Annotated in this window: 64 protein-coding genes, 1 tRNA gene and 2 rRNA genes (1 of these 67 cut by a window edge); 51 read left to right on the top strand and 16 right to left on the bottom strand. The window is 70.2% G+C overall.

The window, feature by feature from the left end; genetic code table 11:
- On the top strand, positions 1-25 hold the final stretch of the coding sequence (locus NMK44_RS00330; protein ID WP_254737079.1) for a hypothetical protein. Its footprint begins 320 nt before the window's first position; the window shows 25 of its 345 coding nt (coding positions 321-345); its start codon lies beyond the left edge, outside the window; its stop codon occupies positions 23-25.
- Between the two features lie 61 nt (positions 26-86).
- On the opposite strand, the gene NMK44_RS00325 is transcribed toward NMK44_RS00330, so the two are convergent.
- On the bottom strand, positions 87-341 hold the full coding sequence (locus tag NMK44_RS00325) for a hypothetical protein (RefSeq protein ID WP_254737078.1): 255 nt from the start codon (positions 339-341) through the stop codon (positions 87-89).
- 145 nt (positions 342-486) lie between these two features.
- Between NMK44_RS00325 and NMK44_RS00320 the strand changes: the two genes are divergently transcribed.
- The 42 genes from NMK44_RS00320 to NMK44_RS00120 all read left to right on the top strand — a co-directional run bounded on the left by NMK44_RS00320 (position 487) and on the right by NMK44_RS00120 (position 30,673).
- Positions 487-663, top strand: a complete 177-nt coding sequence (locus NMK44_RS00320) for a hypothetical protein (RefSeq protein WP_254737077.1) — start codon at positions 487-489, stop codon at positions 661-663.
- The gene (locus NMK44_RS00315; protein ID WP_254737076.1) at positions 660-827 is read left to right on the top strand and encodes a hypothetical protein; all 168 of its coding nucleotides are present in this window, start codon (positions 660-662) and stop codon (positions 825-827) included. Before NMK44_RS00320 ends, NMK44_RS00315 begins: the two co-directional genes overlap by 4 nt.
- 74 nt (positions 828-901) lie before the next feature.
- Entirely contained in the window at positions 902-2,377 is a 1,476-nt protein-coding gene (locus NMK44_RS00310) for a hypothetical protein (protein ID WP_254737074.1), read from the top strand.
- 1 nt (position 2,378) lies between these two features.
- On the top strand, positions 2,379-2,579 hold the full coding sequence (locus NMK44_RS00305; RefSeq protein ID WP_254737073.1) for a hypothetical protein: 201 nt from the start codon (positions 2,379-2,381) through the stop codon (positions 2,577-2,579).
- A 9-nt stretch (positions 2,580-2,588) separates the two neighbouring features.
- Positions 2,589-3,140: a hypothetical protein gene (locus tag NMK44_RS00300; protein ID WP_254737072.1), complete on the top strand. Its 552-nt coding sequence runs from the start codon at positions 2,589-2,591 to the stop codon at positions 3,138-3,140.
- Positions 3,137-3,646, top strand: a complete 510-nt coding sequence (locus NMK44_RS00295; RefSeq protein WP_254737071.1) for a hypothetical protein — start codon at positions 3,137-3,139, stop codon at positions 3,644-3,646. Before NMK44_RS00300 ends, NMK44_RS00295 begins: the two co-directional genes overlap by 4 nt.
- Positions 3,643-4,233: a hypothetical protein gene (locus tag NMK44_RS00290; RefSeq protein ID WP_254737070.1), complete on the top strand. Its 591-nt coding sequence runs from the start codon at positions 3,643-3,645 to the stop codon at positions 4,231-4,233. The genes NMK44_RS00295 and NMK44_RS00290 overlap by 4 nt, the downstream gene beginning before the upstream one ends.
- Positions 4,230-4,355 (top strand): hypothetical protein, encoded by a 126-nt coding sequence (locus NMK44_RS41915; protein WP_302887639.1) that lies wholly within the window; start codon positions 4,230-4,232, stop codon positions 4,353-4,355. The genes NMK44_RS00290 and NMK44_RS41915 overlap by 4 nt, the downstream gene beginning before the upstream one ends.
- Positions 4,331-4,483, top strand: a complete 153-nt coding sequence (locus NMK44_RS00285) for a hypothetical protein (protein WP_254737069.1) — start codon at positions 4,331-4,333, stop codon at positions 4,481-4,483. The genes NMK44_RS41915 and NMK44_RS00285 overlap by 25 nt, the downstream gene beginning before the upstream one ends.
- An 8-nt stretch (positions 4,484-4,491) precedes the next feature.
- Positions 4,492-4,944, top strand: coding sequence for a Pycsar system effector family protein (locus tag NMK44_RS00280; protein WP_254737068.1), 453 nt, complete (start codon positions 4,492-4,494; stop codon positions 4,942-4,944).
- 77 nt (positions 4,945-5,021) lie between these two features.
- Positions 5,022-5,174 carry a hypothetical protein gene (locus NMK44_RS00275; RefSeq protein WP_254737067.1) on the top strand — a complete coding sequence of 51 codons (153 nt, stop codon included), beginning with the start codon at positions 5,022-5,024 and terminating at the stop codon, positions 5,172-5,174.
- Positions 5,175-5,179: 5 nt separating this feature from the next.
- Positions 5,180-5,503, top strand: a complete 324-nt coding sequence (locus NMK44_RS00270; protein ID WP_254737066.1) for a hypothetical protein — start codon at positions 5,180-5,182, stop codon at positions 5,501-5,503.
- A 389-nt stretch (positions 5,504-5,892) separates the two neighbouring features.
- Positions 5,893-6,573 (top strand): hypothetical protein, encoded by a 681-nt coding sequence (locus NMK44_RS00265; RefSeq protein ID WP_254737065.1) that lies wholly within the window; start codon positions 5,893-5,895, stop codon positions 6,571-6,573.
- A 121-nt stretch (positions 6,574-6,694) separates the two neighbouring features.
- Positions 6,695-7,084, top strand: coding sequence for an HNH endonuclease (locus NMK44_RS00260; protein ID WP_254737064.1), 390 nt, complete (start codon positions 6,695-6,697; stop codon positions 7,082-7,084).
- Positions 7,081-7,296, top strand: a complete 216-nt coding sequence (locus NMK44_RS00255; protein WP_254737063.1) for a hypothetical protein — start codon at positions 7,081-7,083, stop codon at positions 7,294-7,296. The genes NMK44_RS00260 and NMK44_RS00255 overlap by 4 nt, the downstream gene beginning before the upstream one ends.
- Before the next feature lie 92 nt (positions 7,297-7,388).
- Positions 7,389-7,844, top strand: coding sequence for a phage terminase small subunit P27 family (locus NMK44_RS00250; protein WP_254737062.1), 456 nt, complete (start codon positions 7,389-7,391; stop codon positions 7,842-7,844).
- Positions 7,813-9,582: a terminase large subunit gene (locus tag NMK44_RS00245; protein ID WP_254737061.1), complete on the top strand. Its 1,770-nt coding sequence runs from the start codon at positions 7,813-7,815 to the stop codon at positions 9,580-9,582. Before NMK44_RS00250 ends, NMK44_RS00245 begins: the two co-directional genes overlap by 32 nt.
- A gap of 24 nt (positions 9,583-9,606) precedes the next feature.
- The gene (locus NMK44_RS00240; protein WP_254737060.1) at positions 9,607-9,828 is read left to right on the top strand and encodes a hypothetical protein; all 222 of its coding nucleotides are present in this window, start codon (positions 9,607-9,609) and stop codon (positions 9,826-9,828) included.
- A 2-nt stretch (positions 9,829-9,830) separates the two neighbouring features.
- The gene (locus NMK44_RS41910; protein ID WP_308357972.1) at positions 9,831-11,756 is read left to right on the top strand and encodes a phage portal protein; all 1,926 of its coding nucleotides are present in this window, start codon (positions 9,831-9,833) and stop codon (positions 11,754-11,756) included.
- 4 nt (positions 11,757-11,760) lie between these two features.
- On the top strand, positions 11,761-12,648 hold the full coding sequence (locus NMK44_RS00230) for an HK97 family phage prohead protease (RefSeq protein WP_254737059.1): 888 nt from the start codon (positions 11,761-11,763) through the stop codon (positions 12,646-12,648).
- A gap of 11 nt (positions 12,649-12,659) precedes the next feature.
- Positions 12,660-13,991, top strand: coding sequence for a phage major capsid protein (locus NMK44_RS00225; RefSeq protein WP_254737058.1), 1,332 nt, complete (start codon positions 12,660-12,662; stop codon positions 13,989-13,991).
- Between the two features lie 14 nt (positions 13,992-14,005).
- A complete protein-coding gene (locus NMK44_RS00220; RefSeq protein WP_254737057.1) occupies positions 14,006-14,218 on the top strand; it encodes a hypothetical protein in 213 nt (70 codons plus the stop codon).
- Between the two features lie 113 nt (positions 14,219-14,331).
- Positions 14,332-14,661 (top strand): hypothetical protein, encoded by a 330-nt coding sequence (locus NMK44_RS00215; RefSeq protein WP_254737056.1) that lies wholly within the window; start codon positions 14,332-14,334, stop codon positions 14,659-14,661.
- Positions 14,651-15,205 carry a head-tail connector protein gene (locus NMK44_RS00210; RefSeq protein ID WP_254737055.1) on the top strand — a complete coding sequence of 185 codons (555 nt, stop codon included), beginning with the start codon at positions 14,651-14,653 and terminating at the stop codon, positions 15,203-15,205. Before NMK44_RS00215 ends, NMK44_RS00210 begins: the two co-directional genes overlap by 11 nt.
- On the top strand, positions 15,205-15,552 hold the full coding sequence (locus tag NMK44_RS00205) for a hypothetical protein (protein ID WP_254737054.1): 348 nt from the start codon (positions 15,205-15,207) through the stop codon (positions 15,550-15,552). Before NMK44_RS00210 ends, NMK44_RS00205 begins: the two co-directional genes overlap by 1 nt.
- Positions 15,553-15,565: 13 nt before the next feature.
- Entirely contained in the window at positions 15,566-15,847 is a 282-nt protein-coding gene (locus NMK44_RS00200) for a hypothetical protein (protein WP_254737053.1), read from the top strand.
- On the top strand, positions 15,835-16,269 hold the full coding sequence (locus tag NMK44_RS00195) for a hypothetical protein (protein ID WP_254737052.1): 435 nt from the start codon (positions 15,835-15,837) through the stop codon (positions 16,267-16,269). The genes NMK44_RS00200 and NMK44_RS00195 overlap by 13 nt, the downstream gene beginning before the upstream one ends.
- A gap of 57 nt (positions 16,270-16,326) precedes the next feature.
- Entirely contained in the window at positions 16,327-17,094 is a 768-nt protein-coding gene (locus NMK44_RS00190) for an Ig-like domain-containing protein (protein ID WP_254737051.1), read from the top strand.
- An 82-nt stretch (positions 17,095-17,176) separates the two neighbouring features.
- Positions 17,177-17,512, top strand: a complete 336-nt coding sequence (locus NMK44_RS00185) for a hypothetical protein (protein WP_254737050.1) — start codon at positions 17,177-17,179, stop codon at positions 17,510-17,512.
- Positions 17,513-17,516: 4 nt separating this feature from the next.
- On the top strand, positions 17,517-17,879 hold the full coding sequence (locus NMK44_RS00180; protein ID WP_254737049.1) for a hypothetical protein: 363 nt from the start codon (positions 17,517-17,519) through the stop codon (positions 17,877-17,879).
- A gap of 122 nt (positions 17,880-18,001) precedes the next feature.
- On the top strand, positions 18,002-18,304 hold the full coding sequence (locus tag NMK44_RS00175) for a hypothetical protein (protein ID WP_254737048.1): 303 nt from the start codon (positions 18,002-18,004) through the stop codon (positions 18,302-18,304).
- A 30-nt stretch (positions 18,305-18,334) separates the two neighbouring features.
- Positions 18,335-22,531 (top strand): phage tail tape measure protein, encoded by a 4,197-nt coding sequence (locus NMK44_RS00170; RefSeq protein ID WP_254737047.1) that lies wholly within the window; start codon positions 18,335-18,337, stop codon positions 22,529-22,531.
- Positions 22,532-22,555: 24 nt separating this feature from the next.
- On the top strand, positions 22,556-23,428 hold the full coding sequence (locus NMK44_RS00165) for a hypothetical protein (protein ID WP_254737780.1): 873 nt from the start codon (positions 22,556-22,558) through the stop codon (positions 23,426-23,428).
- On the top strand, positions 23,428-24,579 hold the full coding sequence (locus NMK44_RS00160; RefSeq protein ID WP_254737046.1) for a phage tail protein: 1,152 nt from the start codon (positions 23,428-23,430) through the stop codon (positions 24,577-24,579). Before NMK44_RS00165 ends, NMK44_RS00160 begins: the two co-directional genes overlap by 1 nt.
- A 1-nt stretch (position 24,580) precedes the next feature.
- Positions 24,581-25,504 (top strand): hypothetical protein, encoded by a 924-nt coding sequence (locus NMK44_RS00155; protein ID WP_254737045.1) that lies wholly within the window; start codon positions 24,581-24,583, stop codon positions 25,502-25,504.
- Positions 25,505-25,516: 12 nt separating this feature from the next.
- Complete coding sequence (locus tag NMK44_RS00150; protein ID WP_254737044.1) at positions 25,517-26,140, top strand: hypothetical protein; 624 nt, start codon at positions 25,517-25,519, stop codon at positions 26,138-26,140.
- 12 nt (positions 26,141-26,152) lie between these two features.
- Positions 26,153-28,738, top strand: a complete 2,586-nt coding sequence (locus NMK44_RS00145; protein ID WP_254737043.1) for a right-handed parallel beta-helix repeat-containing protein — start codon at positions 26,153-26,155, stop codon at positions 28,736-28,738.
- Positions 28,739-28,814: 76 nt separating this feature from the next.
- A complete protein-coding gene (locus NMK44_RS00140; protein WP_254737042.1) occupies positions 28,815-29,591 on the top strand; it encodes an N-acetylmuramoyl-L-alanine amidase in 777 nt (258 codons plus the stop codon).
- Between the two features lie 9 nt (positions 29,592-29,600).
- Positions 29,601-29,828: a holin gene (locus NMK44_RS00135; protein WP_254737041.1), complete on the top strand. Its 228-nt coding sequence runs from the start codon at positions 29,601-29,603 to the stop codon at positions 29,826-29,828.
- Between the two features lie 2 nt (positions 29,829-29,830).
- Entirely contained in the window at positions 29,831-30,172 is a 342-nt protein-coding gene (locus tag NMK44_RS00130; protein WP_254737040.1) for a hypothetical protein, read from the top strand.
- On the top strand, positions 30,135-30,347 hold the full coding sequence (locus NMK44_RS00125; RefSeq protein ID WP_254737039.1) for a DUF7620 family protein: 213 nt from the start codon (positions 30,135-30,137) through the stop codon (positions 30,345-30,347). Before NMK44_RS00130 ends, NMK44_RS00125 begins: the two co-directional genes overlap by 38 nt.
- Complete coding sequence (locus NMK44_RS00120) at positions 30,347-30,673, top strand: putative phage holin (protein WP_254737778.1); 327 nt, start codon at positions 30,347-30,349, stop codon at positions 30,671-30,673. Before NMK44_RS00125 ends, NMK44_RS00120 begins: the two co-directional genes overlap by 1 nt.
- A gap of 60 nt (positions 30,674-30,733) precedes the next feature.
- Here NMK44_RS00120 and NMK44_RS00115 read toward each other — a convergent pair whose 3' ends face one another.
- Positions 30,734-31,144 carry a hypothetical protein gene (locus NMK44_RS00115; protein WP_254737038.1) on the bottom strand — a complete coding sequence of 137 codons (411 nt, stop codon included), beginning with the start codon at positions 31,142-31,144 and terminating at the stop codon, positions 30,734-30,736.
- A gap of 190 nt (positions 31,145-31,334) precedes the next feature.
- Here NMK44_RS00115 and NMK44_RS00110 point away from each other — a divergent pair, with 190 nt between their 5' ends.
- The 7 genes from NMK44_RS00110 (at position 31,335) to NMK44_RS00080 (ending at position 34,720) form a co-directional block, all read left to right on the top strand.
- Complete coding sequence (locus NMK44_RS00110) at positions 31,335-32,531, top strand: helix-turn-helix domain-containing protein (RefSeq protein WP_254737037.1); 1,197 nt, start codon at positions 31,335-31,337, stop codon at positions 32,529-32,531.
- Positions 32,532-32,640: 109 nt separating this feature from the next.
- On the top strand, positions 32,641-33,219 hold the full coding sequence (locus NMK44_RS00105) for a hypothetical protein (RefSeq protein ID WP_254737036.1): 579 nt from the start codon (positions 32,641-32,643) through the stop codon (positions 33,217-33,219).
- Positions 33,219-33,398, top strand: coding sequence for a hypothetical protein (locus NMK44_RS00100; protein ID WP_254737035.1), 180 nt, complete (start codon positions 33,219-33,221; stop codon positions 33,396-33,398). Before NMK44_RS00105 ends, NMK44_RS00100 begins: the two co-directional genes overlap by 1 nt.
- Complete coding sequence (locus NMK44_RS00095; protein WP_254737034.1) at positions 33,395-33,535, top strand: hypothetical protein; 141 nt, start codon at positions 33,395-33,397, stop codon at positions 33,533-33,535. Before NMK44_RS00100 ends, NMK44_RS00095 begins: the two co-directional genes overlap by 4 nt.
- The gene (locus NMK44_RS00090; protein WP_254737033.1) at positions 33,532-33,954 is read left to right on the top strand and encodes a hypothetical protein; all 423 of its coding nucleotides are present in this window, start codon (positions 33,532-33,534) and stop codon (positions 33,952-33,954) included. The genes NMK44_RS00095 and NMK44_RS00090 overlap by 4 nt, the downstream gene beginning before the upstream one ends.
- A 126-nt stretch (positions 33,955-34,080) precedes the next feature.
- Complete coding sequence (locus tag NMK44_RS00085; RefSeq protein WP_254737032.1) at positions 34,081-34,536, top strand: glycine-rich domain-containing protein; 456 nt, start codon at positions 34,081-34,083, stop codon at positions 34,534-34,536.
- 40 nt (positions 34,537-34,576) lie between these two features.
- Positions 34,577-34,720, top strand: a complete 144-nt coding sequence (locus tag NMK44_RS00080) for a hypothetical protein (protein ID WP_254737031.1) — start codon at positions 34,577-34,579, stop codon at positions 34,718-34,720.
- Between the two features lie 989 nt (positions 34,721-35,709).
- Here NMK44_RS00080 and NMK44_RS00075 read toward each other — a convergent pair.
- The 10 genes from NMK44_RS00075 to NMK44_RS00030 form a co-directional block, all read right to left on the bottom strand.
- A complete protein-coding gene (locus NMK44_RS00075; protein WP_254737030.1) occupies positions 35,710-35,985 on the bottom strand; it encodes a helix-turn-helix domain-containing protein in 276 nt (91 codons plus the stop codon).
- Positions 35,986-36,463: 478 nt separating this feature from the next.
- On the bottom strand, positions 36,464-36,943 hold the full coding sequence (locus NMK44_RS00070; protein WP_254737029.1) for a Dps family protein: 480 nt from the start codon (positions 36,941-36,943) through the stop codon (positions 36,464-36,466).
- A 143-nt stretch (positions 36,944-37,086) separates the two neighbouring features.
- The gene (locus tag NMK44_RS00065; RefSeq protein WP_176180301.1) at positions 37,087-37,470 is read right to left on the bottom strand and encodes a helix-turn-helix domain-containing protein; all 384 of its coding nucleotides are present in this window, start codon (positions 37,468-37,470) and stop codon (positions 37,087-37,089) included.
- Positions 37,471-37,579: 109 nt separating this feature from the next.
- Positions 37,580-38,131: a CinA family protein gene (locus NMK44_RS00060; protein ID WP_254737028.1), complete on the bottom strand. Its 552-nt coding sequence runs from the start codon at positions 38,129-38,131 to the stop codon at positions 37,580-37,582.
- Complete coding sequence (pgsA, locus tag NMK44_RS00055) at positions 38,128-38,760, bottom strand: CDP-diacylglycerol--glycerol-3-phosphate 3-phosphatidyltransferase (protein ID WP_254737027.1); 633 nt, start codon at positions 38,758-38,760, stop codon at positions 38,128-38,130. Before pgsA ends, NMK44_RS00060 begins: the two co-directional genes overlap by 4 nt.
- Positions 38,757-40,253: a 30S ribosomal protein S12 methylthiotransferase RimO gene (rimO, locus tag NMK44_RS00050; RefSeq protein WP_254737026.1), complete on the bottom strand. Its 1,497-nt coding sequence runs from the start codon at positions 40,251-40,253 to the stop codon at positions 38,757-38,759. Before rimO ends, pgsA begins: the two co-directional genes overlap by 4 nt.
- Positions 40,254-40,314: 61 nt before the next feature.
- The gene (locus NMK44_RS00045; protein ID WP_254737025.1) at positions 40,315-41,142 is read right to left on the bottom strand and encodes a helix-turn-helix domain-containing protein; all 828 of its coding nucleotides are present in this window, start codon (positions 41,140-41,142) and stop codon (positions 40,315-40,317) included.
- Between the two features lie 190 nt (positions 41,143-41,332).
- Complete coding sequence (locus NMK44_RS00040) at positions 41,333-44,158, bottom strand: DNA translocase FtsK (RefSeq protein ID WP_254737024.1); 2,826 nt, start codon at positions 44,156-44,158, stop codon at positions 41,333-41,335.
- Positions 44,159-44,325: 167 nt separating this feature from the next.
- Complete coding sequence (locus NMK44_RS00035; RefSeq protein WP_254737023.1) at positions 44,326-45,006, bottom strand: response regulator; 681 nt, start codon at positions 45,004-45,006, stop codon at positions 44,326-44,328.
- 274 nt (positions 45,007-45,280) lie between these two features.
- Positions 45,281-50,854: a HAMP domain-containing protein gene (locus NMK44_RS00030; protein WP_254737022.1), complete on the bottom strand. Its 5,574-nt coding sequence runs from the start codon at positions 50,852-50,854 to the stop codon at positions 45,281-45,283.
- Positions 50,855-51,067: 213 nt separating this feature from the next.
- On the opposite strand from NMK44_RS00030, the gene NMK44_RS00025 reads away from it, so the two are divergent.
- Positions 51,068-53,734 carry a SpoIIE family protein phosphatase gene (locus tag NMK44_RS00025; RefSeq protein WP_254737021.1) on the top strand — a complete coding sequence of 889 codons (2,667 nt, stop codon included), beginning with the start codon at positions 51,068-51,070 and terminating at the stop codon, positions 53,732-53,734.
- Positions 53,735-53,881: 147 nt separating this feature from the next.
- Here the strand turns inward: NMK44_RS00025 and NMK44_RS00020 are convergent.
- From NMK44_RS00020 to NMK44_RS00005, 4 genes are all read right to left on the bottom strand, one after another.
- Positions 53,882-53,957: transfer RNA gene (locus NMK44_RS00020), tRNA-Thr, on the bottom strand.
- A gap of 62 nt (positions 53,958-54,019) precedes the next feature.
- Positions 54,020-54,718 carry a DegT/DnrJ/EryC1/StrS family aminotransferase gene (locus NMK44_RS00015; RefSeq protein ID WP_254737020.1) on the bottom strand — a complete coding sequence of 233 codons (699 nt, stop codon included), beginning with the start codon at positions 54,716-54,718 and terminating at the stop codon, positions 54,020-54,022.
- A 104-nt stretch (positions 54,719-54,822) separates the two neighbouring features.
- Positions 54,823-54,939: ribosomal RNA gene (gene rrf, locus NMK44_RS00010) — 5S ribosomal RNA — on the bottom strand.
- Between the two features lie 72 nt (positions 54,940-55,011).
- Positions 55,012-55,117, bottom strand: a 23S ribosomal RNA gene (locus NMK44_RS00005); the annotation flags it as partial.

The following is a 55,117-nucleotide window of genomic DNA, read 5'->3' as shown; positions in this document are numbered from 1 at the left end:
GCAGCGGCTCGGTGTCAACTTGTAGCCTCGCACGCGACGGAGCCCCCACCCGGGATCGGATCGGGTGGGGGCTCCGTCGCTGTGCGCTACTCCGCTGACGGCATCCTGCGGCGCGAGTCTCGCTGCGCCGCCGCCTCGGCCTTGGCCTTGAAGTAGGGCCTGCCGAGCTTCCAGTCGATCGCCCTCGACCGGCCGATCGTGACGACCGGGGGAAAGTCCGGATCGTCTTTGGCCAGCTGCGAGACGCGCTGGTGGGTCATCGACGGGGCGATCTGCTCGGCGACGACACGGCGTGCGGCTTCTCTGAACGACACCATGTCGGGCCCTCCCTCGTCGGTCATGGGCACCATTCTCTCCGCGCGACTTGCCATATGGCAAGTCAGACGCTAGCTTCGAACCAGCAACAGAACGGCCCCGGCCGGAGTCGCCACTCCATATGGCCGGGGCCAGACCCACCCGCAACAGCGACGAAGAGGCAGGTCCGCCATGGATCGTATCGACCCCACCTCGCCCCCGGGAGCCCGCCGCACCATCGCGGTCGGCATCCTCGGCCGCCGCGCCGGCCGCACCATCAGCACGGTGCGCACCGCCGCCGGAGTCACCGGTGTCGTCCGCCGCGACAGCCACACCCCGGTCGCGCCCGCTCCGGCGGTGACCGCATGACCAGTCGCTCCGACGGCACCGAGGACCAGGACCTCCGCGCCAGCGAGAACGTGATCATGAACGAGCCCGCCACGGTGCAGAGCTGCAACGGCGACTACCGGGCCGGAGTCGCCGATAGGGCCACCTTCGACCGCCTCGTCCGCAACGAGAACCGCGGCAGGTAGCCACCCGACCGCCGGGCCCGCGCAAATCCCCCCGCGCGGGCCCGGCCCCTCTCCGCTCCAGGAGCACCACCACCATGAGCCTCACCACCCTCACCGGCTGGGCCACCACCCACCCGGCCCCGGCCGCGGCCGCCGCGCTCACCGCGGCGCTGCTGACGGTCGGCACGGGCTGGGCCGCGGTGCGCTCACTCCGTCAAGCCGCCCGGCCCTCGGCCGCCGTCGTCGTCGCGGCCATCGCGGCCGCCGCCTGCACCGCGTACTCGGCCGACACCTCGTGGCGCTTCGCCGAGCACCGCCTCGGCATGGACCGCGTCAGCGAACGCGCCTTCATGTTCGCCGCCGCCGAGATCGCGCTGCTCGCCTGCGGGCTGATGGCCCGTGCCAACATGCGCGCCACCAAGACCGACACCGAGGCCGGATCCCCGGGCGTCCCCGGGGCGCTGGTATGGGTCATCACCGGCGTCCAGGTCATCCCCGCCTACTCGGAGTCCGGCCCCGTCGGCGGCACCGTACGCGCAATGATCGGCCCCGTCCTCGCCGCGCTGCTCTGGCACCTGGCCATGGGTCTGGAGCTTCGCATCGTCCGGCCTGGCGCGCTCTCCGGCGGGCTGCCCGCGGTCATCGGTCGCGAGCTCCGCGAGCGCCTGCTGTCCCGCCTCGGCCTCGCCGTCCGGGACCGTACCGCGGAGCAGATCACCCGCGACCGAGCCACCACACGCGCTGTCCAACTCGCCGCCCGCCTCGAACTCCAAGACGCCAAGACCCGGCGCGGCCGTCGTACCGCGCGACGTCTGGCCGCGGCCGTCGCCCGCGCTGGCGTCGGCGCCGACCCCAACCAGCGGCACAAGCTGATCCGCGAGTTGGCCGCCCGCCGGGGAGCCGCCCAGCTCGCCACCATCACGCTGCGGTCCCCGTGGGATCCCGAGCCCGGCCCGGTGCACCCGCGCACCCCGACCGCACTCGCCCGGCAGCAGCTCACGCACCTGCACCCGTTCGACGCCATCCAGCGAGTGCACTCGGCGAACCCCGGACTGCACCCGGCCGCACTCGCCAGCCTCATGACGGAGCACGGCGTCGTCGTCTCCGAACAGATGGTCCGCGTCGCGATCGGCGCCCCGAACCCGGCCCGCACCCGCACCCCGAGTGCACCCGCACCCGCCGTCGAACCTGCGCACCCGCTCGTCCTCGACATCGCCACCGCACCCGAGGTGCACCCCGAGGTACGCGCACCCGCACTCGCCATAGCAGCAGGCCAGACCCGGAGTGCAGTGCACGCCCGTATCCCCGAGTGCGCACCCGCACCCGAACCGCACCCGGCGTCCGCCGACGGCAAGACCGCCGCCGAAGAGCACCCCGACACCGCACCCGAGCGCACCCCGGGGGCAGTCGCAGGTGCGCACCCGAGTGCACCCGAACCCGGGCTGCCCGCGCACCTCATCGAGGCCGCCCGCGCACTCGGCCGCCCCGCCAGCCTCCGCACCCTCAAGACCGAACTCGGCGTCGGCCAGCCCAAGGCCCAGCGCCTCCAACAACTCACCCGGGAGGACTGAAGTGCAGCCCGCACTCGTCGCCGCACTCGCTTTCGTCGTCCTCGCCGGGCTCGTCGTCCTGGCACTCGTCGTCTCGTGGCCGTGGCTCGCCCGCCGCATCGAGCCCGCACTGCTGCCCGCCTACCGGGCCGCCGCGCTCTCGATCGTCGCCGCCGCGTACCTCATCTCCCTCGCCGCCATCGCCGCGGCCACCATCCGCTGAGGAACCCCGATGCCCGACCCGATCACCCCGGCCCGCGTCTACCCCGCCGGCACCCCGCTCCCGCCCGCCGCAGCCACACCTCCGCAGCCCCTGCTCGGGCCGGACTTCATCCCGCCCTGGCGCACCGCGCCACCACCGCCCGCCGCCGCGACCCCGCCCCCGGCCTCGATCGAGGTGCGGCACGTCCACACCCACATCGTGGTGCCGACCGACGAGCCCGAGCCGGAGCCCGAGAGCCGCTGGACCCGCATGTGGGACTGGGTCACCTCCATCGCCGCGCCCTGGAAGGTCACCGCCGCGCTCGCCGGAGCCGTGATCCCCATCCCGTGGACCGGCTACAGCGCCGTCACCACCTGGGCCTACACCCTCAGCGAGGCCCGGGAGATGCACGTCGGCTGGGCGTACGGCCTCGGCGCGGCCGTGCTTCTCCTCGCCGTCCAGCGCTTCCGCCGCACCCACGGCCTTTTTGCCCTGTGGGGCGTGGCCGTCGCCGGGGTGGGATTCACAGGCGCCATGGACTGGTTCGACCCGATCACCGCAATCACAGGAGTCCACCGGTGAACGTCACCATCAACCTCGGCGGGGTCGCCGCCGCCCTTGCCCTCCTCTGGTTCAACATCCGGCCCTGGCTGAAAGGCAGCCGCGACCCCAAGGCCCTGCTGCCCTACGGGGCTGGGGCCGGGCTCGGCTCCCTCTCCACCATCTGCATCGGAGGCGCGCTCGGCTGGGGAGCCGCCGGGATCGCCGGGCTCTTCTCCTCCGCCGGGTCTAAGGGCGTGTCCACCACCACCGGCACCCGCGGCGGCACCGCCATGCCCACCGGCCGCATGGGCACCCTCACCGAAGAGGGCGGCGTCGCCACCGTGCTGCTCCTCATCGGCGTGATCATCCTGCTCAAGTCGTCCGGCAAGAAGGACAAGAGGCGCATCATCGGCGGCTTCGCCACCTTCGCGGTCCTCGGCTTCCTGCCCGGAGTCGCCGCCCTGCTGTCCTGGTGGCCCGACACCGTCAACTGGGCTGGAGCCAAGGGCCGAGAGGTGCTGGAACGAGGCGGGAGCGCCCTGTGAACCACTCGATCCGCTCGACCCTCACCGACACCGCCAGCCGTCTCGCCCGCGGCAGCGAACTGGTGTGGGAGCGCCGCTCCGAAGTCCTCGCCGCCTGGGTGCGCGGAGGCCGCCGGGAGGACCTCACCGGCTGGCGCGCCGCCCTCGGCCCCGCCTTCCGGCTCGCGCTCCTCGGCGCCGCCGGGTGGCTCGCGACCCGGGCCATCCGGGCCCGGCCCGTGCTGATGTGGGCGGTCGCCGCGGGGTGGCTCATCGCCGCCTGGCGCGCCTCCCGCCCGGCCTCCGGCGAGGCAGTGGAGGAGGAGCCCGAGGAGGACCCCGCGGCAGCCGACCCGGGCGCCGTCCACAAGCTGCTCGCGGACGCCATCGGGGACCGGCCCGGCGTCCACCTCTCCACCCTCCTCACGCACCTCCAGGAGCACGGGCAGGGGGAGGGCTGGACGGTGGCCGATCTGCGCGCCCGTCTGGAGGCGCACGGGGTGCCCGTCCGGCGCTCGGTGAAGGTGGACCGGCGGGTGGCGTACGGGGTCCACCGAGACGACCTCCCGGCCCCTTCCCCGGGCGCGCCCGCCGACCAGGCCGCGTGACCGTCTACCCCCCGGTCTACCTGCACGTCTACCGCTCAACTACCACCGTCTACCCGGCCATCTACCACCCCGGCTACCGCCCGCAGGAGGCACCGAAATGGAGTTCACCCGGTACCGCGTGACCGACGAGGACGGCACGTTCCTCGACGAGTTCACCACCAACGCCCCGGACTTCGCGAAGACGCGCATCGCCCGCATCCGCAAGCACCACCCGGACCTGACGGTCACCGAGACCCTCGACAAGGAATGACAAGGAACATGACCGCGACACCCGACCAGTTAGCCGCAGCCCACACCGAGGTCGTCGCCGAGATCGCCCGAGCGGACAGCAAGGCCGGAACCTTGCTCGCCGCCCTCGGCCTGCCCATGGCTGTGCTCGTCGTAGCCGTCCCCGGCCGCCACCTCGACCCCGTCACCAGTGCGCTCACCGGGCTCGGCGCGGCCGGACTGATCGCCGCCATGCTCGTCACCCTCGACGTGATCCGCCCCAGGATCGGTGGCCCCGTCCGCGGCGGGTTCCTCCACTGGGCTACCTGCGACCCGGGCGACGTCGCGGCGAGTCTCACGGCGGACCACGCCCCGGCCCGGCTGGTCAAGCTCTCGAAGATCGCCCGGCGGAAGTACGCGCGCTTGAAGATCGCGATCGACATCACGAGCGGCGCCCTCGGGGCGTTCGCCCTGGCGCTGCTGGCTGCGCTGGCAGGCATCTGACTCCCGGGGCGGCCGGATCGCCTGGCAGCAGACGGCCGCCCCGGGCCCCATCCCGAACCGAGACGAGGAGCACCATCGTGGCACCCCTACGCGAGGACATGCCCATCCGCGACCCCGAGCGGAGCGAGCGAGAGCCCCAGCACGCCCGCGAGTACGACGCAAACACCGGCGGCTGGACACGGCCAGTCCAGCCGAACCCTGCCCCCAGCCAGCCCAAGACGGGAGACTGACCACCATGCCCACCCGCACCTTCACCACCGCCGAGCTCGCCGCGATCGGCGTCCCCCCGGACAGCCCCAGGGACGTCGAGTACAGCGACACCGTGCTCTGCGACGAGCACGTGACCACGCTGAAGTACACGGCCAAGCGCCGCGCGGTTTTCCTCGCTGAGGATGACGGCAAGACGTACGCCGTCGAGTACGAGGGCCGCTTGAACGTCGGCGACTTCGAGATCGGCGAGTACACGCCCGACGACCACGGCTGGTGGGGCGGCACCGTCGAGGCCGTGGAAGTCGAGGAGCGCCAGGTGACCGTCACGCAGTGGACGCCCGTCGACTGACCGCCTGCCACACTGGCAGCTACGCGCCGGGTAGCGCCCGGCACCCAGGCCCCGCCGCGCCCCCGCCGCAGCGGGGCCTCACCCCGTGCATGCCCCGTGACACAGCCGAGCGCACGGCCTACCGTGGGCGCGAGGGCCAGCTGCAAACGCCCCCGCCCCTTCCTGGAGCGGGGGCGTTCTGCTGACCCCAACCGTCAGCCCCGCGGCGTACGCTGGCCGTGTCCCTACCCGATCTGCGTGGGCTGCGCAGCTGCTCGGGAGCGAACCGCCCCGCCCGGCAACGAGCGGGGCGGAGGCATTCTGACCGAACTCCAACGCGCCATCCCACACGCCCGATACAGTGCGCATCCCCCCACACCCACCAGCACTCGCACACCAGGGGGACACCCATGCGCACCCGCACACTCACACTCGCCGCGACCGCGCTGCTCTGCCTCCCCCTCGCCGCATGCAGCAGCGACGACAGCGAAGGCCAGCCCAAGGCCGGGAAGACCTTCGACTGCACCAGCCAGGACACGACCCAAGCCGAGTGGACCAAGCACTGCGGCGACAAGGCCGCCGACACGGCCAAGGGGCCAGACCCCACCAAGCCCATGGCCCTCGGCAAGGGCATCGAGACCATCGGCTCACCCGACCCCTTCGAAGGCCCCGGCGGCGGCGTCCTCGAAATCACCCCCACCACCGTCATCTACTCCAAGTCCGCCACCGGCGAGACCGCAGAGAACGGGGCCTTCGCGATCATCACCTACAAGGCCCGCTCCACCAAGGCGGTCGCCGCAGCCGAATCCGCACCCATCGAGAACGGCGGCTGGGAATGGGTAGCCCCCGACGGCCAAGCCGTCGACACCCAGACCGGCAACGCCACCAACGTCACCCCCAACGGCTACACCAGCGGCGGCACCGTCAAGCCCGGCACCTACCAATGGCGCACCCAGGCATTCGACATCACCACCGCCCAGCGAGGCGGCACCCTCACCTACACCGACGGCGATGACACCACCTGGCGATGGACCATGCCCGCCAAGGACACAGGCCCCGAGCTCACCAAGCTGAAGACCGCCATCGACTGACCGGCTTGACCACAAGCGATCAGCCGTCGCATCATTGCCCCAAGTCCGGCGTGCCCGGACACAGACGACAGGCCCCGCACCCACCCGGTCGGGGCCTTCGCCATACCCAGGGGGGAGGCCCGTGCCCACCGCCCCTCCCTCCCGCTGCACCGACCCCGAGTGCTCTGAGCTCGCGACCAAGCGCGGACGTTGCGACAAGCACCAGCCCATCCCATGGGCAGGACGCGACGACAAGGCCAGCAGGTACGGCATCAGCTCCGGCACTTGGCGCAAGCTCAAGCGCCGGATCACCGCACGGGACAACGGATGCTGCTACCGATGCGGAGCCGACCAAGCCGACACCGGACCCGACGACGACCCGTTCGTCCTCGACCACATCGTCCCGATCGCCGAAGGCGGATCACCCACCGACCTCGACAACCTCGGCCTTCTGTGCCCCGACTGCGACCAGGTCAAGAGCAGAGCCGAAGCCATACGAGGAATGCACCGAGCGCGAGGACGGAGACGATGAACCACATGGGCCAGGAGATCAAGCACAAGGCCAATGGCAAAGCCCTCACCCTCAACGAGCTCGCCGCCTTCGTCCAACACGCCCTCCGCTCCGGAGCCGACGGCACCGAGGCGATCAAGGGCGCCATCACCTTCAGCGGCAAGATCAAGGACATCGCCATCGGCATCACCGCCCCGACCCCAGCCAACCCGGACACCCAACCAGGGGGGTAGGGGTGTCGCAATCACCAGGGTGATCGCCTGGGGGCCCGCCGCGGTCAACTCGGGAGACGCGTGCACAGAATCCGGCATAGGGGGTCTGGGCCATGGGGCGTACCGCAGAGCCCGCGGCGTTGAAGCTGCTGAAGGGCCGGGGTGAGGGCAAGGACGTTGCGGGCCGTCCGGTGCATGCTGGGCCAGCGTTCAAGCGGGTCCCGCCGTCGGCTCCGGAGTGGCTGACTGGCGAGGCGCGGGCCGAGTGGGACCGGGTGGTGCCGGGGCTGACGCGGCTGGATCTGTTGAAGCCGGAGGACCGGGCGGTGCTCGCCAGCTACTGCGAGACCTGGGCGGTGTTCGTGGAGGCGACGCAGACGGTTCAGCGTGAGGGGCTGACGATCGAGGCGAAGCAGGGAGTGCTGGCGCATCCGGCGGTGGGTATCGCCCGGGCGGCTGGCCGTGAGCTGCGGGCGCTCGCGGGGCACTTCGGTTTGACGCCCTCGACGGAGCAGGCCCTGGCGAGAGGGGCCGATGATGGCGACGAGGAAGAGAACCCCTTCGCCTGACCCGCCGGCGGCCTATCTGGACGCGGAGCTGCTGGAGCGGCTGAAGCTGAGCCCCGAGGTGGCCTGGTATCTGGTTGAGCGGGGGATCCCGCTGCCGGACTGTCCGCCGCTGGTCAAGACGCCCGAGCCGCGGGAAGTCCCCGGAGCCCGGTTCGACCCCGAGCGGGTCGACAAGGTGATCAAGGCGTTCGGGCTGCTGCGGCACACCCAAGGCCAGTGGGCCGGGCAGCCGCTGCGGCCGGACCCTTGGCAGGTCGCGTGGATCATCGCCCCCGTCTTCGGCTGGGTCGTCTGGGATGACGACGCGGACATGTACGTGCGGATCATCCGCGAGGCGTTCGTCGATGTCCCCCGAAAGAACGGCAAGTCCACGCTGGCCGGTGGCGTCGCGATCTACATGACGTGCGCTGATGGTGAGCCTGCCGCGCAGTGCATCACCGCGGCGACGACGAAGGAGCAGGCCGGGTTCGTCTTCGAGCCGGTGAAGCGGCTGGCGGAGTCGGCTCCGGCGTTGAAGCGGCACGTCAAGGCGATGAAGAGCGTCATCTACCACCCGAAGTCGGGCTCGTACTTCAAGCCGATCTCGTCGGTGGCGGGTGCTCAGCACGGCGCGAACCTGCACAACGCGATCATCGACGAGCTGCACGAGCACAAGACGCCGGAGCTGGTGGAGACGATCGAGACCGGCACCGGCTCCCGGCGTCAGCCGCTCATTCTCATCATCACGACGGCGGACGCGGGTAAGAAGGAGTCGATCTACGGCCGGAAGCGGGACCGGATCGAGCAGCTGGCGCGCGGGGTGTTCACGGCGCCGTCGGTGTACGGCGTGGTGTTCGCGGTGCCGAAGGACGCGGACCCTTTCGCGGAGGCCACGTGGAAGGCCGCCAACCCTGGCTACGGGGTGAGCCCTACGCGCTCGTATCTGGCGGCCCGGGCGGACGAGGCCAAGCAGTCCCCTGCGGACCTGGCGAAGTTCCTCCGTCTGCACCTCGGGGTGCGGACGAAGCAGCAGACGAAGTTCCTGACGCTGGAGTCTTGGCGGGCGAATGCGGCGCTGGTGGACGAGGAGAAGCTCAAGGGCCGGGAGGCGCACGGCGGGCTGGACTTGGGCTCGGTGTCCGACCTCAACGCGCTGGCCTGGCTGTTCCCCGACGACGAAGACGGATCTCTCGATCTGCTGCTCAGGTTCTGGACGCCGGAGGACAACGTCAAGGCCCTGGACAAGCGAACGTCGGGGGCGGCCTCCCGGTGGGTCCGGGAGGGCTGGCTGCGGACCACGCCCGGGAACGTTACGGACTACGACTTCATCAAGGAGCAGATCCGGCGCGACCTGGCCGCGTTCAAGGTGAAGTCCCTCGGATACGACCGGTGGAACTCCACCCAGCTCACGAACGACTTGCAGGGCGAGCGGGCACCACTGGTCAAGGTCGGCCAGGGCTTCGTCACCATGTCGCCTGCGCTCAAGGCGGTACAGCGTCATCTCCTCCTCGGTCAGAAGGCGGTGGGGCAGGGCGGCCGGCCGGTGCTGAGGCATGACGGGTCCCCGGTGATGCTGTGGATGGTCGACAACCTGGCCGTGGCCATGGACGCCGCGGGCAACGTGAAGCCGGACAAGGCGAATTCGGGCGAGAAGATCGACGGCGTGTCCGCGCTGTGTGACGCGATGTCCGAGGTTCTGGCTCGCCCGCCGAAGAGGAAGTCCCGGTACGCGGACGAGGACGAAATCATGGTCGTGTAGCGGCCGGGAGGCAGGAGGTCGCTGATGTTCGCGTGGCGTCGTACGGCGGTCCGGAAGCGGGTCGTGGTGAACCTCGCCGACAAGGCGTTCTCCGGCGTCCTGTGGGCCAAGCGGGGCCCGCTCCTGGTGCTCCGGGACGCCGAGCTGCTGGAGGCCGGGCGGGAGCCGCAGCGCGTCGACGGGGAGATCGTCATCGAGCGGTCGCAGGTGGAGTTCACGCAGGTACTCGCGGGCGGGGGTGGCTGATCGTGTCGTTTGTCGTCTCCTCCGGCCAGCTGGCGACGACCGGGGCCGGGGTGACGCCGGGGTTCGCCGCGATGCCGTTGCCTGCCGCGCCGTGGGAGTACGAGACGATCTGGCGCACGCAGCCGCAGGTCCGGACGGTGATCGGGTTCATCGCGCGGAATGTCGCGCAGCTCGGGATCCATGTTTTCCGGCGGCTCACCGACACCGACCGTGAGCGGCTGATCGATCATCCGCTCGCGCAGCTGCTCGCCGAGCCGCTGCCGCGCATGACGCAGTACCGGTTTGTCGAGCGGATCGTGAGCGATCTGGCGCTGTACGACAACGCGTACGGGATCAAGCTGAAGCTCGACGGCACGCTACGGATCCTGCCGGTGCCGCCGACACTGATCCGCCCGTACGGCGGGAACTGGATCGCCCCGTCCCACTTCGAGACAGCGGGGGGCCGTGACTTCGGCGTCGACGAGGTGGTGCACCTCCACGGCTACTCGCCGGAGGGCCTGACGTATGGGGCGTCCCCGGTCGAGTCGCTGCGCGAGCTGCTGCTGGAGTCGTCGGAGTCGGCGAAGGCACGGGCGGCGATGTGGAAGAGCGGGGCCCGTACGACGGGTGTCCTCGTCCGCCCAGCGGACGCGCCTGAGTGGGGGCCGAAGGAGAAGGCTCGCTTCCGCGAGATGTGGCGCAGCTTCACCTCTGGCGGCGGCGCCGAGGGCGGCACGCCGATCCTGGAAGACGGGATGGAGTACAAGCCGGTCGGGTTCGATCCGAAGGCGGCTCAGTACATCGAGGCGCGCAAGCTGACCCGTGAGGAGTGCGCGGCGGCGTACTTCATCCCGCCGCCGCTGATCGGGATCCTGGATCACGCGACGTACTCCAACATCAAGGAGCAGCACGCGCATCTGTATCAGGACACGCTGGGGCCGTGGCTGGTGATGCTGGAGCAGGAGATCGCTGCGCAGATCCTTCCGGACCTGCCGGACAACCGGGACGTGTACGCCGAGTTCAACATCGGCGCCAAGCTCCGCGGCAGCTTCGAGGAGCAGGCTGCGGCCGCGAGCACCGCGACCGGGCGCCCGTGGATGACGGTGAACGAAACCCGGGCGCGGAACAATCTCCCGGCGGTGGACGACGGGGACACGCTCATCGTGCCCCTGAACGTCACTGAAGGCGGCTTGGCGTCGCCCAGAGACACGGCGCCGGACGGTGCGCCCAAGGCCCGCGGCCGGCCCCATACGAAGAGCGGCAAGCCGTCCGCGCTGGGGTCGTTCACCGCGGAGCGGAAGGCTCTCGAGAAGTCGCTGACCGCCTTCACCGAGCGGCAGGCCGAGCAGCTGCTGACGGCGGCCGGCGCCAAGGCGGACGGCATGCCGGATCTGCTGGAGCTGTGGGCGGATGGGCACGATGACCGGCTCGCGCAGCTCCAGTCGTTGCTGGCCGATCACGGGTACCGGCTGGCGCAGGTCGGCGCGTGGGAGGTGCTCGACCAATGGAACCCCGAGGCCGAGGGCTGGTCGGCTGAGGTGATGCTCGCCTGGGTGCTGGCGGCGGCGGAGACGCACGCCGAGCAGCATGAGGAGGCTGGGCGGGAGGCCGTCGCTGCGGTGCAGGAGGCGGGCGGCGACGGGTGGCGGGAGGCTCTGCGGTCGGCTGGGGTGGCGTGGGGCACCGCAGCCGCCGCACGGGCGCTCACCGCCTCGACCGAGCTGCGGTCCTTCGGCGGGCACGACGCGGCCGGCGCCTCCGGGCTGACGAAGAAGGTCTGGCGGACCGGCGGGAAGAAGCCACGCGCCTCCCACCGGGCCCAGGACGGTGAGTCCGTCTCACTGGATGACGTGTTCTCCAACGGCCTGAGATGGCCGGGTGACGGCAAGGGCCGGACCGAGGAGCTAGTGAACTGCAACTGCACTCTCGACTACGCGAAGGAGGGATGACGCCGTGCGTACGAAGGATTTCACCGCGCGGGTGAAGGCGGCGGGCGTCGCCGACGGGCTGGCCGAGGGGCAGTTCACCGCCCTGGTCAGCGTGTTCGACACCGAGGACTCGATGGGCGACATCGTCCGGCCGGGCGCGTTCAGCGAGACCCTGGCGGAATGGGCCGCGAAGGGGGACGACATCCCCGTGATCTGGTCGCATGCCTGGGGCGATCCGTTCGCCCACATCGGCCGGGTGGTCAAGGCGGTCGAGACGCTCCAGGGGCTGGAGGTCACTGGCCAGGTCGAGGACTTGGAGGAGAACCCCACCGCCGCCCAGGTGTACCGGCTGCTCAAGGGCCGCAGGGTCACCCAGTTTTCCTTCGCTTACGACGTGAACGAGGGCGCGTGGGTGAAGGACGACGAGCACCCATGGGGCGGCTACTACGAGCTGCGGCGCCTGAAGGTGCACGAGGTCGGCCCGTGCCTGGTCGGCGCCAACCAGGAGACCGAACTCCTGGCCGCGAAGGCGCGCGGTCTGGCCCGCGGTGCGAAGGCTGGCAGGGTGCTCAGCCAAAAAAATTTCGAGACCTTGACGACCGCCTACGAGGCGATCGGCGAGGTGCTCGCCGCGGCCGAGCCCGAGAAGGCCCGGACCGCACCGCAGAAGAACGCACCCGAGGAGCCCGGCCAGCCGGGTCCGGCGGCCGACGGCGTACAGCCCTCCGCCCAGCCGGACACCCCGCCCGCCGAGGGCACCGAGGAAACCACCCAGAGCAGTACCGAGGACGAGACCACGCCGGACCCCCGCGAAGCGCCGTCGGACGACGACGCCGCCAAGGCCGGTGCCGCCTCTGCCCGTCTGCGCACTGACCTCCAGCTCCTGGAGCTGGAGGCATCGCTCACAGACTGAGGAGACGGCAGATGCCGACGATGACCCTGGCCGACCTGACCGGCCAGATGAAGCACCACCTCACCGAGGCGCGTGCGATCGCCAAGAAGGCGGAGGACGAGAACCGGGACTTCACCCCGGAGGAGGCCGGTGCCCTGCGGGAGCACATGGCCAAGGCCACCGAGGCGAAGAGCCAGATCCAGGAGCTGAAGGGCAACGACGAGCTGCGCAAGACGCTCGCCGACCTCGGCGACGACATCGCCCTCAACGCCAAGACCGACGACAACGGCCACCGCCGGACCGCATCCGGCTTCGAACTGCCCGACCGGCGCAAGAGCCTGGGCGAGCAGTTCACCGACAGCGCCGAGTACAAGGCGCTGCTGGCCACCGCGCCGAACGGCACCTTCGGCCAGAAGCAGCGCGTGCAGAGCGGTCTCGCCGGATTCAAGTCGCTGGTGACCGGCGGCTCGGACACCAGCGCGGGCGCCTGGGTGACCAACGACCAGCTCGGCCTTCAGGTCGGCCTGGACGCGCTGCAACGGCCGCTGCGGCTGCGGGACGTCGTCACCCAGGGCACCACCACGTCCGACACGGTTGAGTACGTGCGGCTGACATCCATCACCAACAATGCCGCTCCGGTGGCCGAGGCCACGTCCTCGGCAGCGCCGACGGCCCCGGCATCCGTGCCGGGCGCGCTGGTCAACAACGCGGGAGGCGGCTACAAGCCGGAGAGCGCGCTTGCTGCGGCGAAGGTGACCACGCCGGTGCGGACGATCGCGCACTGGATCCCGGTCACCAAGCGCGCCCTCAGCGACGCGGCGCAGATCCGGACCCTGATCGACGCGTTCCTCCGGTACGGCCTCGAGGAAGAGCTCGAGGACCAGATGATCGGCGGCGATGGCACTGGCGAGAACTTCGAGGGCGTCGGCAACGTCTCCGGCGTGCAGTCGCAGTCGTGGGACACCAACGCCCTCGTCACCCTCCGGAAGGCCCGCACCAAGGTGCGCACCGTGGGCCGCTCGATCCCGAACGCGTACCTCCTCAACCCCGCCGACGTCGAGATCATCGACCTCCTCCAGGACAACGAGGCTCGGTTCTACTTCGGCGGCCCGGCCGGTGTCGGCACCGCTCAGACCCTGTGGGGCCTGCCCGTCATCGAGACCGAGGCAGTCCCGGCCGGGACTGGATACGTCGGCGACTGGCGGAAGGCGATCCTCTGGGACCGCGAGCAGGCCACCATCCAGATGACGGATTCCCATCTCGATTTCTTCGTGCGCAACCTCGTCGCGATCCTGGCGGAGATGCGTGCTGCGTTCGGGGTCATCCAGCCCAACGCCTTCGTCGAGGTTGACCTGACTGCCTGATAGGAGGCCACACCATGGCGTATCTGGACCCGAGCGCGGGGGCTGCCCGTGAGGGCGGGCAGGCTGCCGCGCAGGCGGACATGGGGGCGCTCACCTCGGCGGCAGCCGCCGGGGCCAACCCCACGAAGACGGAGTTCGACAAGGTGGTCGCCGATCTGGCGACGGCCAGGGCGACGATCAACGGGCTGCTCGCCAAGCTGCGCGCGGCCGGCCTGATCGCGCCCTGATGCTGTTCACCCGCCGGTCGGTTGGAGGGCGGTGCCCGTGCGGCGCCGAGCACGCGGCGTGCGGCCCGTCCTCCGATGCGGTCCCGGTCGATGAGCGATTGGAGGTGGCCGTCGTGGGCGGCCCGCTGAAGAAGTACAAGGTCACCTCGCCGAACGGCGTCGAGACCGTGATGAAGCTCAACGAGACCGATGCCGAGTCGCGCGGTCTGTCCGATGCCGACGTGGTCCGCGAGCGAGGTGGTGGCGGTGCGGTGCTGTCCCTGCCGGACGATGACCACGCCCCGGTTGCGGGCGAGGACGGCGGCGAGCCGGGCTCGGGCGACGGTGAGGACCAGGCGCCGGAGAAGAAGGCGCGGCCGTCGGCGGCCAACAAGGCCCGCACCAGCTCCGCGAACAAGGCCCGGACGCCGCGTTCCAAGGGCGGTGCGGGCGGTGGCGACTGACCCGGAGTTCCTCGCCGACCCGGACGAGCTCGCGGTCTGGCTCGGGAAGCCCGCTGACGATCTGAGGCTGCTGGCCGCTCTGCGGGCCGCGACCCGCCGGTTTCGGGGCGCGGTCGGCCACCCGGTGACGCTGGTTGAGGACGACGAGCAGGTGCTCGACGGCGGCGGCCGCCGGGCTCTGCTGCTGCCGGTGTGGCCGACCACCGCCGTGACCATGGTGAAGCTGGACGGCACCGAGCTCGTCGAGGACACGGATTACTCGTGGTCGGACACCGGGGTGCTGCGGCGGCTGGGCTGCACGTGGCCGGATCGGCTGCGGTGCGTGGAGGTGACGTACAGCCACGGCTGGGCGGAGGTCCCGGAGGACATCCAGGAGGCCGTCATCGACCAGGCCCGCAGCATGCACACGGTGGTGCCGGGCCTCCAGTCCAAGACGGTCGGCGCCCAGTCCGTGACCTTCGGCGCTCAGGCCGCGATCGGCGTGACCTCGCAGTGGTCCGCGGCTGTGGCCCGGCACAAGGTCCGCACGAGTGGGGACGCCTGATGTTCTTCTTCGACAGCGTGGTGCGCGTGCGCGCGGGCACGAAGACGGACCGCGGCGGCAACACCATCCCGGACTGGTCGGCGGGCGCGGTGAGCCGCGCGACGGTCGACCATCTGAACGTCCAGCCCGCCAGCCAGACCGAGGCCCCCGATGCGACGCGGACCGCGGTTGTGACCGGGTGGCGGGTGCAGTCCGAGCCCGGGACCGTGCCGGACATTCGGGCCGTGGACCGTCTCGAGTGGCGCGACATGACGCTGGAGGTCGATGGCGAGGTCGGCGAATGGTCCGATCCGCTCACCGGCCAGCCGGACCACATCGAGTTCACGATGAAGCGCTCCACCGGATAGGAGGTGAGCCACCGTGCTGGTCGACTTCCGTCTGGACCACGCTGGCGTGCGGGAGATCCTCAAGGGCCCGGAGGTCCGGCAGACCATCGACGGCCTGGCGGACGAGGTCGCGGCGAACGTCCGGGCCCTCGTCCCGGCGGGCACCGAGATTGAGGTCCGCGGTTACACAACCGACCGTGGCGCGGCGACCGTGGTGGTGGCCGACCCGCAGGCGATGTCCTGGCAGGCCCGGGACGGCATCCTCACCAGGGCGGCCGGGTTCGTCGGACTCGAAGTGAAGGCGTGGCAGCGGTGAAGCCGTTGACGGTCTTTCCGGACGTGCAGTCCGCGGGGGCCGAGGTGCTGCGTGCCGCTCTGGCAGGGTGGTCGGAGCCGCACGTGGACGGGGCGACGGTGGGCACGCGGGTGCCGGCCGATCGGTCGCCGGAGCTGGAGCGGCTGCCGTACGTCATGGTCCGTAAGGACAGCGACGCCCCGCATGCGTCCATGGCCAACTCCCGGTGCACGCTTCGGGTGACCGTGTGGCACGAGGACGCCGACCAGGCGCACGACCTGGCGATGCTCTGCCAGGGGCTCCTGATCGTCCACTCCGGGCCCGTCATCCGTGGCGTACGTCCGGGGACCGGCCCGCTTCCGGCAGTCGACGGCGTGAGCGGCATCGACCTGTCGACATTCACTGTGCTCGCCAACGTCCGGCCGACCGTGCTGTCTGCCTGACCCCTGCTCGAACCGCGGCGCACCCGTACCCCTTGAAACGAGAGAAGGAGGCGCCGCATGTCCGGCGACCCGATGAAGGCCAATCTGTGGACGGACGCGGACGTCTACATCTCCACGAACCTCTCCGCGACCCTCCCGGCCGATGCCAACAGCGCGTTCGGCGTGGACTGGAAGCTCGTCGGGCTCCTCGACGGCGACGAGGGGTTCCCCGAGTCGCGCGACGAGGACACGGACGACAAGTTCGCCTGGGGCGGCATCCTCGTCCGGACGAGCCGCCAGCACTTCAAGCTCACCAAGAGCTTCACGGCGCTGGAGGACAACGACACCACGTACTCGCTGCTGTGGCCGGGTTCGTCGCCGACGCAGATCGTCGTGCCGCGTCCTGCCAAGGTGAAGATCGCGTTCGAGACCCGGGAGGGCGAGAAGGTCCGTCGGCTGTCCTCTGCGCTGTACGCGGAGGTGGCGCTCGACGGCGACCATGGCGAGAACGAGTCGGACCTTGAGTCCATGACGTTCGCGGCCACGATCTTCCCGACCTCGGGCGGTGTGCTGTTCGACCGGCAGACCACTCCGGTGATCGAGTCGATCGACGTGTCTCCGGCGACCAAGTCGCTGACCGTGGGCCAGATCGGGGCGCTCACCGCGACCGCCACGTTCGATGACTCCTCTACGCAGGACGTCACTGCGTACGCGTCGTGGACGACGAGCGCCTCGTCCAAGGCCGTGGTCACCGGCGGCTACGTCACTGGTGTGGCGGCTGGGTCCGCCACGATCACCGCGACCTACCTGGGAGAGACGGACACCTGCGCCGTCACCGTCTCCTGACAGGCCGCCGGGGCGCGGGTGTTCGTCGCGGTTCGGCCGCGCCCCGGTGCACCACTCCACCGAACCGCGAGAGGGATAGGCGATGCGGCTCTCGATCACCGAGCAGGACATCCAGCGGAAGGCCGCCGAGCTCGGTCTCGTCCAGGAGGGCGAGCCGGTGCCGGCGCGGATCCGCAGCAAGGTCGCGGCCGCGCTCCTCCAGGAGCAGGCCCCGGCCCCGACGGAGGCGCCTCCGGTGGCCGAGTCCATCGTCATCCAGCCCGGCGGCGCCATCGAGATCGACGGCCGCCCGTTCCCCTGGACCGTCCAGGCCGAGCAGATGTCCGTGACTCTCGGCCCCGACGGGTCCGGGATGGTGCGGCTGACGATCCCGGCCCGCAACGTTCAGATCACCAAACCCGCAGATGAGAGCGAGTAGCGCCATGAGCACACCCCGAACCGCGACGAAGCGCAGCACGGCCCGACCGGACGACTCCCCGTTCGACTTCAACCTGGACGCCGTCGAGGCCGAGGCCGACCTCACTCCGTGGATGGTCCACTGGGATGGCCGCCGCTGGGAGTTCGAGCACGCGCAGGCCCTGGATGTGTGGGGGCTGATGGAGTCCGCCGAGCAGGGCGACATCGGCGCCACGGTCGGCATTTTCCGTCTGGCGCTCGGCAAGGAGCAGTGGGCCGACTTCCGGAAGATCCGGATGCCGCAGTACAAGATGACTGCGCTGTTCCGCGCTTACCGCGAGCACTGCGGGCTGGCTGAGGGGGAATCAGCGGCCTCGTCCGGCTCCTGAGGGAGCACGGCGAGGCCGTAGAGGCCGACCTCCGCGAGCATTACGGCGTCCGGCTGCGCGACCTGTTCGCCCGTGACGCCGAGGGCCGACCGAGGCTGACGTGGCGGGAGCTCGGCGTTCTTGTGCGCCAACTCCCGTCGCGCTGCCGTACCCGGCTGGCCAGCGGCGACGCTGACGGCATGTGGGGGCTCCAGGAGCACCTGACCGCGCTCGCGATCGATGAGCTGCGGGTGGCGAACTGGCAGCGGTCGAACGAGGGCGTGAAGAAGTCCAAGCAGTCCAAGCCGCCGAAGCCGGTCGAGCGGCCCGGCACCGGCCGGAAGCGGCAGGACAAGAACAGTCCCGAGCGGGTCGCGAAGAGGCGGGCCGCGCTGGAGCGGGCGGCTGAGCGGCGCCGTGCGATCGCCGCGGGCGAGATCACCTGACAACTCGATAGCAGCGCCGAGGAGGTGCCCATGCCCTCCGTCGGCTACGCCACGTTGCAGATCATCCCCTCGGTGCGGGGGATCGGCGACGACCTGCGCCGCCAGCTCGTCGGCCCGGCGGGTGACGCGGGTGACCGGGCTGGCGAGCAGGCGGGAAGCGGGTTCGGCGAGAAGTTCAAGAAGGGCGTCGCCGCGGGCGGGGCCGCCGCCGGTGCTGTGCTGGTGGCGGCCACCGTCTCGGCGGTCGAGAAGGAGCGGATGGGCGACAAGCTCTCTGCTCAACTCGGCCTGTCCGGGAAAGGCGCCAAGCGGGCCGGTGACGTAGCAGGGAAGCTGTACAGCGGCGCGGTCGTCGACTCCTTCGAGGACGGGGCCGCCGCGGTGCGGGCGGTCATGGGCTCGGGCCTGATCCCGGAGAAGTCCACCACCAAGAGCATCCAGGCGATCACCACCAAAGTCGCCGACCTCGCGAGCACCTTCGACCAGGACCTGACGGGCACGGCGAACGCCGCTGCCCAGATGATCCGCACCGGGCTGGCCAAGGACGGCACGCAGGCCCTTGACCTGCTCACCAAGGGGTTCCAGTCCAGCGCGAACAAGGCCGATGACCTTGTCGACACGGTGAGCGAATACGGCACCCAGTTCCGTAAGGCCGGGTTGGACGGGGCCACCTCTATCGGGCTGCTCAACCAGGCCGTCAAGGCAGGCGCCCGGGACGCGGACGTCGCGGCGGACGCGATCAAAGAGTTCTCGATCCGGGCTATCGACGGGTCGGATTCGACGCAGACGGGGTTCGAGGCGCTGGGCCTGTCCGCGACGGACATGGCGGACAAGTTCGCCAAGGGCGGCAAGTCGGCGAACGGGGTGCTCGACCTCACCCTGGACAAGCTGCGCAACGTCAAGGACCCGGTCAAGCAGTCCCAGATCGCGGTCAAACTGTTCGGCACCCAGGCCGAAGACCTCGGGGCGAGCTTGCTCGCCATGGACCCGTCGTCCGCAGCGGACGACCTGGGCAAGGTCGGCGGCGCGGCCAAGAAGGTCGGCGACACGATCCGCGGCAACACCTCCACCGAGCTGAAGATCTTTCAGCGGCAGCTCATGGGCGCGCTCGGCGACACCGTCACCACGGTTGTCCTGCCCGCGCTGCGCGGCCTGCTCGACGCGGCGAAGTGGGTAGGCGACGCCTTCTCGGCCACGGTCGGCTGGTTCAAGGAGTGGGGGATCTGGCTGGTCCCGCTGGCGATCCTGATCGGCGGGGTGACGCTGGCCCTGAACGCGCAGGCCATCGCGACCGGTCTGGTCACCGCCGTGTTCTCGGTGTACCGGGCCGCGATCCTGATCGGCACGGCGGTGACGACCGGGTTCGCCGGGGCGCAGGCGTTCCTGAACGCGGTCATGGCGGCCAACCCCATCATCTTGGTGGTCACCGCTCTGCTGGCCCTGGGCGCGGCGCTGTTCATCGCCTACCAGAAGTCGGAGACGTTCCGGGCCATCGTCCAGGCGGCGTGGCAGGGCATCCAGGCCGCGGCCATGGTCGCCTGGAACACCGTGCTCAAGCCGGTGCTCAACGGGATCGTGACGGCGGCGCTGGCGGTCGGGCAGGCCGCGGTGTGGCTGTGGCAGACCGTGCTGAGCCCGGTTTTCTCGGCGATCGGGCTGGCGGCCCGGATCCTGCTGGCGGTCGTGGTCACAGCGGTGCTTACGCCGATCGTGCTGGCGTTCAAGCTGGTCGCTGCGGTCGCGACGTGGCTGTGGCAGTCGGTGCTCTCTCCGGTGTTCCAGGGGATCGCGGCGCTCGCGACGTGGTTCTGGACGACGGTGGTTCAGCCCGTGTTCGGGTTCGTCGTTGGGGCGTTCCGCGGTATTGGCCGCATCGCGATGTGGCTGTGGCACACCGTGCTGGCGCCCGCGTTCAGCGGGATCGGCTCGCTGATATCGCAGTGGTGGACCGGCGTGAAGGTCATCTTCTCGGCGGTCCGCGGGTTCATCACCGGTCCGCTCGCGGGCGCCTTCACCACGCTGTGGCACAAGGTCATCCAGCCGGTGTGGAACGGGATCAAGACCGCCATCTCTGTCGCGTGGGACACCGGCATCAAGCCGGTGTTCTCCGCGATCAAGAAGGGTGTGGGCCTGGTCAAGGACGCCTTCTCGCTGGCGGCGGAGGGCATCGGCAAGGTCTGGTCGGGGATCAAGAAGGCGACCAAGGCACCGGTTCAGTTCGTCGTGGACACCGTCTACAACAACGGCGTCCGCAAGGTGTGGAACACCGTTGCCGGATTCTTGTCCCTGGACAAACTGGACGAGGTGAAGTTCGCCGGGGGCGGCCGGACTCGGGGCGGCGTTCCGGGCAAGGACAGCATTCCGGCGTTGATGATGGCGGACGAGTTCGTGGTCAAGCGCTCGAGCGCTCGGTCCGTCGGGTTCGCGACGCTCGACTACATCAACCGCACCGGCACTCTGCCGCCGCAAGCGCCCGTGCAGCGGTTCGCCAAGGGCGGCATCGTCGGCACTGCTGCCGACTACATCGCGCACCCGGGCAAGGCGTGGACGAAGGCGACCGGGTGGATCCGCGAGAAGGTCAAGCAGATCGGGGCGTCGAAGTGGGCGCAGGCCCTGGCGAAAATCCCCGGGAAAATGATTGGCGGCCTCAAAGACAAGATCGTTGACGAGGTCGGAAGCCTGTTCACACGGACGTCTGCGTCGCTCACGCGGCTGCGGGACGCCGGTAAGGGGGTGACCCGGTGGACGCCGGTGGTGCTCCAGGCTCTGAAGATGGTCGGCCAGCCCGCCAGCCTGCTCGGCACGGTGCTGCGCCGGATGGCCCAGGAGTCCGGCGGTAACCCGCGCGCGATCAACAACTGGGACATCAATGCGAAGAACGGCGACCCGTCGAGAGGTCTCATGCAGACCATCGGGGCGACGTTCAACGCCTACGCCGGGAAGCTCCGCGGAAGGGGCATCTACGACCCGCTGGCGAACATTTACGCCTCCATGCGCTACGCGTTGTCCCGGTACGGGTCACTGTCGCGCGCCTACAACCGGCCTGGCGGCTACGCGTCGGGCGGTAGGCCACGCGCGGGTGAGCTCGCCTGGGTCGGGGAGCGCGGGCCCGAGCTGCTCCGGTTCCGCGGCGGGGAGGAGGTCTATGACAACCGGACCTCGCTGCGGATGGCGGCCGGGCTCGTGGGCCTGCGCGGGTTCGCGAAGGGCAGCACCTCGGCGAAGGTCGCGGCGCGTGCCCGTGCGAGGGCGCGCGGGGAGGTCCCTGGGGACCTGTCCGGGTTCACCAAGTCCTTGACCGGCTCGGCCTCGGACATCTCCAAGGCCGCGGCCGCGCTGGCCAAGGATCTGAAGGCCGCGGGCGGCGCCGGCCGAGCCCTGGCTACGCAGACCGGGAAGGTATCAGCGAAGCTCCAGTCCTTCGCGAAGCAGCGGGACAGTGTCGACTCGAAGTTGGAGGCGGCGAAGACTGCGGCGTCCGATCAGAAGAAGTCCGCGGCCGACTTCTTCGGGCTGGGGTCGCAGACCAGCGTGACGAGCCTCGGTGACCTGATCACCGGGCTGCGAGGCAAACAGGCGCAGGCGTCCACCTTCCAGGGGCAGATCGCGAAGCTGTCCAAGCGGGGACTGTCTCAGGACCTGATCCGGCAGCTGGTCGAGCAGGGCCCCGACGGGGCGCTGATCGGCATGGTGTCGGGGGCGTCCAAGAGCCAGCTCGGCGAGCTCAACAAGCTCGCGAAGTCCGGCGCCAAGCTGTCCACGTCGTACGGCAACACCATGGCGGACGCCATGTTCGACGCCGGGAGTCAGGCCGGGAAGGGGTTCCTCACCGGGTTGAAGGCCCAGGAGAAGGAACTCCAGAAGGCCATGGACAAGCTCGGTGGCCAATTGGTCTCGGCCATCAAGAAGCGGCTGAAGATCAAGAGTCCATCGCGGGTCACGGCCGCGCTCGGCGCCCAGACGGGGCAGGGCATGGCCGTCGGCTTGGACGCCACCGCGGCGACCGTGGCGGCCGCGGCCGCACGGGTTGCTGACGCGGCGGTCCCCGCGCCAGCACCTGCGGCTGTCGGCAGCCTCGCCGCAGCCCCGGCCGGGCTGGCACCAGGCGCGCGGCTACGCCTGGTCGTCGGCGGGCGGGAGTTCGACGCCTACCTGGAAGAGGTCGCGGACGCCCGGGTCGATGCCGGGTTCACTCGGGCCCGCCGCCTGGTCGAGTCCCGAAGCTGAGGAAGAGGAGGTGGCACCGTGCCGATGATCGTGGACCCGCTGGCGCCGCCGGTCACCCTGCCCACCCCCGCGGTGAGCGCGGACGGCTGGCTGACGGCAGTGCTGGACCCAGCGTGGAGCGGGGTAGTGCTGTCCGTGGACTACACGGCGGCCACCCCGCTCGCGGGCGTCGCTGACGTCCGCAAGGTGCTCATCACGCGGCTCGACCCGGGCGCGGCCGGGTCGGTACCGGTACGGGGCGCGGATCTGGCCTGGTGCATCGAGGGCGTCGGGGCGGCGTACGACCATGAGGCGCCGCTCGGCCGAGCGGTGACCTACACGGCGCGGCCGACCTATGCGGACGGCACCACCGGCCCCGCGTCCAGTGTGGCCGTGACGCTGCCTGACCCGTCGGGCCAGGCTGACGTGTGGATCAAGTCGCTCGATGAGCCGGGAGTATCGGCCCGGGTCACGGTCACGTCCTGGCCCGCCCTGTCCTGGGCGGCCCGCATCGACAGCGCGGACGTGATGGGCAGCCGGTACCCGATCACCTCCCAGGACGAGTACAAGGCCGCGTCCAGTGACATCACGCTGGACGCGGAGGGCGACGCGATCGAGATCATGCGGAAGCTGCTCACCACCCCAGGGGTGCGGCTGCTTCAGACCCGGGCGGACGCGCGCCGGCCCGATCAGTTCGTGCTGCTCGGCGACCCGGCCGAGGCGATCGACACCACCCCAACCGGGGCGCGCACGTTCACGGCGCAGGTGACGGAGGTGGAGCGGCCGCCGACGGCCGGCCAGCCGATGCGCATGCCCGGCTGGTCATACGACGCGCTCGCCGCGGCCTGGGACTCGTACGACGCCGTGGCCTCCGCGTACAGCTCGTTCGCGTCGCTGGCGACCAACGGGGCAGCGTAGTGCTGCCGATCAGCTCGGCGGCGCTGGCGGCGCTGGCGGGCGCGATCCGCCGCCCGGCCCGCGCCGAGTGGTCCAACGACGGCACCACCTGGCGCCCGGCGCAGCTCGTGCCCGGTTCAGCGCAGATCAAGGTGGACCAGACCGCTGATGTCCGGTACACCGCGACAGCCGAGCTCGGCGGGGTGGACATCGGCCGGGACGGCATCAACGACGTCGTCACCAACGTTCGCCTGTGGCAGGGGCTCCAGCTCGCGCGGCGCGAGCCGGAGTGGATCCCGGCCGGGCACTACGTGGTCAGCCGCCCCGCCCGGACAGCCGCGGGCACGATCACGGTCGAGCTGGCGGGCCGCGAGGACGAGCTGCGCCGGGCGAAGTTCCCCTCGTCGCGGACGCTCGGCCCGGCCTCCGCCAAGGAACTGGTGGAGCAGCTGGTCGGCGAGGCCCTGCCCGGAGTACCGGTGGCCTGGCTGCCGGGGGTCGCGCCGCAGACCACCGTGCCGCAGATCGTCTCCGATGACCGGTGGGGTGTGCTCTCCGCCGGCACGGACTCCAACGGCACCGGTACAGGCATCGCTGCGGCGCTGGCCGGGCGGATCTGGGCGGACGCGCGCGGCATCGTCACCGTGGGGCCGGTCCCGACCCTCGCGGACCCGGTGGTGTGGCGGATCCCGCGTGGCCCCGGCGGGGCACTGGTCAGTGTGCAGGAGGAGACCAGCGCCGAGGGCCTGGTCAACGTCTGGATCGTCACCTCAGACGGCGGCGACGGGGCTCCGGCCATCACCGCGTACGCGTGGGACGACGACCCCAACAGCCTCACCTATGCCGGGCCCGACCCGATCAACGACCCTCTGGCGCCGCAGCGCCTCGGCCTCACCGGTGTGCGCCTGCGCGTGGACCGGTACGCCAGCGCGGTCATCACCACCCAGGCTCAGGGCACGGACGTGGCAAAGTCCCGGCTCGCCGATTCCCTCGGCGTCCAGTCGTCGCTGTCGTTCACGGCGGCGTGCAATCCGGCCCTCGAGGCCGGGGACGTGGTCGAGGCCGAGGTGCGGCCTGGGGTGTGGGAGCCGCATCTTGTTGACTCCCTCGGCTACACCCTCGGCGCTCCGTCCATGCAGTGCACCACCCGCACGACCACCAGGAGGCTGTGAAATGGGCGACGCGGCCGAGGACTTCGCCCGCCTCATGGCGCAGGCCAGCGCGAGCACGAGCGGCATCGTCTCCGCCCGGGTGGAGGACGTGACCGCGTCGGGCAGGGTGAACCTCGACCTCAATGGCCAGCTACTCCTCGAGGTCGCGTGCGCGGACTCCTACCGCGACCGGACGAAGGACGACTGGGTCGCCGTGCGCATGGGCGCACGGCCCGTGGTGATGTGGCGCCTGGGCGATGACCCGGCTGAGACCGACCAGGCCCGGGTGCAGGCCCTGGCTGAAGAAGTCCTCGACGACATGCAGGTGATCCGGGCGGCGACGTACGGGACCGGGGCGCCGGCCGGGTCGGGCTGGCAGCAGGCCACGGAGGTCCACGTCCGCAAGGTCTCCGGGAAGTTGGAGGTCTATTTCAAGGTCGGCGACGCCAGTGACCCGTCCCCGGGCACGCCGCCGACCCGGCCGCCGAAGACAGTCACGATCTCGCCGACGAGCTCCGGCTCCTGGCGCAACGGCCGGAGGGACGAGGGTCGGGACAACCCGTTCCAGGGCGACTACTCCGGCCGTGGTGACCTGCGTGGGGCGTGGTTCTACGGGAGCGCGATCCAGAACGCATGCTCGGGCAAGACCGTCGCGTCGATGAAGGTGCAGTTCACCCGGAAGGGCGGGGCCGGGGCCAACTCGCGGCGCCCCCTGCACCTGTACCTGCACGACCACAGCTCGCCGCCCTCCTCCCTGGATCTCGACGACGGGCCGGAGGAGCTCATCAGCCTGAGCGTGGGCGCCAAGGGCACGGCCACTATCCCGTCTGCCTGGCGCAGCCAGCTCGCCAGCGGGGCCGCGAAGGGCCTCGCCATCTACGCCCGCGGCTCAAGGGACTACATGTCCGTCACCGGCGGGCGCATCACCATCACCTTCTCGGCATAGGGGGCACCCGCTTTGGCCACCATCGGATATGCACAGCTGCCGGTGCCCGGGGGCGGGGACGGGCCGGACGTCATCGCGGCGGTCGCGGAGCTGGCGACCGCCGTGGACCCGCACCTGGTGCAGCACGTCACCAACCTGGCCGACCGCAACAGCACGCTGTCGAGCGCTCCCCAGCACACGGTGGCAATCGCAGACGACGGCACCACCTGGGTCAAGACCGAATCGGGCTCCAATACGTGGATCACCGTGTGGGAGCCGCTGCCCGAGTGGCAGGACGTCACCCCGGCCGCCGGGTACCAGGAGGACACGTACACCCCGCAGGCCCGGCGCGTCGGGAAGCAGGTCTTCCTGCGCGGCCGGATCGCGCGCACGGACGGGGCGGTCATCCCCAACGGCGGAATCAAGATCGCCTCGGTGCCGACGGATTGCATCCCGCAGGGACAGATCGGCGCGTGGGCGGCGACGTCCAGCCTCGCGGGCAGCGTCGTCATCGGCACCGGGAAGTTGGAAGTCCTGGACGTCGATACCGCCTCGAGCCTGGGCGATCCGGGATCTGTCCTCTGGTGGTCCCAGGACGGGCCGACGGAGTCCGGCACCCCCTGGGTGAACATCTCCGGCTCGTACTGGATCGACTGAGGGAGGCGCGGCATGACGCAGTACACCTATGGCGGCACCCCGGCCGACGTCCTCACCGACTCCGCAGGCAACGCCATCCCGAGCTACGCGGTGCTGGTGTACCGGGCGGGGACGAACGAGCTGATCACCGCCCTGTATGAGGCGAATGGCACCACGCCGATCGCCGAGCTGCGCACCAATCCGGTTGGCTCGGCGGCGCCTGGTGCGGTCCGCACCTTCAAGGTCGATGACGCGACGGCGATCGAGTACGAGTACAACGGGCCCGGCGGTACGCCGCTGCGCTGGTACCAGGCCGCGCGGGAACTCGCGCAGGAGGCCATCGGGACGGCCGCGGACGCGCTGAAGAAGAGTGAGGGCGGCACGGTCACCGCCCCGGTCACGCTCGCCGACGGCGCTGCTGTCGACGGCGGCCTGGACGTCGAGGGCGGCGTGGCGGCCGACGGGCTCACCGTCAGCGGCAATGCGACGGTCTCCGGCGTGCTCACCGCGGGCAGCTTCCAGCTCTCCGGGATGCGCATCTTCAACCCGCGCGTGTACGGGGCGGTCGGCGACGGTGTGGCCAACGACGCCCCGGCGATCCAGTCCGCGCTGAACGCGGCGCGTACCGCGGGCGGGGGCTGGGTGCTGGTGCCTGCGGGCACGTACAAGTTGGCGTCGCTGCCGTTGCGGATCTACGGGCGCACCCGCCTCACGCTGATGCCGGGCACCAGGTTCGTGCGTGCGCAGGCCACCACGATGCTCCTCAACGGGGACGCCGACCAGTCCTACGGCGGCTGGACGGGCCACGGGGACATCGTGATCGAAGGCGGCGTATGGGATATGAAGGGCACCACCAGTGGCCTGACGTCCAGCAGTATGTGCATCAGCATCGGGCACGCCCGCGGCGTCACCGTGCGCGGCGTCGAGGTGCGGGACCTGCCCGGGTACCACGGCATCGAGTTCAACAGCACGAAGAACGGGCTGATCGAGGACTGCCGGTTCCTGGGCTACGTCGACCCCGGCGGCCGTGATTTTTCCGAGGCCGTGCAGATCGACCTGGCCAAGAGCTCGGGCGCGTTCGGCGGCTTCGGCCCGTATGACAACGCGGTGTGCGAGGACATCGAGATCCGGAACTGCTACGTCGGCGCGTCCGGCACCGCGGGCACGACCGCGTGGCCGCGCGGCATCGGCTCCCACTCCGCGACGGTGGGCACCGCGCACCGACGTATCCGCATCGTGGGCAACACCTTCGAGGGCTGTCTCCAATACGGGGTGGTGGCGTACGCCTACGACGACTGCGTGATCCAGGGCAACACCCTGACCGGCTGCGGCTCCGGGATCCGGGCGCGCACGATCATCAGCTCGGACGCCGCGGACTCCACCGACCTGTCCGGCACGGTCACCAACGCCTCCCAGGCCATGCGGAACCTGGTGATCGCCGACAACACGATCCGGAACACCGGGAGCGTGGACGACGGGATCCTGCTGTACGGGGAGAGCACCGGCCGGGTCACCGACGTCACGATCACCGGCAACGTCGTGGACACCGTCGGCGGCTCCGAGAACGGCGTCAGGATCTACTACGCCGAGCAGTACACCTTGAGCGGCAACCTCGTACGGAGCACCGGCGGTACGGGCATCAGCCAGGAACAGATCCTCGGAGCGACAATCACCGGGAACCGGATCTACGCCCCGGGCGCGGTCGGCATCTCCTGCGACACCGGCACCGGCGTGCTGATCGCCGACAACGGGATCCGGGACGCGGGCACCAACGGCATCCACGTGCTGGCTGGCACCGACGTCTCTGTGCAGGACAACTACGTCAAGGGCTCCTCCCGCGCGTCGTCCGGGAACTACGGCATCCGCATCAGCTCGGCGCTTGATGGGCTGAAGCTGTCCGGGAACAAGGTCCGCAAGTACGGCAGCGGGAACGAGGCCGCGTGGGGCGTCAGCATCACCAACACCTGCACCAACGTGACCAGGTGGGGCAACGACATCGCCGACTCCGGCACCAGCGGGGGCATGGACGACCAGTCCACCCAGCCGAACACCAGCCCCTTCGACCTGACCGGGCACATCGAATCGCTGATGCGGCCCTCGGGCCGTTACGAGACGACCACCCGGCTCCGCGCGGGCACCAGCAACACCCCGACGTCAGGGTCGCTGTATCTGGTGCCGCTGTGGCTGCCCAAGGGCTTCACCGTCTCCAGCCTCGGTTTCGTGTCCGGGGGCACGGCGGCGTCCAGCCCGACGAACTGGTGGTTCACCCTCCACAACTCGGCGAAGGTCGCGGTCGCCCGGACCGCGGACCAGACCACGACGGCCTGGGCGGCGAACACGGCGAAGAGCGTGGCGATCGCGCAGACGACCGCGGGCAGCGCCTCTTCGTACGTGACGACGTACACGGGGCTGCACTACATCGGCGTCATGATCAAGGCCACGACCGTGCCGTCCCTCGTCTCGGAGGGGTCCGTCGCGGACATCCTTGCGAGCGTCTCGCCCGGGTTCGGCGGTACGGATGCCGGGTTGAGCACGCCGCCCACCGTCACCAGTGGCGCTTTCACGGCCGGCGCGTTCGGCACGGGCAGCGGGATCTTGCTGTACGGCTACGCCACCTGACCGCAACCCGCTCCGCCCCACACCACCGCCCCGCGCCGCCCGGCTCGGGGCCTTCTTCTTCCCCAGGAGTATCCGCATGGCCACACCCCTGTCTGCCGCCACCGCCCTCGCGGCACTCAGAGCCGAGGGCTGCAAGGTCACCGGGCACAAGGACTGGCAGGACCACAACCGCAACCACAAGGGCTCATGGGGCCAGGTCCACGGGGTGATGATTCACCACACCGTCACCCGCGGCGCCACCGCCGCACAGACCGCCGACTCGGTGGAGCTCTGCTACGACGGCCACGCCGATCTGCCCGGCCCGCTGTGCCACAGCGTCGGCGCCAAGGACGGCACGATCTACATGGTCGGTTGGGGGCGGGCCAACCACGCCGGGCTCGGTGACGACGACGTCCTCCAGGCTGTCATTGCCGAGACCGCGCTGCCGCCGGACAACGAAGCGAACGCGGACGGCAATCGCGCGTTCTACGGCATCGAGCTCATCAACCTCGGCGACGGGAAGGACCCGTGGCCCGAGGCTCAGGTGGAGGCAGCCGCGCGGTGGGCGGCCGCGCTGTGCCGCAAGCACGGATGGTCGGAGAAGTCGGTGATCGGCCACAAGGAATGGCAGCCAGGCAAGATCGATCCCACGTTCTCCATGGCCGACTTCCGGGCCCGGGTCGCCAAGCTGCTGGCCGGGAAGCCCGGGGGCGGTGGAACCCCGCCCACCACGCCGGTGCCGACGACCTACACGGTGAAGGCCAAGGACACGTTGTCCGGGGTCGCGAAGAGCCACGGGCTCACGCTCGCCCAGCTGATCGACCTCAATCCGTCGCTGATCTCCCCGGGCGACAAGCTCCGAATCAAGAAGTGAGGTAGACCCATGGCTGATCAGGTCCCTGTCGAGGCGAAGGTGAAGGCGGCAACGACTGCGACCTTCCTCGTGTCGCTCGTGCTCGCTGTCCTCAACTCGGTGGCCGCGGACGAGTCCCTGCTCGACCCGCTGCCCGGCTGGCTTCAGGTGATCACCATCGCTCTGGTTCCGCCCGGGGTGACGTTCCTGTCTGGTTGGCAGGCCCGGCACACCCCGCGGGGCCCGGCGGGCCTCTGACCGTGTTCGCGCAGCAAGAGGGGGCGACGACCGTGGCCGAGCTGTTCGGTATCAACCCCACCCAGGGCGGCGCCGTCGTCCTCATCACCATCGTGGTCCTCATGGTGCTGACCGGCCGCCTGGTGCCCCGCTCCACCCTCCAGGACATGCGGGAGGAGCGGGACACCTGGCGCGCCGCACATAGCGAGTCTGAGGCGGGGCGGGCGGCGGACCGGGAGCAGATCCGCGAGCTGCTGGAGCTGTCCCGGACGGCTGGCCACGTGCTGACTTCTCTGCCGCAGCCGCAGCGGGAGGAGGTGGCCGCTGATGCTCGGCTGGATCAGGCGCCTACGTCGTCGGGGTGAGCCGACGCCGGGGCAGCAGGCTGCGGAGGCGGCGCTGGACCGGGCGCGGGTGGCGCGGCAGGAGGCCGAGGAGCGGCGGCCGCTGGTGATTGCGGAGGTTCAGCGGATGCGGCGGCTGCGGGAGGAGAACAATTTCGAGGCGAAGATCCGCGCTGTGTTCGGGGGGTCGTCGTGATGGGAGGGCTGGCGGTGGACCAACTGGTCAATGTGGTCGCGAGCGGCTTGGTCTTCCTGACCTGCGCGGGTTTCGCTCTCACCTACCACCTGCTGGCGCCGTGGTGGCGCAGCGACATAGGGCGGAATCTGATGTCGTTCGCTGGCGCCGTGGGGCTGCTGTGCCTCTACACGATGCTCATCACCGCATGGCCCGAGGGCTGCATGGCGACGGTGCTGCGTAGCTGTCGGGTGGCGGTGTTGGTGGCGATCGCCGCGCTGATGGCGCAGCGGACGCGGATGGTGGTCCGGGCTCAGCGGGAGCGGCGGGAGCGCTCTGGAGTGTGACGACGGCGGGTGTGTGCCCCCTCTGGCCTTCGGGCCGGAGGGGGCTTTCGTCGTGTCTGGTCAGTCGCGGAGTGCCTGCTGAGCTTGCTCGTCCAGCGTGTCAGCGAGCCGCGCCAATTCGGGTGCCTGGTAGGAGGTTCCGAGGTCGCGGAGGAGGCGCGAGACCTCGGTGGCGTCCAGCATGACCATGTCCTGCTCGGGTGCGATGAAGGTGCGTAGCTGCACCTGCGGGGCGGACGGCGGCTGGTTTCGCTGTGCGTTGGCGCGGGCGTCGGCGTGCGCGATGAGTCGGGTGGTGAGGGCGTCGGAGAGTGGGATGGTGCCGTCTGCGGCGTACTGTCGCAGGGCGCTGACGACCACGGTGCTGATGTTGGTGCCATCGTTCTTGGCCCGGTCTTTTGCGGCGGTCCATACGTCGGCGGGGACGCGGACGTTGCGCTTGGGGGTCTCGCCGGTCTTGGGCCTGGGCATCGGTCTACCCCGTTTCTGTAGGGACGCTGTAGGTACAGAAACTAGCGGCGGCTCGGCGGGGTGCGCAAGAGGCTGAACCGGGGCTGAGAACACAACGGCCCTCACGGTGAAGTGAGGGCCGATTAGTGCACCCCTGGGCTGTCCCGGGGGTACCGTTCCAAGTGTCGAGCTTGAGAACGAGGAGACCAGTATGCCCGAACATGCTGACATCGGTTCCCGCCTCCGCGACATCCGCAAGCGACGTGGGCTCACGCAACGAGAACTGGCCGCCGCCTCCAAGGTCTCCACATCCCTGATCCGAAAGCTGGAGCAGGGTGAAGTGGAGACCACACGGCTGGAAACGGCCCGACGGCTGGCCGCCGCCCTCCACGTGCCCACTACTCGTCTCGTTGACCGAGGCGACGCCCCAGGCGACCTCCAAAGCGGCACCGATCGTTCCGACTTGTGGACGCCTGTGCGGCGGGCCATCGAGCGTCCCCCCGCAAGGCAGGCGGGGGAGGCGCCGACGGTAGATGACGTCCGCCGGGCAGCCCATGAAGTCCAGGTCGCGCGTAAGGCCAACAAGTACACCGACGTTGCTGCCCTCCTGCCGGGCCTCCTCCGCGAAGCGGACGCCTTGGACCGGGCGGATGCGGAGGCACGAGACACGCAGGCCCACGTGCTGCTCCTGGCGGGGTCCACGCTGACGCAAAACCGTCAGTGGGACGCCGCTGATGTCGCGCTGTCCCGAGCACTGGACGTCGCGGAGGATCGGCACCTGAGCGCATACGCAGTCAGCACTCAGTGCTGGCTGCTCCTTCGCCAGGGGAAGCTGACTGCTGCTCGCGAGTTGGCGACGCGGTGGGCTGACGACCTGGAGCCTCGGTGGTCGCGCGCGACGTCCGCCGATCTTGGGACCTGGGGGAGGCTGTTGACGAAGCTGGCCGCGTCTGCAGTCCGGGACAATCGTCCGGGTGAGGCGCAAGACGCGCTGAAGCTGGCACGCAGCGCTGCGGTGGTGACCGGACGTGAGTTGCCCTCGGCTGGCGACATGGCGATGTGGGGGCCGGTGACGGTGGCCTATATCCGGGCTGAGACTCACGCGATCCAAGACGAACCCGAGCAGGTCCTGAAGATCGCGGGCGGGCTGCCGGTTCCGGGGCGGCGGGACCCTCGGCGTCAACTCGCCGCCTACAACCGGCACCGCCTGGATGTGGCCAGCGCGCATGTGTCCCTGCGGCAGCACGGGGAGGCTGTGGAGATCTTGACTGAGCTCCACAAGGCGGTTCCCCAGTGGCTGCCTTGCCAGCGGTACGCCCGGGACATCATGGCCGACGTGATCGACCGCCGCCGAACGTTGACGCCGGAGATGAGGACTCTCGCTGACGCGGTTGGCCTGCCGCTGTAGCGCTCTTGGCACTTCTGCTGACGGGTCGCCAGGAGTGCCATTGAGTGACAGCCGTCACCACACTTAGCGTCACGACACGGATACATTCCGGCCGTTGAGGAGCCGTGTCGTGATCGCTGGACCAGAGAGCCGCCTGCCGTGGGCCCCGCCGCCCTCCGGGGACGTCGAGCCGTTACCCGTAGGGAAGTGGTGGGACGCAGTCCGCGTCACGCCGCCCGTTGGGGAACGCGCCCTCGCTCTGCTCGGCGACGACACCGGGGCCGTCATCCAGGACAGCTACGGCACCCTCTACTGGCTCGTCGCCGTCGGCTCCGCCGCGAGCTGGCACCTCCGCGGGACCCGCGTCCTGTGCGAACTGGCTGACGAAGCCACGTACCTGGGCGTGCCGCCGGTCGACTGGACCAAGCCCTCCCACAAGGGCAACACCCACTGGCGCGTACCGCTCGGCCCCGACCGGTACCTGACCGACACCCGCGCGCTGTGGCAGGCCCTCGCCGCCGCGGACCACGCCGAACTCGGGCCCCGCGTCGAGGGACGCCAGCTGTGCGTCCGCTGCCAGCTGCCGACCGACGAACCGGTCCTCGTCGGCGCGGAAGGCGCCGTCTACGCCTGCCCCCGGCACGCCCCGGAGTACCAGCGGGACGCCGTGGCACTGATGGTCGCGCTGCGCCGCGGCCCGGACGCCTGATGGGCGGCCAGCAGACCACCGTCCTGCCCGCGGCCGAGGAAGAGTGGCGGGCCGCGATCGAGCACGCCGCGTGCTGCCTCGCCTGCCGCACCCCGGGCACCGTGTGCGAGACCGGCGAGACCCTGCTCGCCGCCTACAACGCGGCCACCCGCCGGGCCAGGTCGGGCGGTGCCGGATGAGCCACCGCCGGAAGGGCCCCGCCGTACGAGCCGGGCTGTACGCGGTCCGTGCCGCCCGCGCTGGGTTGATCCTCGCCGCGCTGCTCGGCGTCCTGGCCGCCGCCGTCGCCCTGTGCCTGGCAGGAGACCCCGGATGACGTTCTCCTGGGCCGTGATGGATACCTGCATGCGCCTCGTGGACGCGGTGGACGAGCTCCAAGAGGCCGACGCCGACCCGCTGCTCCTGGCGACCCGGCCGGACATCGTGGAGCGATGGGCTGCACTGTCGGCGGACGAGGAGTGGACGTACCTGAAAGTCCTGGCCCACCGCCACGCCCACGCCGACCCGCCTCGGGACCTGCCCAACCACCAGCCGGGCGAGGGCCTCGACTACGCGCTCGCATTGCAGGCCGACGCCCGCGGGACCGAGCTGCTGGGCGAATGGCATCCCGCCATCGAGCCGCCGTCCAAGGAGACCGGGCTCATGGCCGCGGTCCTCTTCGTGACGGCCGTGCGAACGGAAGTACGGGCAGGCGCCCTCCGCCGGCGCACAGAGACCGGGTGGGCCGCTGGGTGAGGTCCGGGCCCCCGTACCGGACGACGGCCCCAGCGGTCCACCCTCCAAACCCCCGCCCCGGCCGCGCGCTTGGACGGCCAGCGGCCGGGACGGAGACCGTGCACCACCCCACAGAGAGAGGTACACATGCGTGACGTTACTGCGTTACTCGACCAGCCGACGCGAGCCGAGGTCGTAGGCACTGTCCTCCGCGGCAACCCTGAGTTGACCGAGCACATGGCCGTGAGGATCGTGGACGAGGCGGTCAAGTTCGTCGCCGCGGCGGCAACATCGCCGACCCCGCTCGTCCCGTCGCAGGTCGTGGACGAGGGCTGGCACGCGCTCATCCTCCACACCCGCACGTACCGCCAGCTGTGCGACCGCGTCGGCACCTTCGTGCACCACGTCCCCGAAGCGCCGGCGCCCGACCAGCGCGCGCCCGAGGCGCTGACCCGCACCCAGCAGCGCATCACCGAGGCGGGTTTCCCCCTGGACGACGCGCTGTGGCTCGCCCCCGACGACCCGAGCATCCCCGTGGCCGCCAGCTGCCAGCACAGCGATGATGGCGGCCCGATCGTCATCATCCCCAAGCCCAAGGGCTGACCCGCCCCGTAGGCTGCGGGCCGGAAGAGAGGAGTGTCTGATGGAGTGGATCGACCCGAGGTACGCCGACCTGGTCGAGGCGATGCGCACCGCCCAGGACGAGGCCGACGAGGCCACGCCGGAGAGCGGACGTCTCCGGGGGTTCATCATCCCGGACTCCGATCCCGGCCCGCTGCCGCGCTGACCCGGCCAGCACCCCGGCGTTCGGTCTCCTGCCCGTCCGCCTCCCCGCACAACCGGAGGAGACGAACGGGCGCTCTGCCACCCCTATTCGTGTGACATACGGAGATCCGCCGTGACATGCACGCCGAAACGCGTACGCTCGCCTCCCGATGGGCGAGTTTGCAGACCAGGCCCGCACGCGCCTCGCGCACCTCCTCCGGATGGCCCGCGCGGACTCGGAGCGGGAGCGGGCACAGATCGTTGAGTACGCCAACGCCACACCAGAACCACCCCTCATGGGACCGATGGGTATCAGCACCACCGGCTGCCCACAGTGCCGACGCACCATGTGGATGCAACGGGACGGTGAAGGCCCCCTGTGGGTGTGCGCGGGGTGTGGCCACGTTGAAGGGGTCGCCATGGAGTGCCCGAGTTGCCACGTAGCAATGAAGCCACCCCTACCCGGCTGGTACGACCGCTGGCAGTGCCCGAGCTGCCCACGGCGCGCCGCCTCCCGCGACACCCCTGACGACATCGAAGACCGGGAACAGGGACGGCTGGCGGTCATTGCGCAGTTGGACGACGCGATGGCGCTGCTGGCCGGAGAGAGGACAGGCCGTGGGTCAGGGAATCGAGACCAAGGGCTGTAGCAGCTGCGGCGGCACCATGTACCGGACCGTGGATACGGACGACAACGGCAACCCGACAAGCGTGACCCAGTTCGTGTGCTCGGGGTGCGGGGCGGTCGAGTAGGAGCCGGGCCGGCCGCGCGTCGCACCGGCGGCGCGCGGCTTGGTGCTGATCGCGTACGCGTACGCCAGCCGCTGAGGGCTCCGCAGGGCGTCCACACGATCGCTACCGAGCCGTTACTGGCGGGGGTTGCTCCGGATACTCGGACGTCCGATAGTTGCACCGTGAAGTTACCGGCCGTTACGGTCGGCTGGCCATGCCCCTACGTCCCTGGAGCCCGCCATCACTACGCCCCTCGATGCGAGCCCCCACGCCCGATGCTCACGCCTCGCGTGGGCCCGTCGGGTCCAGCGGGCTATCCGGCATCAACGCGGACGGCGCGACATGTAGCGCGCGAGCGATCTGGAGCAGCCGGTCCAGGGACGGCGAGTGCATGCCCTGTTCGATCCGATAGATCGTGCGTCGCTCCGCGCCGATGCGACCGGCCAACCCTTCCTGGGTCAGATTGCGATCCATCCGTAAATCGCGGACGCGAGTGCCGATATCCCGGCGCCACCGGAGGATCCAGTCGGGCGGGGGATCGGTCGGGACGTGCACCAGTCCACGCTGAATGGACCAAGATCAAAAGTCAGTGCCATGGCGTGTGACATTTTTCGATCATGGGTAAACGAGCAGACGGCGGGGACGCTCTCCCCTGCCCCGAAAATCGCACGCATGTTCGCTCTATCGAGTGAACGCGCACACTCCCCCACATCCGGCTGATCGACCGGGGCAAACGAATGTCACGCCCCACAGGCCGGGTGCCACGGGGCCGCCATCTCGGATGGCGGGTCATCCCCTGTGGCACCCCGGGCCGTCGGCGGATCCGAGGCGCTCCCCGCCCCTGCCGACGGCCCACCCAAAAGGATGACCCCCGATGCCGCTTTGCGCGGCATCGGGGGTCATCTTCGTTCCGGAAGCGTTCCGGTCGGGCCGCCGGATTCCGGGATCCTTCCGCATGACACCGGAAGATGTGGCCACGCATTGAAACGCTTCGCAACGCTAGTTCGTGCTGGCCAAAGCAGGTTTCAGGGCTTCAGCCTCCGTTGACGTTCTCCGCCTGGAACATCCAGTGGTGCTTCTCGAGATCCCGGGTGAGCCCGATCAGGATGTCCTGGCTCACCGGGTCGGGATCGGCGGTGGCGTCGATGCGCTCACGCATGCGGGCGATCACCGACGCGAGGGCCTCCACCAGCGTCCGCACGGCTTCCTTGTCCTCGGTCCAGCCACCCTTGACCGCGCCGACGGCGCTGGTCTTCGCGACCGTCTCGGCCCGCCCGTCCGGAGCCACCCCGATCGCCGAGGACCGCTCCGCCACCGTGTCGGCGTGCGCCCGGGCGGTCGCGACGACCTCGTCGAGCTGGAGATGAACCGTGCGGAACCGCGGGCCGACGACCGTCCAGTGGATCTGCTTGCCCACCAGCGCGAGGTCCACGAGGTCGACGAGGGCGCCCTGGAGGGCATCGCCGACGATCTTCAGACCTTCGTCCCCGAGCGGACTCTTGACCACAGTCATCCGCTTCCTCCTGTTCGACCGTTCAGCCCCCTTGATTACCTCTCACCCCTGGGTGACCCGAAAGAGGCGGAACAAACATCGGGCCCCGGCCGGTGAGAACCGACCGGGGCCCGAAAAGCCGCAGGGCAAGGCCTGTACGTGGATCAGGCCGCCACGACGTCCACAGCCTCCGTGGGCGCCTTGATCGTCACCCGCTCCTCCGGGACACCCGTCACGGAGGACACGGATACGGGGTTGAGCATCGGCCGCATCGGCGCGGGCACCTTCTCGCCCGCCGCCGCCGACTCCGCCAGCTCCGCGAGCGACAGCTCGTCGCTCACCTCTCGCATCACCTGCGACATCCGTACGTCCAGGGCATCGCAGATCGCGGAGAGCAGCTCCGACGAGGCTTCCTTCTGCCCGCGCTCGACCTCTGACAGATAGCCGAGCGACACCCGGGCGGAGGAGGAAACCTCGCGCAGAGTACGGCCCTGGCGCTGGCGCTGCCGACGCAGCACGTCACCCAGCAGGCGACGGAGCAGAATCATCGCTGGCTCCCTCCTCGGACCTCGGATCCGGATCCTTCACGCCCCACCGTACCGCCTCCGGCTGCGCCCGTGCGGGGAGCGATGTCGTGTTCACTCAGGGCTGCAAACATCAAATCCCGCTGTGTTGTTCCGTATCCTGTGCCCCCGCTGTTGCGATCAATTCGCTGAACAGCAGCTTGACCGCGGCCTCCACGCTCTGTTCGCGGACGCCCGAGCGGTCCCCCTCCAGCCGCAGCGCGGCCGCCGCCACCCGGTCCGCGGGCCCGGCCACCGCCACGTGGACGGTGCCCACGGGCTGACCGTCCTGCGGTGTGGGACCCGCCACACCGGTGGTGGCCACACCCCAGTCGGCGCCCAGCGCGCGCGTCACGCCCCGGGCCATCTGCCGCGCGACCTCGGCGTCCACCGCCCCGCGCTCGGCCAGCAGGGCGTCGTCCACCCCCAGCAGCTCGTGCTTGAGCGCGGTGGCGTAGGCGGTCACCGAACCGCGGAAGGAACGGGACGCCCCGTCCACCGCCGTCAGCTCCGCGGCCACCAGACCGCCGGTGAGCGACTCGGCCACCGCCACGGTCTGCCCGCGCCGCTCCAGCAGCGCCAGCACCCCGGCCGCGGTGGCCCGCCCGTGCTCCGCCGGGCCGCCCTCCGGGGCGCCGCCGTTCATGGCGCGGGCTCCTGGGCCGCGCGGCCGGCACGGCGCAGCACGATCGCCTGGCGCACGTAGTCGAGACCGGTGACGACGGTCAGCACCACGGCCACCGCCATCACCCAGAAGCGCAGGGTGGCCAGCGGCCCGGTCAGCGCCAGGATGTACATCCCCACCGCCGTGCCCTGCGCGAGGGTCTTCATCTTTCCGCCGCGGCTGGCCGGGATCACCCCGTGCCGGATCACCCAGAACCGCATCAGTGTGATCCCTATCTCACGGAAGAGGATCACGCCCGTCACCCACCAGGGCAGATCGGAAAGGGCCGACAGACAGATCAGCGCCGCGCCCATGATCGCCTTGTCCGCGATCGGGTCGGCGATCTTGCCGAAGTCGGTGACGAGGTTGTACCGCCGGGCCAGGTGGCCGTCGAAGAGGTCGGTGATCATGGCGATCGCGAACGCCGCCCAGGCGAACGAGCGCCAGGCCGGGTCGTAGCCGCCGTTGTGGAGCATCAGCAGCACGAACACCGGCACGAGGACCAGCCGCATCATGGTGAGGATGTTGGCGATGTTCCACAGTCGGGCGGGCCGGACGGCCGCGGCCGTCCGGTGGTGGCCTCCCGCGGCGGAGGCCGGGACGCCTGTCATCTGGCCGCCTCCTCGGTACACGCGCCGCCACCGGATCCGTCCAGCGGCCGCAGCGGCTCCGCGACGAGGTCCACTCCCTCCGTCGCGATCACCTTGGCTTCGACGATACGGCCCACCGCGGGCTTCGCGTCCGTCCTGAGCAGGGTCTGCCCGTCGGTCTCCGGCGCCTGGTGGGCGCCGCGCCCCAGCACCGTCCCGGTCTCCTCGATCTCCTCCACCAGCACGTCGACGACCTCGCCGAGCCGCTCCTCGGCCCGCTGGGCGGTGAGCTCCTCGGCCAGCCGGGAGAGGTGCTCCAGCCGGGCGGCGACCTCGTCCGGGTCGACCTTGTTCTCGTAGCCGGCGGCCTCGGTGCCGTCCTCGTCCGAGTAGCCGAACACGCCGATGGCGTCCAGGCGCGCCTCACTGATGAAGCGCTCCAGCTCGGCCAGGTCCTCCTCGGTCTCCCCGGGGAAGCCCACGATGAAGTTGGACCGGGCGCCCGCCTGCGGCGCCTTGCCTCTGATCTCCTCCAGCAGGCCCAGGAAGCGGTCGGTGTCCCCGAAGCGCCGCATCGCCCGCAGCACCCCCGGGGCCGAGTGCTGGAAGGACAGGTCGAAGTAGGGCGCGACCTTCTCGGTCGAGGTCAGCACGTCGATCAGCCCGGGCCGCATCTCGGCGGGCTGGAGGTAGCTGACCCGGATCCGCTCGATGCCGTCCACGGCGGCCAGCTCCGGCAGCAGCGTCTCCAGCAGCCGGATGTCGCCGAGGTCCTTGCCATAGGAGGTGTTGTTCTCGGAGACGAGCATGACCTCCTTGACGCCCTGCTCGGCCAGCCAGCGGGTCTCCCCCAGCACGTCCGAGGGCCGCCGGGAGATGAAGGAGCCGCGGAAGGACGGGATGGCGCAGAAGGAGCACCGCCGGTCGCATCCGGAGGCCAGCTTCACCGAGGCGACCGGGCTGGAGTCCAGCCGGCGGCGCAGCGGGGCACGCGGCCCGGAGGCGGGCGCCACTCCGGCGGGCAGGTCCTCGGGCGGGGTGTCCTGGGCGTGGCCGGGCAGTGCCACGGCGGAGGCGTCCTGCCGCTGGGCGGGGCTGATCGGCAGCAGCTTGCGGCGGTCGCGCGGGGTGTGGGAGGCGTGGATGCCGCCGGAGAGGATGGTCTGGAGCCGGTCGGAGATATCGGCGTAGTCGTCGAAACCGAGTACCCCGTCGGCCTCGGGCAGCGCCTCGGCAAGCTCCTTGCCGTAGCGCTCGGCCATGCAGCCGACGGCCACGACGGCCTGGGTCCGGCCGTGGTCCTTCAGGTCCCGCGCCTCCAGCAGGGCGTCGACCGAGTCCTTCTTGGCGGCTTCGACGAAACCACAGGTGTTGACGACGGCGACGTCGGCTTCGGCGGCTTCCTCGACGAGCTCCCAGCCGTCCGCCGCCAAGCGGCCTGCGAGCTCCTCCGAGTCCACCTCATTACGGGCGCAGCCAAGAGTGACAAGGGCAACAGTGCGGCGTTCGGGCATGCGCTCAGACTACTTCGTCCCCTGCCCTGCCCCCGCTGCCAGGGCTCCCGATCACGGGCGGTCAGCCCGCTTCGGGATCTCCCTTGGTGTAGCTCAGCCGCTGGACGGCACCGCTGGTGCCCACCTTCTTCACTTCCTTGCCGTTCACGAAGAGCTTGATCGCCCCGGCGTTCCCGAGCACCAGGTCGATGCGCTTGCTGTCGCTGAACGTCTTGGAGTCGCCCTCGCGCAGCACGCCCTCCTCCAGCAGCCGCCCGTTGTGATCCTGCGCGGAGATCCAGCTCTGCCCGCCCTCGGCGGTGAGCTTGACCGTGACCTTGTCCGCCGGAACGCCCGCGATGGCGCTGTCGGACGGCTCAGGGCGGTCCGGTTCGTCGGGCTTGGGCTGGTGACTCCGGCTGGGCGTGTGGCTGGCCTTCGGCGAACCGGATTCCTCGGCGACCGTGGACCCGCCGTCGCCGTCACCACCACTGAAAAGCGTGAAGCCGACGAATCCGACGACGGCCACGATGGCGGCGACCATCGCCGCGGTCCAGTTGGGGCGCCGGGGCTCGGGACGGATCCGCTCGGCCTCGAAGAGCGGGGCCGGGGCGGTCGGCACCGGCCGTCCACCATGATCGGCGTCAAATTGTGCGATCAGACCATCGGGATCGAGTCCGACAGCGCGCGCGAGCACGCGGATATGCCCCCGGGCATACACGTCGCCGCCACAGCGCGAGAAGTCGTCCTGCTCGATCCCCTGCACTATGGGGACCCGGACCCGGGTGGAGGTGCTGACCTCGTCGATGGTCAGCCCGGCGTCGATGCGGGCTTGCCGGAGGGCGCTGCCGACGGAAGGCCGGTCGTTTTCGGGGGAGTTGCCGTCTTCGGGAAAGTTGCCGATGGACACGGGGGCGCCTTTCGAGCGTGTAGCCACCTGCTGGAGGTTCAGTCTAGGGGTGGGACGAAAGGGTCGGGCAAGCGGGAGGACGGAGTTTGTCCGCCATCGGGATTGCCGCGCAATCATGATGGTGCGACCTCACTCCGCCACCTCCCTCAACTTGACGTCTCGGCAGGGGAAACGGTTGCCTGCCGAATCCTTACGAATGAGCCTTACCGCGGATCACGTCCAGCACGCCATCCAATTCGTCCGGCTTCACCAGCACGTCCCGCGCCTTGGAGCCCTCGCTCGGCCCGACGACCCCCCGGGACTCCATGAGGTCCATCAGCCGCCCGGCCTTGGCGAACCCCACCCGCAGCTTGCGCTGCAGCATGGACGTCGAACCGAACTGCGTGGAAACAACCAGCTCAGCGGCCTGACACAGAAGATCGAGATCATCCCCGATCTCCTCGTCGATCTCCTTCTTCCTCCCCGTCCCGACCGTCACGTCCTCGCGGAAGACCGGGGCCATCTGCTCCTTGCAGTGCGTGACGACGGCCTCGACCTCGCGCTCGGTGACATAGGCGCCCTGCATCCGGACCGGTTTGTTCGCGCCCATCGGCAGGAACAGCCCGTCGCCCTTGCCGATCAGCTTCTCGGCGCCGGGCTGGTCCAGGATGACCCGGCTGTCGGCCAGCGAGGAGGTGGCGAAGGCGAGCCGCGAAGGCACATTGGCCTTGATCAGTCCGGTGACGACGTCCACCGAGGGGCGCTGGGTGGCGAGGACCAGATGGATCCCGGCCGCGCGCGCGAGCTGGGTGATCCGGACGATGGCGTCCTCCACGTCACGCGGGGCGACCATCATCAGGTCCGCCAGCTCGTCGACGATCACCAGCAGATACGGGTACGGCTTGAGCTCCCGTTCGCTCCCCTCGGGCTGTTTGACCGTGCCCTTGCGGATCGCCGCGTTGAAGTCGTCGATATGGCGGAACCCGTAGGCCGCGAGGTCGTCGTAGCGAAGGTCCATCTCGCGCACGACCCACTGGAGCGCCTCGGCGGCGCGCTTGGGGTTGGTGATGATCGGCGTGATCAGGTGCGGAATGCCCTCGTACGCGGTCAGCTCCACCCGCTTGGGGTCGACCAGCACCATCCGCACATCGTCCGGAGTGGCCCGGGCCATGATCGAGGTGATGAGGCAGTTGATGCAGGACGACTTGCCGGAGCCGGTGGCGCCCGCCACCAGTACGTGCGGCATGGTCGCGAGGTTGGCCGCCACATAGCCGCCCTCGACGTCCTTGCCGAGGCCGACCAGCATCGGGTGATCGTCGCCGACGGAGTCCGCCGAGCGCAGCACATCACCGAGGTTGACCATCTCGCGGTCGCTGTTGGGGATTTCGATGCCCACCGCGGACTTGCCCGGGATCGGGCTGATGATCCGCACATCGGGGCTGGCGACCGCGTACGCGATGTTCTTGGTCAGCGCGGTGATCCGCTCGACCTTCACCGCCGGGCCGAGCTCCACCTCGTAGCGGGTGACCGTCGGACCGCGGGTGAAGCCGGTGACCGCCGCGTCGACCTTGAACTCCGTGAACACCTTGGTCAGCGAGTCGACCACGGCGTCGTTGGCGGCGCTGCGGGTCTTGCCGGGCCCGCCGCGCTCCAGCAATTCGAGGGAGGGCAGCGAGTAGGTGATGTCACCGGAGAGCTGGAGCTGCTCGGCGCGGGGCGGCAGCGGCTCGGCGGCGTCGGCCGAGGGCCGGGTGAGATCGGGTACGCGGGAGCCCCCCGTCTCCTCGCTCTCGTCGCTCCCGCCGCGGCGGGAGCCCGTCCCGGCGGACTTGGTGAGCTCCGGACCGGTGTCGCCCGGCCGGGACACCGCACCGCTGCCCTCACCGGTGTCGCGCTCCGCCGAGATCCCGTTGCTCAGCCCGGCGACCAGCGGCGAGGGCTGGACGCCGTGCAGGACGGCGCCGTCCAGCGAGGCGGCGGCCGCGGCCGCCACGTCCACCGCGTCCAGGGGACGGTCCTGCGGCGGCTCAACGGGCTGGGTACGGCGCGGGGAACGGCGGCGCCCCCGCAGCGCGTCCTCCTCGGCCCGCTCATGGTCGTCCGCGACATCATCGGCTCCGAGGGCCGGGGCGGACCTCCGCGGGCGCCTGACGGGCGTCTCGCGCCATTCCTCGGCGTACTCCCCATCCGCCCCGGCGTCCTCGAACGCCCCGTGGTCCTGGATCAGGCCCAGCCGGATGCCCGCGGCCCGCAGCCGCTGCGGGATCGCCGCGACCGGGGTCGCGGTGACGACCAGCAGCCCGAAGACGGTGAGCAGCACCAGCAGCGGTACCGCCAGCACCTCGCCCATCGCGTAGATCAGCGGCCGGGAGACGCCCCAGCCGATCAGACCGCCCGCGTCCTGTATCGCCTCGGTCCCCTGGCCGCGCCCCGGAGCCCCGCAGGCGATGTGGACCTGGCCCAGCACCCCGATCACCAGCGCGGACAGACCGATCACGATCCGTCCGTTGGCCTCCGGCTTCTCGGGGTGGAGGATCAGCCGGGCGGCGATGGTGGCCAGCAGTATCGGCACCACCAGATCGAGCCGGCCGAAGGCACCGGTGACCAGCATCTCGACCAGGTCGCCGACCGGGCCGTCCAGATTCGACCAGGTGCCCGCGGCGACGATCAGCGCCAGGGCGAGCAGCAGCAGTGCGCTGCCGTCCTTGCGGTGCGCCGGGTCCAGCCCTTTGGCACCGCGCCCTATGCCGCGGAACATCGCCCCGACACCGCGCGCCGAGCCCATCCACACCGCGCGCACCGCGCGGTAGACACCACTGGTGGGGCTGGGCGCCGGAGGCGGCGCCACCTTCTTCGCCGCCGCCTTCTTCTTCGGAACGGCCTTCTTCGCGGGCGCCGTCGGCTTCTTGGCGGGCGCCTTCCTGGCCACCGCCTTCTTCGCGGGTGACTTCTTCACCGCGCCTCCGGACTGCCCGGCGCGCTTCTTCGGAGTGCCCGCCGCGCTCTGGGAACCCTTGCCGGACGTACGAGAGGCCATGGGGGCGAGATTACCCGCGTCCGCCGTACGGAGCACGCATGGTGGACACATCAGACGCCACTGACGTCACGCGTGCACCGGATACCGGCCGTGCGGTGAGAGGACGGTGACAGGGCGTCAAAGCGCTGGTGGCCGGGGGCGAACGGCCTGCGGCGGGTGGGACGCGGTCAGTTCTGCGAGGGGACCTGGCTGGCGCCGCTGCCCGCGCCCGGCTCCAGGGCGTCCAGCGCCCGCCGCAGACCGGTCAGCTTGCGCTCCAGATGGGCCGCGGTGGCCACCGCGGCCGCGTCGGCCGACTCGTCCAGCTGCTTGGAGAGCGCTTCGGCCTGCTCCTCGACGGCGGCGAGCCGCGCGGAGAGCTCGGCAAGCAGCCCCGCCGACTCCCTGGCGTCCTCACCTGCCGCGGGCTGACCGCCCTCCAACTGCAGCCGCAACAGCGAAGCCTGCTCCCGCAGCTGGCAGTTCTTCATGTACAGATCGACGAAGACCGAAACCTTCGCCCTGAGCACCCACGGATCGAACGGCTTGGAGATGTAGTCCACCGCGCCGGCGGCATAGCCCCGGAAGGTGTGGTGCGGGCCGTGGTTGATCGCCGTGAGGAAGATGATCGGGATGTCCCGGGTCCGCTCACGCCGCTTGATGTGCGCGGCGGTCTCGAACCCGTCCATGCCCGGCATCTGGACATCCAGCAGGATGACCGCGAAGTCGTCCGTCAGCAGCGCCTTGAGCGCTTCCTCCCCTGACGATGCCCGCACCAGGGTCTGATCGAGCGCGGAGAGAATGGCCTCCAGCGCCAGCAGATTCTCCGGCCGGTCATCGACCAGGAGGATCTTGGCCTTCTGCACCATGCCCCGTCCTCCTCGTCCCGGCTTGGGGTCGCCCCAGCTCGAAGAGCTGGGGAAAGCACCGGGCGCCGCCCCAGGGGACGACTCCCTTGCGCCGCCCGTCCTTGTGCCGGTCATGGTAGCCGCACCCCGCTGTTCGCCACACCCTGTCACCGCGATGTCACTGTGCACGTAGCAGAAACGCGGCGGGAGACCAGAAGGTTCCCCGAATACCGCGTTCCCACACGTGTTCGGCGACAGTCAGTCAACACCACAGACGCGCCCCGCGTCCCGCGGGTCACTGCTCTGACATCCACTGCTCCATCACCGCAAGAAGATGATCGGTGTCGACGGGCTTCGTGACATAGTCCGACGCGCCAGCCTCAATACTCTTTTCACGATCCCCCTTCATCGCCTTCGCGGTGAGGGCGATGATCGGCAGTCCGGCGAACTGCGGCATCCTGCGGATCGCCGCCGTCGTCGCGTAACCGTCCATCTCCGGCATCATGATGTCCATCAGGACGAGCACGACATCGTCGTGCTGCTCGAGGACCTCGATGCCCTCCCGGCCGTTCTCCGCGTAGAGCACCTGGAGTCCGTGCTGCTCCAACACGCTGGTGAGAGCGAACACGTTCCGGATGTCATCGTCGACGATGAGCACCTTCTCCCCGTGGAAACCGCCCACCGGCTCCGGTACGACCAGGTCCTGGCCGCCCAGCAGCCACGGCTCCGGGGCCTGCTCCTGGAACTGCCGTCCCCGCCTGCCCGCCCCGCGGTCCACGGGCTGCGGCTGCTCCGGCCCGGCCGACGGCAGCTCGGGCTCCTGCTCGGTCCGCCGGTCCCGCCGGGCCGGCCCCGACACCCGCTGGCCGCCATTGACGGACACGTCCGGCGCCGCCTCGTGCTCCATCGCGGACCCGGCCCCGGTGACCCGCTCCGCGGAACCGTTCTCCAGCGCGGCCGGAGTGCGCGGCCCGGAGGCCGAATGGCCCGGGATCGCGATGGCCTGCGCCGATCCGCCCGGAGCGAGCTGCGGATAGCCCTGGGGCGGCAGCTCACCGGGGTGCAGCGGCAGATAGAGCGTGAAGGTGGAACCGCGGCCGGGCTCACTGGCCGCGTGGATCTCACCGCCCAGCAGCCGGGCGATCTCCCGGCTGATGGACAGCCCCAGACCGGTGCCGCCGTACTTGCGGCTGGTGGTCCCGTCGGCCTGCTTGAACGCCTCGAAGATCACCCGCATCTTGCTGGCCGCGATGCCGATACCGGTGTCGGTCACCGAGAACGCGATCATCTCCGCGTCCGGTTCGCGCAGCGCGCCCGCCTCCAGGAGCTGTTCCCGGATGGCATTGGGCACATCGCCGCCCGCCGGCCGGATCACCAGCTCCACGGCGCCGGTGTCGGTGAACTTCACCGCGTTGGACAGCAGGTTGCGCAGCACCTGCAGCAGCCGCTGCTCGTCGGTGTGCAGTGTGGCCGGGAGTTCGGGCGAGACCCGCACCGAGAAGTCCAGCCCCTTCTCTGCGGTCAGCGGCCGGAAGGTGGCTTCCACGTAGTCGACGAGCTGGACCAGGGCGATCCGGGTCGGGCTGACGTCCATCTTGCCCGCCTCGACCTTCGACAGGTCCAGGATGTCGTTGATCAACTGCAGCAGGTCCGAGCCCGCGCCGTGGATGGTCTCGGCGAACTCCACCTGCTTCGGCGAGAGGTTGCCGTCCGCGTTGTCGGCGAGCAGCTTGGCCAGGATCAGCAGCGAGTTGAGCGGGGTGCGCAGCTCGTGCGACATGTTGGCCAGGAACTCGCTCTTGTAGCGCATCGAGACCGCGAGCTGCTCGGCACGCTCCTCGAGCACCTGCCGCGCCTCCTCGATCTCGGTGTTCTTCACCTCGATGTCGCGGTTCTGCCGGGCCAGCCGGTCCGACTTCTCCTCCAGCTCCGCGTTGGACGCCTGGAGCGCCTTCTGCCGGTTCTCCAGCTCCGCCGAGCGCTCCCGTAGCTGCTCGGTCAGCTCCTGCGACTGCTTCAGCAGCACCTCGGTCTTGGTGTTGACGCTGATGGTGTTGACGCTGGTGCCGATCATCTCGGCGATCTGGTTGAGGAAGTCCTTCTGGATCTGTGCGAACGGCTGGAACGAGGCCAGCTCGACCACACCGAGCAACTGGCCCTCGAAGAGCACCGGCAGCACGATCACATGCGCCGGGGCCGCCTCGCCCAGGCCCGAAGCGATCTTGAGGTAGCCCGGGGGCACGTTCTCCACCAGGATCGCCCGCTTCTCCTCCGCGACCGTCCCGATGAGCGTCTCGCCCGGCTGGAAGGAGGTCGGCATCGACCCGTGGGAGTAGCCGTAACTGCCGATCAGCCGCAGCTCGTAGCCCTCCTCGGAGGTGCTGTCGGCCACCACCTCGGTGCCCTCGCCGATCGGGGCCGCCAGGAAGAACGCGCCGTGCTGGGCGGAGACGACCGGGGTCAGCTCGCTCATGATCAGCCGGGCGACGTCCTCCAGATCGCGCCGCCCCTGCATCAGACCGGAGATCCGGGCCAGGTTGCCCTTCAGCCAGTCCTGCTCCTTGTTGGCGAGCGTGGTCTCGCGGAGGTTGGCGATCATGGTGTTGATGTGGTCCTGGAGGACCTGGATCTCGCCCGAGGCATCCACGTCGATCTTGAGATTGAGATCGCCGCGGGTCACCGCGGTGGCGACCTCCGCGATGGCGCGCACCTGACGGGTCAGGTTCCCGGCCATCTCGTTCACCGACTCGGTCAGGTCCTTCCAGGTGCCGGCCACGTCCCGCACCCGCGCCTGACCGCCCAGCTGGCCCTCGGTACCCACCTCACGGGCCACCCGGGTCACCTGGTCGGCGAACGACGACAGCTGGTCGACCATCGTGTTGATGGTCGTCTTCAGCTCCAGGATTTCGCCCCGCGCCTCGATGTCGATCTTCTTGGTCAGATCACCCTGGGCGATCGCGGTGGTGACCATGGCGATGTTGCGCACCTGACCGGTCAGGTTGGACGCCATCGAGTTCACGGACTCGGTGAGGTCCTTCCAGGTGCCCGACACCCCGGGCACCCGCGCCTGACCACCGAGGATGCCGTCGGTGCCCACCTCGCGCGCCACCCGGGTCACCTCGTCGGCGAACGACGACAGCGTGGTCACCATGGTGTTGACGGTGTCGGCCAGCGCCGCGACCTCGCCGCGCGCCTCGACCGTCACCTTCTTCGTCAGATCGCCATTGGCGACCGCCGCCGAGACCTGGGAGATGTTCCGCACCTGGATGGTGAGGTTATTGGCCATCAGGTTGACGTTGTTGCTCAGGTCCTTCCAGATGCCGGTGACGCCCGGCACCCGCGCCTGACCGCCCAACTGCCCTTCCGTACCCACCTCACGGGCCACCCGGGTGACCTGCTCGGCGAATGACGAGAGCTGGTCCACCATCGTGTTCACGGTGGTGACGAGCTCCAGGATCTCGCCCTTGGCGTCAACGGTGATCTTCTTCGACAGATCGCCCTTGGCGACCGCCGTCGTCACCTCGGCGATGGAACGCACCTGCGAGGTGAGGTTGTTGGCCATGCCGTTGACGGACTGGGTGAGGTCCTTCCAGGTGCCGGAGACGCCCTGCACCTCGGCCTGACCGCCCAACTGCCCCTCGGTGCCCACCTCGCGGGCCACCCGGGTGACCTCCTCGGCGAAGGAGGAGAGCTGGTCCACCATCGTGTTGAGGGTGTTCTTCAGCTCCAGGATCTCGCCGCGCGCATCGACGTCGATCTTCTGCGAGAGGTCACCCCTGGCGACCGCGGTCGCCACCTGGGCGATGTTACGGACCTGAGCGGTCAGATTGCCTGCCATACCGTTCACCGAGTCGGTCAGATCGCGCCAGACGCCCGCCACACCGGGCACCTGCGCCTGACCGCCCAGACGGCCGTCCGTACCCACCTCACGGGCGACCCGGGTCACCTGCTCGGCGAAGTCGGAGAGCTGGTCGACCATCGTGTTGATGGTGTTCTTCAGCTCCAGGATCTCGCCGCGCGCGTCCACCTCGATCTTCTGCGACAGATCGCCGCGCGCGACGGCGGTGGTCACCTGGGCGATCCCGCGCACCTGCGAGGTCAGGTTGCCCGCCATCGAGTTGACGGAGTCGGTGAGGTCCTTCCAGGTGCCGCTGACGCCGTCCACCCGGGCCTGACCGCCCAGCCGCCCCTCGGTGCCCACGTCCCGCGCCATCCGCGTCACCTGGTCGGCGAAGGAGGACAGCTGATCCACCATGGTGTTCACGGTGTTCTTCAGCTGGAGCATCTCACCGGAGACATCGACGGTGACCTTCTGCGACAGATCGCCGTTGGCCACCGCCGTGGTCACCTGGGCGATGTTGCGCACCTGTCCGGTGAGGTTCCGGAAGGCGGTGTTCACCGAATCGGTGAGATCCTTCCACGTCCCCGCCGCACCCGGCACCTGCGCCTGGCCACCCAGTTCACCCTCGACACCGATCTCCCGGGCCACCCGGGTCACCTCGGCACCGAAGGACTGGAGCTGGTCCACCATCGTGTTGACGGTGTTCTTCAGCTCCAGCATCTCCCCGGCCACGTCCACCGTGACCTTCTGCGACAGATCGCCGTTGGCCACCGCCGTGGTCACCTGGGCGATGTCCCGCACCTGCGCGGTGAGGTTCCGGAAGGCGGTGTTCACCGAATCGGTGAGATCCTTCCACGTCCCCGCCGCACCCGGCACCTGCGCCTGGCCACCGAGCAGACCCTCGGCCCCGACCTCGCTGGCCACCCGCGTCACCTCGTCGGCGAAGGTGCGCAGCGTCTCGGTCATCGTGTTGATCGTGTCGGCCAGCTGCGCGACCTCACCGCGTGCACTGACCGTCACCTTCTGCGACAGATCACCATTGGCGACCGCCGTCGTCACCTGCGCGATCCCGCGCACCTGGGCGGTGAGGTTCCCGGCCATCAGGTTGACCGAGTCCGTCAGGTCCTTCCACACCCCCGCGACCCCGGGCACCTTCGCCTGACCGCCGAGTTCACCCTCGGTGCCCACCTCACGGGCGACTCTGGTCACCTCGGCGGCGAACGAGGACAGCTGGTCCACCATCGTGTTGACGGTGTTCTTCAGCTCCAGCATCTCCCCGGACACATGGACCGTGACCTTCCGGGAGAGATCACCCTTGGCCACCGCCGTGGTCACCAGCGCGATATCACGCACCTGGGCGGTGAGCCGGGAGGCCATCGTGTTGACGGACTCCGTGAGGTCCTTCCATGAACCGGACATTCCACGCACCCGGGCCTGACCGCCCAGCTTGCCCTCGGTACCGACCTCACTGGCGACGCGCGTCACCTCGTCGGTGAAGGCCGAGAGCTGGTCCACCAGGCCGTTGACGGTGCGCCCCACCTTGAGGAACTCACCGCGCAGCGGATGCGCCGAACCGTCGGCACCCTGTGCCCGCAGGTCCATGCGCTGCTCGAGGTCACCCTCGGCGACCGCCGACAGCACCCGGCCCACCTCGGACACCGGCCGTACAAGATCGTCCACCAATGCGTTGGACGCGTCAATGGCCGCGGCCCACTGCCCCTCGCAGGCGCCCGTCTCCAGCCGCTCGGTGAGCTTGCCCTCCCGGCCGACCACCCGCCGCACCCGGGTCAATTCGCCGGTGAGCTGGAGGTTCCGGTCCGCGACCTCATTGAAGACCGCGGCGATCTCGGACATGACCCCGTCACCCGAGACCGTCATGCGCTTGCGGAAGTTCCCGTCCCGCATCGCCGTCATGGCGGTCAGCAACCGGTTCAGGGCAGCCGTCTCCACCTCAGTCGTCCCATTGCTTCGGGACCGTCCGCCCTTCGCGCGCGTATTCGTGCCCCGCGCCGCTGCGCCAGACTCCACCGTGTCCCTCCCGCAGGGTCGACCATCCTCGTCGGGTTCTTCTTCCAGCTTGCCCAGTGTTTCACCATGGCCCAACCAGGCCATAACAGTTCGGCAGCATCGCACACCGCGTACAGCACCCTCTGGGGTGGAATCAGTGCCGACCGGCATTCGCGAGCGCGGTGGAGGTAAGTAACCTGGCATCCGGCCAGGGCATCGGAGGGGCGCTGCGACATGGGTGAGCAGATCGCCGAGACACATATGAGGAGACCTGTGATCACCGCGCGGGCAGCCGCCACCTTCGAGCCGGTCGGACGCTCGGTCGCCGCCGCCCGCACGTTCGTCCGGGACACGCTGCAGGGATGGGGCCTCACCGACATCGTCGACGACGCCGTCGTCCTCACCAGTGAACTCGTCACCAACGCCGTCGTCCATGCCGGTACGACCGCCGATGTGGTCTGCGTCCGCGCGGACTCCGGCGTACGCGTCGAGGTCGCCGACCGCTACCCGGAACGAGAGCTTCCGGTGCAGAGCAACGGCGGCCACCACTTCGGAAGCCCCGACAGCGAGGGCGGCCGCGGTCTGCTACTCTGCGCGGCCCTCGCGGCACGCTGGGGAGTCGAGTACACCGCGACCCATAAGCAGGTCTGGTTCCAGCTCGACTTCCCCGACCGCCCGGCCGGCACCCGGGCCGCGGGCCCCGCACTGCCCTCCAGCGCCCTGCCCGTCGCCGACGCCCGGGTCCGGGTCGCCGTCGTCCAGGTCGACAGCGGCGCCCTCATCAGCGACTGGAACGACGACGCGCAGGAGCTGTTCGGCTACACCGCGGACCAGGTCATCGGCAAGCCGCTGACCGACCTCGCGGCCTGGCCGCACACCCCCGGCACCGGCACCGGGGTCGCCGAGGCCCTCCAGCTCTCCCGCTGGGAGGGCTCCTACGGCATCCGCGGGGCCGACGGCCGGGTCGCCCCCGTCTACGCCTCCCACCTGCGCGTCCGAGACGCCCAGGGCGAACCCTCCACCGTCTGCCTGCTGGTCCGCGACCGAGAGCGCGCCGTCCTCCAGAGCCCGCTGCGCGCGGTGGCGCCCGACAGCGGCGAATCCTCCGACCGCGGTCCGGCCTCCGACGCCTTCGAGGTCTTCATCGGCTCCCCGGCCCCGGACGACCTCGACGGACTGCTCCAGCGCACCGTCGAGCGGGCCCGCGACATGCTGGACGGTGACGCCGCCTATCTGCTGCTCGCCACCGACGACGAAACCGAGCTGGAGGTACGCGCCTCCACCGGCCTGCCCTCCGCCCGCCAGCGCTTCGCCCGTGTCCCCGTCGAAGCCGGCACCGGCCGCTACGGCTCGGCGCGTATGCCCGCCGTCCACGAGGATCTCTCGGCGCTGCCCGGAGCGGTCCCGCTCCTGGTCAACACCGGGATGCGCTCGGTCGTCACGGTCCCGCTGAAGGTCGAGGGACGGCTCACCGGATCACTCGGCGTCGCCGCCGAATCCCCCGGCCGGTACAGCAACGAGGAAGCGCTGCGCCTCCAGTTCGCCGCCGACCGCATCGCCCTCGCCGTCGAACGGGCCCGCCTCACCGAGTTGGAGCGGCTGCGCCGTGGTTCGCTGTCCTTCCTCGTCGAGGCGTCCGACCTGCTCGCGGGCACCCTGGACCGCGACCAGACCCTCGCGCTGATGGCCCAGATGACGGTCCCCACCCTCGCCAGCTGGTGCGCCGTCTACACCGTCGCCGACCAGGTCTCCGAACCCGAGCTCTCCTACGTCCTGCACGAGGACGAGGACCGTATCGACGGCCTCAAGGCCCTGCTGACGAAGATCGATCCGCCGGAGCAGGTACCCACCGGCGGCGCCCGCGGCTGGTCCGGCCCCTACGACGCCGCCCACGCCGCGGCCCTGCGGACCTCGCTGCGCAGCCTCAGCCTCGGCGACTCCGCCCGCCCCTCCTCCGGCCCCGGCGCCTCCCTGGCGACGGCCTCCGCGGTGGGCGGCGAGACGGTCGTGCTGCCCCTGGTGGCCCGGAACCGCGTGATCGGCATGCTGACCCTCGGCAAGCCCACCGACGAGCACTTCCGCCAGGAGAACCTGGAGCTCGCCGAAGACCTCTCCCGCCGGGCCGCGCTCGCCCTGGACAACGCCCGGCTGTACTCGGAGCGCACCGCCATCAGCCAGTCCCTCCAACGCAGTCTGCTGCCGCCGGAGCAGCCCGAGGTCCCCGGCGTCGAGGTCGAGGTCATCTACCGCGCGGCGGGCGAGGGCAATGAGGTCGGCGGTGACTTCTACGACCTCTTCCCGATCCGCGACGGCGCCTACGGCTTCGCCATCGGCGATGTGTGCGGCACCGGTCCGGAGGCCGCCGCGGTGACCGGGCTGGCCCGGCACGCGCTGCGGCTGCTCGCCCGTGAGGGCTTCGGCGGCCCGGCGGTGCTGGAGCGGCTCAACGCGGCCATCCTCGACGAGGGCGCCCGCAGCCGCTTCCTGACCCTGCTCTACGGCGAGTTGTGGCCGCAGCACGACGGCAGCGCGGTCCTCAAGGTCGTCTGCGCCGGACATCCGCTGCCGCTGCGCCTGCGCCAGGACGGCAGCGTCGAGGCGGCGGCCGAACCACAGCCGCTGCTCGGCGTCATGGAGGACCTGGAGCTCTACGAGCAGACCATCACCCTCGACCCGGGCGACGTCCTGCTGTGCGTCACCGACGGAGTCACCGAGCGCCGAGAGGGCACCAGGATGCTCGGCGACGAGGGTCTCACCGACGTCCTCACCACCTGCACGGGACTCACCGCGGGGGCGGTGGCGGCGCGGGTGCTGCGGGCCGTGGAGCGCTTCGCCGCGGAGCCGCCGTCCGACGACATGGCGATCCTGGTCATGCGCGTCCCCGAGCCGCACGACGCATAAGGACATAAGGAGCGGGAGACGGGGAGGGAGCGGAGCCGGAAGTGCTCGGCCCCCTCCCCCTCCTATATGGGCTTGGAGTTGTATGGGCTTGGAGCTTCTGGAGCCGAACATGACGAAGGCCCCCGCCACTTGGCGGGGGCCTTGCGCTGGAGCCCCAATACGGAATCGAACCGTAGACCTTCTCCTTACCATGGAGACGCTCTGCCGACTGAGCTATTGGGGCGCGGCAACGAGATAGATCATACCCGAACTCGAGTGCGCTCCTGACCACCCCACCCCGGTCGCTCAGGCGGCTGACTGCAACAGTCCTCCGAGCGCGTTGCAGGCCGAGACCACCCGCTGCAACTCCCGCCGGGACATACCCGGATCGACGGGCAGCGCCAGGCATTCATCGGCCGCCCGCTCGGTCTCCACGAGCCACAGATCACGCCGGAACCGCGCCGTGCGGTGCGCGGGCGTCTGCACCGGCACATGGCACACGACGCCGCGGGAGCGCAGCGTACGGGCGAAGGCGTCGCGGTCCGGACGGCCGTTGCCGGGCACCCGCACCACGTACTGCTGATAGCTGTGTTCCGTTCCCTGTCGCACGGCGGGCGGGATGACCCCGCGCAGCTTGCCGTCGAGATAGGCCGCGTTGGCCTGCCGCCGCAGGATCTCCCCGGCGGGCTCGGGCCGTGCGCCACAGCCCACGATCTGAACGCCGTGCCGTCGGCCCAGCGCGGTGAGACCGGCCATGTCGGCCGGGTGTCCAAAGGTGTGTACGGCGACAACAGCCGCGGTCCGGGGCGTGATCGCCTCGGCCACCGCGGCGGGGTCTATGCAGAAGGTCTCGGCGTCGATGTCCACGAAGACCGGTCTCGCGCCGGCCAGCAACACCGCTTCCGCCGCCTCGGGGGTGCCGTAGGACGGCACGACCACCTCGTCGCCCGGCCGGATGCCCAGCCGGGTCAACTCACGCCACAGCTCATCCGTAGGAGTGCCCATGGCCAGCATGGTGCCCACGCAACATGAACTCCGCGTGACCCGAAACACAACAAAAGAGAGCCCTGCCGGGAACCGAAGTTCCCGACAGGGCTCTCTGAATGATTGTTCGGCGGCGTCCTACTCTCCCACAGGGTCCCCCCTGCAGTACCATCGGCGCTGAAAGGCTTAGCTTCCGGGTTCGGAATGTAACCGGGCGTTTCCCTAACGCAATGACCACCGAAACACTATGAAGATGAAACCGGAAATCAACACGGTTCATTACTTCAGAACCAACACAGTGGACGCGAGCAACTGAGGACAAGCCCTCGGCCTATTAGTACCAGTCAACTCCACCGGTCACCCGGCTTCCATATCTGGCCTATCAACCCAGTCGTCTACTGGGAGCCTTACCCCATCAAG

This window comes from Streptomyces cucumeris (assembly GCF_024295805.1).
GTDB lineage: Bacteria > Actinomycetota > Actinomycetes > Streptomycetales > Streptomycetaceae > Streptomyces > Streptomyces cucumeris.
This window is presented reverse-complemented; position numbering and strand designations above follow the sequence as displayed.

Excerpts from the sequence above, each read along its gene's own strand:
- NMK44_RS00280 (WP_254737068.1), top strand. The coding sequence starts at position 4,492 with ATGACCGCGACACCCGACCAGTTAGCCGCAGCCCACACCGAGGTCGTC.
- NMK44_RS00080 (WP_254737031.1), top strand. The coding sequence starts at position 34,577 with ATGGAGTGGATCGACCCGAGGTACGCCGACCTGGTCGAGGCGATGCGC.
- NMK44_RS00185 (WP_254737050.1), top strand. The coding sequence starts at position 17,177 with ATGCGGCTCTCGATCACCGAGCAGGACATCCAGCGGAAGGCCGCCGAG.
- NMK44_RS00095 (WP_254737034.1), top strand. The coding sequence starts at position 33,395 with ATGAGCCACCGCCGGAAGGGCCCCGCCGTACGAGCCGGGCTGTACGCG.
- NMK44_RS00240 (WP_254737060.1), top strand. The coding sequence starts at position 9,607 with ATGTTCGCGTGGCGTCGTACGGCGGTCCGGAAGCGGGTCGTGGTGAAC.
- pgsA (WP_254737027.1), bottom strand. The coding sequence starts at position 38,760 with ATGACAGGCGTCCCGGCCTCCGCCGCGGGAGGCCACCACCGGACGGCC.
- NMK44_RS00265 (WP_254737065.1), top strand. The coding sequence starts at position 5,893 with ATGCGCACCCGCACACTCACACTCGCCGCGACCGCGCTGCTCTGCCTC.
- NMK44_RS00255 (WP_254737063.1), top strand. The coding sequence starts at position 7,081 with ATGAACCACATGGGCCAGGAGATCAAGCACAAGGCCAATGGCAAAGCC.
- NMK44_RS00025 (WP_254737021.1), top strand. The coding sequence starts at position 51,068 with ATGGGTGAGCAGATCGCCGAGACACATATGAGGAGACCTGTGATCACC.
- NMK44_RS00315 (WP_254737076.1), top strand. The coding sequence starts at position 660 with ATGACCAGTCGCTCCGACGGCACCGAGGACCAGGACCTCCGCGCCAGC.
- NMK44_RS00190 (WP_254737051.1), top strand. The coding sequence starts at position 16,327 with ATGTCCGGCGACCCGATGAAGGCCAATCTGTGGACGGACGCGGACGTC.
- NMK44_RS00135 (WP_254737041.1), top strand. The coding sequence starts at position 29,601 with ATGGCTGATCAGGTCCCTGTCGAGGCGAAGGTGAAGGCGGCAACGACT.
- NMK44_RS00220 (WP_254737057.1), top strand. The coding sequence starts at position 14,006 with ATGGCGTATCTGGACCCGAGCGCGGGGGCTGCCCGTGAGGGCGGGCAG.
- NMK44_RS00100 (WP_254737035.1), top strand. The coding sequence starts at position 33,219 with ATGGGCGGCCAGCAGACCACCGTCCTGCCCGCGGCCGAGGAAGAGTGG.
- NMK44_RS00085 (WP_254737032.1), top strand. The coding sequence starts at position 34,081 with ATGCGTGACGTTACTGCGTTACTCGACCAGCCGACGCGAGCCGAGGTC.
- NMK44_RS00040 (WP_254737024.1), bottom strand. The coding sequence starts at position 44,158 with ATGGCCTCTCGTACGTCCGGCAAGGGTTCCCAGAGCGCGGCGGGCACT.
- NMK44_RS00035 (WP_254737023.1), bottom strand. The coding sequence starts at position 45,006 with ATGGTGCAGAAGGCCAAGATCCTCCTGGTCGATGACCGGCCGGAGAAT.
- NMK44_RS00015 (WP_254737020.1), bottom strand. The coding sequence starts at position 54,718 with ATGGGCACTCCTACGGATGAGCTGTGGCGTGAGTTGACCCGGCTGGGC.
- NMK44_RS00225 (WP_254737058.1), top strand. The coding sequence starts at position 12,660 with ATGCCGACGATGACCCTGGCCGACCTGACCGGCCAGATGAAGCACCAC.
- NMK44_RS00110 (WP_254737037.1), top strand. The coding sequence starts at position 31,335 with ATGCCCGAACATGCTGACATCGGTTCCCGCCTCCGCGACATCCGCAAG.
- rimO (WP_254737026.1), bottom strand. The coding sequence starts at position 40,253 with ATGCCCGAACGCCGCACTGTTGCCCTTGTCACTCTTGGCTGCGCCCGT.
- NMK44_RS00140 (WP_254737042.1), top strand. The coding sequence starts at position 28,815 with ATGGCCACACCCCTGTCTGCCGCCACCGCCCTCGCGGCACTCAGAGCC.
- NMK44_RS00300 (WP_254737072.1), top strand. The coding sequence starts at position 2,589 with ATGCCCGACCCGATCACCCCGGCCCGCGTCTACCCCGCCGGCACCCCG.
- NMK44_RS00125 (WP_254737039.1), top strand. The coding sequence starts at position 30,135 with ATGCTCGGCTGGATCAGGCGCCTACGTCGTCGGGGTGAGCCGACGCCG.
- NMK44_RS00145 (WP_254737043.1), top strand. The coding sequence starts at position 26,153 with ATGACGCAGTACACCTATGGCGGCACCCCGGCCGACGTCCTCACCGAC.
- NMK44_RS00245 (WP_254737061.1), top strand. The coding sequence starts at position 7,813 with ATGGCGACGAGGAAGAGAACCCCTTCGCCTGACCCGCCGGCGGCCTAT.
- NMK44_RS00165 (WP_254737780.1), top strand. The coding sequence starts at position 22,556 with ATGATCGTGGACCCGCTGGCGCCGCCGGTCACCCTGCCCACCCCCGCG.
- NMK44_RS00060 (WP_254737028.1), bottom strand. The coding sequence starts at position 38,131 with ATGAACGGCGGCGCCCCGGAGGGCGGCCCGGCGGAGCACGGGCGGGCC.
- NMK44_RS00155 (WP_254737045.1), top strand. The coding sequence starts at position 24,581 with ATGGGCGACGCGGCCGAGGACTTCGCCCGCCTCATGGCGCAGGCCAGC.
- NMK44_RS00180 (WP_254737049.1), top strand. The coding sequence starts at position 17,517 with ATGAGCACACCCCGAACCGCGACGAAGCGCAGCACGGCCCGACCGGAC.
- NMK44_RS00170 (WP_254737047.1), top strand. The coding sequence starts at position 18,335 with ATGCCCTCCGTCGGCTACGCCACGTTGCAGATCATCCCCTCGGTGCGG.
- NMK44_RS00285 (WP_254737069.1), top strand. The coding sequence starts at position 4,331 with ATGGAGTTCACCCGGTACCGCGTGACCGACGAGGACGGCACGTTCCTC.
- NMK44_RS00115 (WP_254737038.1), bottom strand. The coding sequence starts at position 31,144 with ATGCCCAGGCCCAAGACCGGCGAGACCCCCAAGCGCAACGTCCGCGTC.
- NMK44_RS00320 (WP_254737077.1), top strand. The coding sequence starts at position 487 with ATGGATCGTATCGACCCCACCTCGCCCCCGGGAGCCCGCCGCACCATC.
- NMK44_RS00070 (WP_254737029.1), bottom strand. The coding sequence starts at position 36,943 with ATGACTGTGGTCAAGAGTCCGCTCGGGGACGAAGGTCTGAAGATCGTC.
- NMK44_RS00205 (WP_254737054.1), top strand. The coding sequence starts at position 15,205 with ATGTTCTTCTTCGACAGCGTGGTGCGCGTGCGCGCGGGCACGAAGACG.
- NMK44_RS00250 (WP_254737062.1), top strand. The coding sequence starts at position 7,389 with ATGGGGCGTACCGCAGAGCCCGCGGCGTTGAAGCTGCTGAAGGGCCGG.
- NMK44_RS00310 (WP_254737074.1), top strand. The coding sequence starts at position 902 with ATGAGCCTCACCACCCTCACCGGCTGGGCCACCACCCACCCGGCCCCG.
- NMK44_RS00065 (WP_176180301.1), bottom strand. The coding sequence starts at position 37,470 with ATGATTCTGCTCCGTCGCCTGCTGGGTGACGTGCTGCGTCGGCAGCGC.
- NMK44_RS00120 (WP_254737778.1), top strand. The coding sequence starts at position 30,347 with ATGGGAGGGCTGGCGGTGGACCAACTGGTCAATGTGGTCGCGAGCGGC.
- NMK44_RS00270 (WP_254737066.1), top strand. The coding sequence starts at position 5,180 with ATGCCCACCCGCACCTTCACCACCGCCGAGCTCGCCGCGATCGGCGTC.
- NMK44_RS00090 (WP_254737033.1), top strand. The coding sequence starts at position 33,532 with ATGACGTTCTCCTGGGCCGTGATGGATACCTGCATGCGCCTCGTGGAC.
- NMK44_RS00325 (WP_254737078.1), bottom strand. The coding sequence starts at position 341 with ATGACCGACGAGGGAGGGCCCGACATGGTGTCGTTCAGAGAAGCCGCA.